Source organism: Rhodococcus oxybenzonivorans (assembly GCF_003130705.1).
GTDB classification, from domain to species: domain Bacteria; phylum Actinomycetota; class Actinomycetes; order Mycobacteriales; family Mycobacteriaceae; genus Rhodococcus_F; species Rhodococcus_F oxybenzonivorans.
Genome location: NZ_CP021354.1, coordinates 6023616 through 6081286, shown reverse-complemented (window position 1 = coordinate 6081286; position 57671 = coordinate 6023616). Strand labels below are relative to the sequence as shown.

The following is a 57671-nucleotide window of genomic DNA, read 5'->3' as shown; positions in this document are numbered from 1 at the left end:
ACCCCGCGAGACCGGTCCCGCAGTCCGTACCAGCCCCCGACGTCGGTGGTGGTTCCGTCCAGCGTGAGCGTGCCCTCGTAGCGACCGGGCTGGAACAGGTGATCGAAGGAGGTGACGTTCCCGTCGGTGTTCTCCACGTCCACCGACCCGAGCCAATACGGTGCGCGAGCCTGCCACAGCACATCGAGTTCAAGTCCGGTCTTGTTCTCGCCGAGTTGGATTCGCCAGGTGCGATTGTCGTCGACCGTGTCCCATCTCAGTGGTCCGACGGAGGCGCCGTCGGTCTCGGAGTGTTCGGTGGAGTAGCGGAGATTGCGCTGCTCGGTCCCGGTGGTGAGGACGACGAAACCGTCCACGACGTTGCGGGGTGGGTAGACCCCGGCGCCGAGGATCACGGACGGCGCGGTATCTCCGTCCGGGTGGAGGTTGAACATGAACCGGTCGAAGAATTTCTCCGGCATGTCCTCGGTGGCGCGAGTCACCAAGGCGTCGTGAAATCCGTCGGTCATACGTGCTCCTTTTCTTCGACGGTGACATTGTCGGCGCCGATCTCGCGATGGTCCAGGGTGAAGCGGTACGAACCCATCATCAGCAGGCAGGCGATGGCGATTCCGACCAGCACGATGATCGGCAGCGCGCCGGCACTGTAGGAACCGGTGGCGCTGTACACCTGTCCGAGCAGGAAGATGCCGACCGCCGAACCCTGCGCGTAGAGCAAGTAGATGAATCCCAGCACGCGGCCGTAGGAGTGCTTGGGGAAGTATCGGCTCACCATGTAGGCGGCGAGATCACCCTCGGAACCCAGGCCCAGGCCGATCAGAGCCGCGCCGACGAACAGCAGGCCGGTCTGCGACGACGTGATCATGAAGAAGACCCCGACCCCGCACAGCGCGAAGATGATCGAGCCGATGGCAGGGGCGTAGAACCGGTCGAGCAGGTAGCCCACCAACAGTCGTGCAGCGATCGACGCCAGGCTCAGAACGGACAGAATGGAGACCGCAGTCCCCTGGCTGATGCCCTTGTCGGTGGTCATGGGCACGATCTGGGACATCAGGCCGAATGTTGCGGAGGAGACGAGGAAGATCGCGACGGACAGCAGCCAGAATTGCCGGTACTTCCTCGCCACGGTGAGTAGCGATTCTCCGGCCATCCGCCCCTCTGAACGCGCCGCTTTACGCTCGGCTTCGTGTTCGGCTGGCATCCGGGTGACGAAAGCGTAGACCGAGGCCGGGATCACCGTGCAGAGGGCGCCGATGACCAGGAACGCCATACGCCAGCCGCCGAACCCGAGCACCCAGTTGGCCAGATACGGCATGAGCACCCCGCACGAGCCGAGGCCGGCCATGAGAATGCCCAGCGCCATACCGCGACGGTCCTGGAACCACGCGCTCACCACGGTCGAGTGTGCCACCGGATTCACGGCGCCAGCGCCGGCGCCGATCACCACGCAGAGCAGGTAGAACACGAGCTGGTTGTTCGGCAGGACGGACATCAGCATCAAACCGATTCCGAATGCCAGCGACATCGGAACCGACGGGATCTTGGGACCGTACCGGTCGACGAGGAAGCCCAAGATGACGATGCTGATACCCACGAACACCGTTTCGATGGACAGACCGTTGCTGATGACGCTTCGTTCCCAGCCGAATTCCTCGGTCATCGGCTTGCCGAGGATGTTGAACAAGACATTCACCGCGGTCGTGCCGAACAACAGAGTCAGAAAGCCCGTCACTACATACCACCAGCGGTTCAGATGCCGCGTGGGCGCCTGCAACCCAGTCGTGCCGACTGCGCTCATGGAAGCTCCTGTCTATTGATATCGGTAGTTGGGGGCGGCGATGCCGCGCAGGGGATCCACGGGGAGTGGTATCCGTCACAGATAACACCATATGGACAGTCCAAAGTAAAGGACAGTCCAAAAAGGGTTACGTACGTCGGTAGTGGGAGTCGGACACCGTGCTCGCGATATAGCGCAACTGAAGGTCAAGTCCATGAAGCGTCCTCCTAGTCGGGATCCGATGTGTCGGACGGTAGAGAGCGTCTGGACGCACGGCGAGGGGCACGGTGCACGGCACTGTTGATTTCTCCAGTGCGCTCGCTGGGACTGTCAGTGCTGCGCCACCGAGGAGGTAACCGTGCGGGTGTTGAGACCGTCACCTGCATCGACGGTGAGGAACTGGCCGGTGACGCTGCGGGCGGTGGGGGAGGCGAAAAACGCGACGGCGTCGGCGATGTCGGCTGGGTCGACGAATCCGTTGGGCATCGACGCGAGCCAGGCATCCTGGATGTCTTGCGGCATGGACAGGATCCCGGAACTGGCGGTCATTCCGGGCAGGACGGCGTTGGCGGTGATGCCCAGGGCGACGTTCTCGGCCGCAACCGTTTTGACCAGACCAAGCAACCCTGCCTTGGCGGTGCTGTACGACACCTGAGCCGGCATGCCCTGCGTGCCTGCGGTACTGGAGATGACGACGATGCGGCCGTACCGACGTTCACGCATTCCCGGTAGGCATTGCTGGAGCACTCGGAAGGTCCCCGTGAGGTTGACGTCGAGATCCTTCCGCCACTTGTCGATCGACATACTGTGTGCGGCCCCGAACATCGTCGTCAGACCCGCATTGGCCACGTAGATGTCGATGTCGTCGAGGGGCGGTAGTTCGTCGGTGGACATGTCGGCCTGGTACGTGCACCCGGGTGCACGGTCGAGCGTGACCACTTCCATCCCGTCGGCCTCGAGCCGGGCGACGATGGCTTTGCCGATTCCACCTTCACGTGCCGCACCGGTCACCAGTGCTTTGCGGCGTTTCGGGTCGGTCATGCGGATCTCCGTTCGACGGGAAGTGGCACCGCGTCTTCCTTCGTTTCGACGCGACGACTTTCCCTGTGTAGCGACGGATGATCGCGTAGTCGTAGGACGAGTAGTGCTGTGTAGATGCTCAATTGATGGGTCGCATCGCTGGTGACGTCGAGGCCGGTGAGGGCATGCACTCGCGACAACCGGAGGCGGACCGTGTTCTCGTGCACCTTCAAGCGGGTAGCCGTGCGGCGCACGCTGCGATTTTCCTCGAACCAGACGGCAAGTGTGCGAATCAATTCAGTTGAGGCCGCATCATCACCCAAGAGGGGACCGAGCATGTCGTCGATGAAATGCCGGATCGCCGACACTTCACCGTTCGCCAGGAAAAGTCGAGCGGGTCCCAGATCGTCGACGGCCAGTACCCGGTGGCCGGTTCCGTCGGTGAAACGGTCGATGCAGCGCACTACCTCGCGCGCCTCCCGGTATGCGCGGACCAACGCGTCGGGTTCGTATACGGACGACACCCCAGCGGTCAGCCCCCCTGCCGGGCTCAATTCGGTGGCCGCCCTCTCGCGGGTCGACGTGATGAGCCCGACGAGACTAGGGGACGCGACATATGGGGGCGCCCCGATAAGCAGGAGAATTCCTTCCGATCCGCGAGTCGAGAGCACCTCCAGGTCGAGTGCGCGCTCGGTGTACTCGGCGACGGACCGGTCGAAATCTGGCGGTGTTCGATCGGATTTGCGGATGTAGGCCAGGGAGCGGCGGGCGTGGACGTTGACGCCGAGGTATTCGGCGCCGGCCGCGAGATCTTTCCAGGCGCCGGAGCCCCGGACGAGTTGCCGGGCGAGGTTCGATTTTGCGTTCCAGGCGACTCGCGTAATGCGGCGCTGGGTCAGGAGCTGCGCTCCGATGCGGCGGGCGCAGCGCAGGGTGACGTAGTCGTCCGTGGCATGAAACGGCGTGGGCTGTTCGTCGACGACCAACCATCCGAGGTGTTCGGCACGTTCGACGATCGCGCTGAGGATCTTCCGCCGCGACAACCCGGTGCCGAGTTCCGCACGCAACAGCACGGGGTCGGCACTGGCCGGGGTGGCGGTGTGTTCCCGCAGGATGTCGCGTAGTGAGGGAAAGACGGTCTGCCCGCTGCCCTCCGGCCACGTGGACGCGACGATGTGCCCCTGCCGGTCGAAAAGGGTTACCGCTTTGCCAGTGGCGTCCGAACAGACTCGGACGATCGCCGAAAGGCAGTCGACCGCGACCGCGGCGTCGTCGAGAAGCTCATCGAAAACACTGAGCGGTAGATGTTTACGGCCGTTTCGCTCATCGGGGGTGGACATCGGCGTCCTCAATTCTGCCCGGTCAGCTGTGATGGCCGAGCAGTAGTGCACGGACCGCGGCCGTGTGCTCGATCGCCGCTTCCATCGAGGTGGCTGCCGGGACCAGGGTGATGTTGTCGGCACCGGCCTCGACGAACGAGTTCAGCCACTCGGCCACTTGCTCGGGTGTTCCGGAGGGTGCCAGGTGACGGAACTTGTCGCGCGGCAACTGATACAACGCCTGCATCTTCTCGCCCACCAGACGATCCGCAACATCGGCGTCGGTGTCGAGTCCACACCAGACGTTCACGCCGAACGAGTCGGGAGCGCGGTTCTCCCGCGCGGCGGCGTCGAGGATCGCGGTACGTGTCTCGGAGAACCGCCTCGGTGTGCAGAAGATTCCGAGCCAGCCGTCGCCGTAGCGGGCGGTGCGGCGAATGGCGGATTCACCTCGGCCGCCAATGAGGATCGGAACGGCGGGCCGCGGCGCCGGTAAGATTCGTGCCTGGTCGAGGGTAAAGAACTCACCGTGATGGGTGACCTCCTCACCGGTGAGGACAGCACGCAGAACCTCGAGGGTCTCGTCGAGCCGACGGCCGCGGGTGCTGGGGTCGACCCCGCTGTTCGAAATCTCGGATCGGTCCTCACCGCCGACGCCGGCACCGACGACCAACCGTCCGGGCGCGATCTGCGAGAGCGTCGCGATCTGGCGGGCGGCGAGCATCGGGTGCCGCAGGCCGAGCAGGTAGACACCGATGATCACCGAAAGAGTGTCGTGGCTGGACAGGACGGTCGTGGCCGACACCATGCCGTCGAACCCGGTACCGCCGTGGAAGCTGATGTGGTCACCGACGGTGATGTGGTCGAGCCCGGCTTCGGCCGCGGAGTCGAGAAGAAGCCTCCGATCTACGGGTTTCGGGACGAGAAGTGCATCAGTGACCGACAACCCCACTCTGATCGACACGCTGATCTCCTCTCATGCGAATGGACTGACCATAATCAAGTCGCGTCGCCTCTGGCAAGGGGGGTGGAGGACGGTCATCGTCCCTGAGCCGTCAAGTCGAGGGCGATGTCGGTGATCATGTCTTCCTGTCCGCCGACGAGTCCGCGTTTGCCGACTTCGAGGAGGATGGTGCGCACGTCGATGCCGTATTGCTTCGAGGCGGTTTCGGCGTGGCGGAGGAAGCTGGAGTAGACGCCGGCGTAGCCGAGGGTGAGGGTTTCTCGGTCCACGCGCACGGGCCGGTCTTGCAGGGGTCGGACGAGGTCGTCGGCGGCGTCTTGGAGGGCGAACAGGTCGCAGCCGTGCGTCCAGTTTTGGAGGTTGGCGACGGCGATGAATGGTTCGATCGGGCAGTTGCCGGCGCCGGCGCCGTGCCCGGCGAGGGACGCGTCGACGCGGGTGACGCCTTCTTCGACGGCGATCACGCTGTTGGCGACGGACAGTGAGAGGTTTTCGTGGGCGTGGATACCGATCTGGGTGCCGGGGTCGAGAATGTTCCGGTAGGCGCGGACCCTGTCGCGGACACCGTCCATGGTGAGTCGGCCTCCGGAGTCGGTGACGTACACGCAGTGCGCCCCATACGATTCCATCAACTTGGCCTGCTTGGCGAGGTCGTCGGCGGGGGCCATGTGACTCATCATCAAGAATCCGGAGACGTCCATGCCGAGCTCGCGGGCCTTGGCGATGTGCTGGGCGGACACATCTGCCTCGGTGCAGTGCGTGGCGATCCGGATGGAGCGCACCCCGAGTTGGTAGGCGTGTTCGAGTTCGGCGATGCTGCCGATGCCGGGTATCAGCAGCGTGGTCAGGGTGGCGTGGGTCAGATTGTCGGCGGCCGCCTCGATCCATTCCCAGTCGGTGTTCGAGCCGGGCCCGTAGTTGAGGGAGCCTCCGGCGAGACCGTCGCCGTGGGCGACCTCGATCGCGTCGACACCGGCGGCGTCGAGGGCGGCAACAATCGCTCCGACGTCGTCGGGGGTGATGCGGTGCCGGACCGCGTGCATGCCGTCGCGGAGCGTGACGTCCTGAATGTAGAGCTGGGGGGTGGTCACGAGTTTGCCTCCGCGGGAATGGTGTTCTGGATGCGTCGGGCGATGGACTCGGCGGTGCGCAGGGCCGCGGAGGTCATGATGTCGAGGTTGCCGGCGTAGGCGGGCAGGTAGTGGGCGGCGCCCTCGACCTCGAGGAAGATCGACACCTTCGTGGTGACCGGACCGCCGCCGTCGCGCAGCAGGGTATGCACGGGTTCGCCGTCGGGGATGGGGGTGAACTGGACGTCCTGCTTGAGCCGATAGCCGGGGACGTATTCGGCGACCCGGGCGGCCATCTCGGTGACGGACGCGCGGATCGCGTCGTGGTCGGCGTCGCCGATCAGGGCGAAGACGGTGTCGCGCATCAGCAGGGGCGGTTCGGCGGGGTTGAGGATGATCACGGCCTTGCCGCGGGCGGCGCCGCCGACCTGTTCGATGGCGTGGGAGGTGGTTTCGGTGAATTCGTCGATGTTCGCCCTTGTACCGGGGCCGGCGGATTTGGAGGCGATGGACGCGACGATCTCGGCGTAGGCGACGGGGGTGACCGCGGAGATGGCGGCGACCATGGGGATGGTGGCCTGGCCGCCGCAGGTGACCATGTTGACGTTGTCGACGCCGGAGTCGAGGTGCTGCTCGAGGTTGACCGGGGGAACGACGAACGGGCCGATCGCGGCGGGGGTGAGGTCGACGAGCTTCTTCCCGTAGGGGGCGAGGGCGGCGGCGTTGGCCTGGTGGGCTTTGGCGGAGGTGGCGTCGAAGATGATGGCGATGTCGGCGAAGTTGTCGAGGGCGATCAGGCCGTCGACGCCGTCGGCGGTGGTGGGCACGTTCAGTCGGGTGGCGCGGGCGAGTCCGTCGGAAGTCGGGTCGATGCCGACCATTGCGCCCATCTCGAGGGTGTCGGAGTTGCGGATGACCTTGATCATCAGGTCGGTGCCGATGTTGCCGGATCCGATGATCGCGACCTTGATCTTGGGGGTGTCGGTCATGAGTTGTCCTTAGGGAAGGGGATTGGCACGGTCGAGAAGGTGGCGGTCACGGTGCCGAGGCTGGTCAGATCGGCGCGGATGGTGGTACCCGGCGGGGTGGGGACCATGGGGCCGAGGGCCCCGGAGAGGATGACCTGTCCGGCGCGCAGGGGCTGACCGTAGTCGCGGGCGTTGCGGGCGAGCCAGGAGAGCGCTTCGAGGGGGTCACCGAGGCACGCGGCACCGGTGCCCTTGGAGGCAAGTTCACCATTCTTGTAGAGCCGCATCGCGACATCGCGGGGCTCGAATTCGTCCAGCGTGAGCCATTTCTCGCCGAGGACGTAGAGTCCGGAGGAGCCGTTGTCGGCGACGGTGTCGGTGATGGTGATGTCCCAGTCGGCGATGCGGGAGTCGACGATCTCCAACGCTGCAGCGGCGCGGGCGACGGCGGCCCGGACCTGTGTGATGTCGAGGTCGCCGTCGACGAGGTCGGCGCCGAGTTCGAAGGCGATCTCGGCCTCGGCCTTCGGCTGCAGCAACCGGCTACTCGGTACCTCGGGTAGGCCGGTGACGTCCATGTCTGCGAACAGCACACCGAAATCCGGTTGGTTCACCCCGAGTTGTTGTTGCACGGCGGGGGAGGTGAGGCCGATCTTCCGGCCGGTGATGGTGCCGCCGGCGGCTACCCGGTCATCGGCCAACCGCTGCTGGACCGCGTAGGCGGCGTCGATATCGGTGACTCCGAGTAGGTCCCGCACGGGTGCGCACGGTCGGGTGGTTGCGGCCGCAAGGCGGGCGGCTGCGGCCAGGATCGACGAACTTCGTTGAGTGGTGGGCGTGCTAGCTGACATCAATGTCCTCCGATTGCTTTTCGCTCGTGGGGGATGCGGACGGCGCGTGTGGCTTGTACTGTGCCGGGCCGGGTGGTGATACTCAACGAATGAGTCCCGTAGAACGGAACACTTCGCCGCCCGGTGGCGAGCCGACGTCGGTGGTCCGGCGGATGTCGGATCTGTTCGCCGCATTCGGGCCCACCGACACCGCGCTGGGTGTGAACGAACTGACCCGGCGGACCGGGATACCGAAGGCGACGGTGTCGCGGTTGGTGAAGGAGATGGAAGGCGTCGGGTTTCTCGAACGTCGGGGTGTCAAGGTGGTGCTCGGTCTGCGGCTGTTCGAACTCGGCGAACGGGCCTCACGGCGCCGGTCGGTACGCGAGGTGGCGCTGCCGTTCCTCGCCGATCTGCGGGAGGCGACGCGGCAGACCGTGCATCTGGCCATCCTCGACGGCACCGAGGTGGTCTACGTCGAGATCCTGCCGGGACGGGACGCACCGTGGCTGCCGTCCGGCGTGGGTAGCCGTTTACCCGCGCACGCCACGGGGGTGGGCAAAGCCCTGCTCGCCGGATCGCCGCCGCAGATGATCGCCGAGGTGCTCGCGGCCGGCCTGGTCCAGGTGGGTCCACGCACCATCACCACGCCCGGACCCCTGGTGCGGCAGCTGCGCCGCATAGCCTCGAGCGGCATCGCCTACGAGCACGAGGAATCCGCACCGGGCGTGGCCTGCGTGGCGAGCGTCATCCGCATTGACGACGGTCCACCGGTGGCCGCCGTCTCCGCGTCCGGATGGATCGGCAAGGTCGATATCCGGCGTGTAGGTCCCGCCGTCCATACCACCGCCCTGAGCATTACCCGTGCGCTCACCGACGCCAGGGATCGAGAATAGGGCGGCGACGCACTTACCTTGGCCCTCCCGGCTGCGGTTCGAGAGCACGTCCAAACTGCGTCACAGCATGGAACTGCCACCGTTCACGCTGATCACCTGACCCGTCACGTAGGACGCTTCTTCGGACGCGACGAAGGCGACTGTGGCCGCTACTTCTTCGACCGTTCCTGGACGATCCATCGGGATGAGGTTGCGCATCTGGGCACCGAATATCGCCATGTCGTCTTTCACCTCGGCCGGTGCGGAGGCCAACTTGGCGGCGGCCTCCGGCGTCTCGATCCACGCCGGAGCGACCGTGTTGACGGTGATTCCGTAATCCGCGAACTCACGCGCGAGTCCGGTTCCGAATGCATGAACTCCACCCTTCGCGGCGTTGTAAATTGCGTGCCGGTACAGACCGTTGCGTACGGATTCGGCTCCTATGTGCACGATTCGGCCGTAACCGGCGTCCACCATGTGGGGTAGTGCCTCGAGCGTGGTGTACAGGGTCGTCCAGAGGTTGCGGTCGATGGTGGCCCGTAAGGTTTCCTCGGTGTGGTCGAACGTGGGAAGGATGACGCCGCCGCCCGCGCAGTTCACCAGCACGTCTATCGCGCCACGTTCGGTGACTGTCCGCCGGATGAGGTCGGCGGCATCCTCTCGCTGGGAGAGGTCTCCGACCACGGTGGTCACCGACGCCGCGCCCGGCCGAAGGTGTTCGGCCACCGCCTCTATTGCGTCCGCACTGAGGTCTCCGAGGACGAGATCGGCACCCTCATCCGCCAATCGCACGGCGATGGCGCGACCGATGCCGCTGCCTGCACCGGTGACAACCGCGGTCCGGCTTTTGAACCTGTTCATGTGTGGTACTACCTTCCGCTGGAATACGCTGCGCGACGGTGTTCAGTCTTCGTTCGGCGCTATGTACACCCGGCCGTCGGTTACGACGGTTCGGTACTTCTTCAGTGCGAGAACCGCGGGAAAGCACAGGGGTGCTCCGGTGCGGACGTCGAACCGGGCCATGTGGAGTGTGCAGAGCACTTCGTGCCCCTCGAGTTCGCCCTCTTCGCCGAGCGACCACTTCTCGTGACTACAGGAGTCGGATGTGGCATAAAATTCGCCGTCGACGCGATACACGGCGATCCCACCGTCGGCGTCCAAGCGTAGAGTTTCACCGTCAGCCAGATCCTGCTCGTTGCACGCGAAGATCAGTGCTTCGGTTGACGTTTCTGGTGCCATGGTCGGCCCTCTCGTAAAGCGCGATGCGGAATCGCCTATTTGTCGGCGGTGCGAATCGTGGATCGTTCAGATGATGAAGCTGATTTTGCCCTGGGGGTCGAGCATGTCGTGAGCCAGGACGGCTCGTTTTCGACGGATCAGGAACGACGAGTTCCCGGGTATGAGTTCGTAGTCGTACCGGCCGACGTAGGTGTCGAACTTGCCCGATTTTGCGCGGTTGATGATGAAATTAGCAGTGACGGCGATCATTTCGTCCGTCTCTGCAAGGATCCGCACGTTGCCGACGATTCGACTGGTCTGCGAATGGGGAAACTCGGCGTGCGCCTCCGGCTTCTTGAGCCGAATCACCCTCTGCTCGAGCATGGTGCGACCATCGTGGATGAGCGACCACGTGAGACCGGGGTCCGCGTGCGGCCGGTCCGTGGCCGGAACCTCGTACGTGCAGTCGAGGGTGAACAGGTCGAGCCACTCCTCGAGTCGCCATTCGTCGATCAGGCCGGCTTCGTGGAACAGGAATTCCTCGACGGCGTTACGCGTCGTGATGGTTGGTGTCTCTGACACGGAAGTCATTAGGGTGTCCTTCTGGGGTGACTGGCGGATAGGCGCTTATCGAACGAGGTCAGGCATCGACGTCCTGCTTGTCGAAGGGAACGAACGACGTGCCCTCGGTGGGGAGTTGCTGTCCGGTGATTCGCCTGTTCCATTCTCGCCACCACGAACGCATCTGCAGCTCGTCGTTTGCCGCTGGGACGGGCTTGCCCATACCTTTCGACACGTCGGACCAGCCGACTTCGCCGCGTGCACCGAACCCCTTCTGGGCCTGTTCGAGAGCCTCGACATCGTCTGGGGTCGCGAGCCCCGCCGGTCCCCAGAAGGTGAGTGCATTGTTGATGCGGTATTTGACGAACTCCTCGTCGACACCCTTGGGGATGATCTGCCAGCCGGTCACAAGGGTTTCCGATGGGCTCACCGGGTAGAACGTGCGCAGCGTCAATCCGAAGCTGAGATCGATCAGGATGAGGCTGGGGAAGAACACCGAGTTTCGTGCCAGGCCGAACATCGCGGTGGCGTAGTTCTCACCGAAGGTCTGCTCGGCCTGTGCTCGAAGGTTGGCGAGGGTCTGCTTGACACTGTCGGTCGCCAGAGGGAGTCCGTTGGCCGGGTACATCAATGTGGCATGCCCGTTCGGGAATTCGGTGCCCATGCCGGCCGGCGCCACACCGTTGACGGTTTCCTTACCCAGCATCGGGGGTGTGGCACCCAGTTCCATCATCATTTCGAAGTAGGTGTGGTGGACGGATTTGGCGTGATATCCGTCGATGCTGTTCTCGACGAGGAGCTTCCAGTTGGCCTTCAGCGAGTACTTGTGGGTTCCCTCCAGGATTGCGACGCCTTCGGGGGACTGATCGGCTGCCAGATCGATGAAGTAGCGCGCTTCGCCGAGGAACGTCAGCAGATCAGGCGCGTCGGGATCGAAGTTCACGAAGTAGAGCCCGCGGTAGCTGTCCACCTGTGCCGGGGACTGTAGACCCTTGTACACCGCTGCCGGCTCGCTCTTGTAATCCTCGTTACCGGGCACGTTGACCAACTCGCCCGAGTTTCGGTACGCCCAGCCGTGGTAGAAGCAGGTGAAAATTTTGGCGTTACCCGAACTGTGCCGGCAGACGGACGATCCCCTGTGCAGGCAGGTGTTGAGCAGCACCCGAACATCACCATGGCGGTCGCGGTTGAAGATCACCGGCCGGCCGCCGACGTCCCGGGTCTGGAAGTCGTTCTTGCCGGGAATTTCGGACTCGTGTCCGACGTACAGCCACGTCTTGTCGAAGATCTCTTTTCGCTCGCGCTGCAGCACCTCCTCGGAAGTGAAGGCTTCACGGTTGACCCGGAAAAGGTTGTTCTCACGGTCGTCGATGATGAATTGCTCTGCGGTCATGGAGATGATCCGTTCTGATGAGTGCGGGCCGCGCCGGCGGCGTGTATTAGTGGTGGTGGTCGGCGACGCTGGGATCGGTCATTGCGAGGTCCCGGAAGAACCAACTGTCGGGATCGGAGCCGGTAGCCGGAACGACCAGCACAGCCGTGGGACCGATTGCCATCCAGTTCCGTCCGTCGTCGTCCGGTTCGGCGGGCAGAATCTCGACGGTCGTGAAGACCTCGTTGCTCAGGTCGTGGGTCCCGATGATCACGTTGACCTTGCAGCCCTCGGTCTCGATATGAAGGATCTTGTCCGGACCGTCCTTGAAATGCTGAATATGACGCATGAGTGCCTTCCTTTATCGGGCGGATGTCTGCTGGCCGACGAGGTCCGCGAGACTCCCGCCGCGACGATGGTTCTTGCGGAACGCGGCTACTGCTCTGGGGTCGTTGACGCTGACCTGGGCGATCGGGTTGTGGTCGGTGTCGGTGTAGACGGCGCGGAATCGGCCCTCCGCGATCGACCCCTCGCGATGGGCGAGTTCGCCGAGCGAGGGCATTCCAACCATCTGGATCCGGGCGCCGTACTGGTCCGACCACACGTACGGAAGTTGGGCCGCAAGGGGTTCCGCGCCGGTAACGAATGCGGCGACAGCATCGGCTTGTTCACCGGCGCTGGTCCAGTGCTCGATCCGCGCGCTGACCCCGAGCAGTGGGTGTCGGCGCAGGGCGAGGTCACCGATCGCGAAGATGGAGGGGAAGCCTTCGACCTCGAAGCGGTCGCTGCAGTGCACCCCGCCGTCGATGGGAAGCCCGCTGTCCGCGAGCCAGTGCGTGTTCGGTACCGCACCCACGCCGACGACGACGAGGTCGGCAGGTACCTCGGTTCCGCCGGCGAGGGCGACCCCCTCGACCTGCTCGCTGCCGAGGAACCGCTCGACGCGTGCTCCGGTGACGAGCCCGGCGCCGTGAAGTGTGTGGATCGAGGAGATCTCACGCCCGACCTCGTCGCCGAAAACGTGACTCATCGGGATCTCGAGTGCCTCGATCAGAGTGACGTCGAGGCCGCGCCCTCGTGCCGCGGAGGCGAATTCGGCGCCGATGAATCCGGCGCCCACCACGGCCACCCGCGGCCTGCCGGCGAGAGCTTCTCGCAGAGCCGTCGCGTCGTCGAGCGTTCGCAGCGTGTGAACCCCCGGTACGGCAGGTATGGGGAGGGACCGCGCATGAGCGCCGGTAGCGATCACCAACCGTTCGTACGAGAACTCGTCGCCGGTGTGGGTGAACACCACCCGCCGCGCCGGGTCCAGACCGGTCGCGCGCATACCCAACCGGACGTCGAGGGCGAACTCCGCTGCGAGCTCCGGTGTGAGAAGGCGCGGAACATCCGGGACGTGCCCCTCGGCCAGGAGGTCCTTGGACAGAGGGGGCTTGTCGTACGGCCAGTGCTCTTCGCTCTCGAGGAGCACTATGTGCCCGGAGAAACCGCGCTGCCGCAGGGCGATTGCTGTTCGAGTGCCTGCAACCGAGGCGCCGACGATCAGGAAGGACATAGTCGAAACGTAGCGACGTCGCACGGCCGGGTGGTGCGTAGTTCCGACCGCTGGAACTGCACACACCTCGCAAGTCGCTCAGTGTCCGGCCGGAGTTCCGTTCACTGGAACATCCCACCGGCAGTGACCTGTATCTCACCTAGGTTAAACGAGACCAAGACGCCGCTCGTCCAACTCCTCCATCACCAGAGCAAAGAAGTGCTGTTGGCATCCGGCGCGGTAGTCATGTGGCTGTCATTCTTCTACATCGGCGCGGTATACATCACCAACTACGGCACCACCGTTCTGAACTTCAGTCGCTCCGAGATGCTGACCGTGAACCTCATCGGCGTCGGGTTCAACGTCATCGGCTCCGTCGCGGGAGCCCTCCTGGCAGATCGACGAGGGCGCAAGATCACCATCGGAGGAGCCAACGCTCTGGCCGTCGGATGGGCGTTCGCACTGTTTCCCCTGGCGAACTCCGGCAATATCGCTCTGATGGCCGTTGCAGTGGCAGGCACGCTCCTGCTGGTAGGAGTCGCGAGCGGCACCACCACGGCGATCATTCCCGAGACCTTTCACACCCGCTACCGTTCCACCGGCGCCGGTGTGGCGTTCAACATGGGCAGTGTGGTGGGCGGGGCCATCCCCCCGATTGTCGCCGCGCCGTTGGTCGCCGCCTTCGGCAGTCTCGGACTTGCAGTCATGATGGCCGTCCTCGCTGGAGCCAGCGCGCTCTGCGTCGCCTTTCTGGCCGAGACCAAGGGAATTTCTCTGCAAGAGAGTGAAACTGAGCCCGTTACGGTGCGAGCACACGAGGATGTCGGCTAGGCACGATCCGTGATTTGGCGAGATGCCCTAACCCGCCTGCTCTTTTCGTGTGATGCCGAGAAGGACAGCACCTGCAATGTTGGTCGCGACGGCCGCACCGGCGACCCACAGCAATGATGTCGTCGTGCCGATCGCAAATGAACTGTGCAGCCATGCGATCGCGGTCGGTAGTCCGAACCCGAGATAGCCCAGACAGTAGACCCGGCCGGTCATCGTCCCGAGCCGGCCGGGCGGGGCTGATCGCTCGCAGTCACGCAAGCATCCGACCAACGTCAATCCGTATCCGATCCCCAGCACGGATGCCGCGACCACGACCAGCCACACCGACGCGGTTGCGGCAGCTACGGCGGCGGCGAGCGTGCCGACCACGAACAGCGTAAGTCCGATCGCCCGTGTCGGGCCCGATCGTTTCGGTGTGCGCCCGGCGAGACGTTGCGCGATGAAGCCTAGTCCTAAACTCAGCAGGCACAGCACTCCCGAGAATGCTGAATCGAAGCCGGCCAGCTCAGCCGCCACGATGGGCGGGAGGACCGCGTAAGCGATGCCCAGGGCACCGAAGATCCACGGTGCGGCGGGTATCACGAGGAGATGGAATGCTCTCGGAAGCGGTGTTCGGTTTCGCTCCGATTGGTCTGACCGTGTGCGCGCAGTAGCGGTCGTGGATCGCGCAATCAGTACGGCACCACCAGCGCAGAGCACTCCGTGAAGCACGAAAGGCGTGGTGGTCGGCGCAAGAGCCCACTGGGCGAGTGCGCCCGCAGCACCCGCGCCCACCGCGAATCCGCTGGTCAGGCTCATTGCCGATGCGCGTGGAGCGCGGCCAGATGTGGTCGAAAGCGAATCGAGCGCCAGCCCGCCGACCACCATCCCGATCCCCAGCGCCACACCGGTCGACATACGCCCCGCGAACATCAGCGCAGGGTTGTGTGACCCGGCCGCGACCAGGATAGAGCCCAGTGCACTGAGGGGTACGGCGAGAACGAGAGGATTCCGGGTGCCCCAGCGGGCCGCCAGCCGATGCGCGAGCAGGAGCGAGGGGATCAGGCCGACGACATACGCGAACAGCAGTGTGTTCACGGCGAGTTCGCTGAACCCGCGTTGCGTCCGGTACATGGTCAGCAGTGGAGTGAATTGATTGCCACCCCAGGCGACCACGAACATTGCCGCGCAGATCGAGAACCAGGTCCGGGCACGACGTCCGGTTCGCACCGACAGTGCCGGAACAGTGGGTGATGTTTCGGTCGGCGCAGTCTGCGGTCGAGCCATCGGACACTTCCTCGGTTCACGGACGAAACAACCATTGGCCGACGCCGGATCGTGGACCCCGGAGTCGGCCAACGGTTGTCGCCGGAGATTCAGGCAGAAACCAGGGAACGGTTGATCAGTGGGAGTTCGGGGCGGCGATCGGAGACACCAGCGGCGTCGGCGAGCTCACCGGAGACCGTACCGTCCCGGAAGAATTCCAGAAAGACCGGGTTGAACAGGTCGGGCCTGTCGGTCTGACCCTGGTGGCCACACTCGTCGGGGTAGAAGAACTGGACATTGGGCAAGTAGTCTTCCTGGACGTACCCCCACTCGACCGGTGTGAGGATGTCCTGACGACCGTAGAGGTAGAGCCCGGGCGTGCTCAACCGGTCGAGGCGCCCCTTGGTGACGAGGCGGGCGGCGCGATTCTCGTTCGTCCAGTCCGTGATTCGACGGTACTGCAGGAGCGTGGGCCAGAACTTCGCGTGCGCATCCATCCGGTCCCTCGCGGAGAGGTAACGCATGTCGATCAGGTCTTCACTGATGGCCTCGCCGCGGTGGATGATCGCTTCCATCATGGTGCGCATGCCCTCACGTGTGCCGTCGTACGCCGTGAGACGGAATTCGCCCGCTGGTGGTGTCAAGTGTTCCGGGACCACATCACCGATATCTCCCGCGATCAGAATGAAGCTCTTGACCTTGTCCGGGTGTGCAACCGTGTAGTTGACCGTGTTCATGCAGCCCATGGAGTTTCCTGCGAGGTGGAACTCGTCGAGGCACAGTGCGGTGGCGAACTGGTCGATGAAGTCGACGAACGACTCCATGCCGTCCGGCCAGTATTCTTCCCGGGTGTCGGACAGTCCGAAGCCGGGCATGTCGGGACAGTAGACGCGAAAACCGTTGTCGCCGAGATAGGGGGCCATGAAGCGCCACCCCGCGAGACCTGACGAGCCGGGTAAACCGCCGTGGAGCAGGATCACCGCGGGGCCGGAGGTGCCGGCAGTCATGTAATGCGCGCGGGCGCCGTTCGCCAGGCGTACCCATCGGCTGGCCATTCCGGGAACGTCGACGAGATTTTCATCAGTGAGTGCCATGGTGGTCTTCCTTTGTCGGTGAGAAGTGAGCGGTGACGAGCGCATCGGATGACAGTCCGAGGAATTCGAGTGCATTGTCACGGAGGATTCGCGGCACGGTACCGGGCGGTAAATATGCTGCCATAGAGGACAAGTCCGCAATTCCCTCTTCGGGTTGGTTCGGGATGAACGGGTGGTCGCTGCCGAGAAGGACCCTGTTCGGACCGAAGCGATGTACCAGAGTCGGCAGGTGCGCCGGATCGAACACGAGGGTGTCTGCGTAGAGGCGCGATACGGTCCGATTCAGATCATCCGGGTCGTGTGTGGCGGCAAGCTGGGCTCCGAGGCGAAGTCTTGGATACGCCCACGGGAAGGTTCCGCAGCCGTGAACCGTTGCCACCCGTAGTCCTGGATGGTTGTCCAGAACCCCGCCGAAGACGAGGGCAGTGGCCGCCAACGCAGTGTCGGAGGGCATTCCGAGCCCGAAGTCATAGGTGAACCCGGAGCGCCGCACGGCGCCGCCACCACCGTCGACCGGGTGCACAAGTACCGCGAGACCGAGGCTGTCGACGGCGTCGAAGAAATACCCCAGCGCCGGGTCGTCCAACTCCATTCCGTTGATCCGCGTGCCGATCTCGACGCCGCGAAGCCCCAGAACTTCGGACAGATGACGTAGTTCGGGCAGACAGTGACGGGGTGATGCAACGGGGGCGGTTCCGATACCGACGAGCCTGCCGTCAGCAGGGTCGACCGCACGGGCGATGGACTCGTTCATCCATCGGCAGTAGGCGGCAAACGGTGCTACCGGAGCACCGTATTCCAATGCGACCGGCACGGGAGAAATCGCCTGAACCCCGACGCCCGCGCGATCCATGTCCGCCAGGCGCGCCTCCACATCCCAGAGGGCGCGCCGGACGCTGCGGAAGTCTTCGGATCCGCGGACCAACCGTCCCTCCGTCGGAGAGTCGACCACTAATCGAGGTGCGCGCGGAAAACCTGCGATGACCTCGACGGGAGGGGCGTCACGGGGGAAGTAGTGCGCATGCACATCGACGGTGCCGGGTGGAACCACGAGGTTCTCCTTTCGCACGCATCCGTTTCAGTTCCGTCGGCACGCCCACGTCGTGGGTAAGCCGGTTCTGCGAAACGTTAGGGGCCCTCGCACGGTGGCCGCCGCGGCTGTTCCAGGGGCTGGAACCGGTAGGTGAAACCCGTACCCTGAATACATGCGCGTTGTGACCGCCGTTACAGTTGGTTTCCCGCTGGGTCGGCGGAGCGGAGAGTGCGGAGGCCCGGATGATGCACATGGCAGATGACAAAAACGAGGTCGGTGGCGCGCAGAGTGCGCCTCCCTCCATTCTGGCGAAGGCGTTCTTGGTCATCGGGGCGTTCAACGAGCGAGATCGGGTGCTGACCCTGACACAGATCAGCCGTAAGACCGGCTTACCCAAGTCGACGGTACACAGGTTGCTGCAGCGGTTGGGCGAGCTGGATGTGATCGAGGAACACGGTGCGGGTTACCGACTCGGTATCCGTCTGTTGCAGCTGGTTTCGTCCATGCCGGTGGACGGAATGCGCGAGGTCGCGTTGCCGCACCTGGCCCAGTTGCAGGCGTGGTCGAAGGAATCGGTGCACTTCGGCGTCCTCAGGGGCAACGAGGTCGTCGTGCTGCAGGCGCTCTTCGCCGTGGATCACGCCCGGCCAATAGGTGAGGTGGGTACGCGGATCCCCGCGCACCTGTCCGCGATGGGTCGGGCAATGATGGCCTATATCCCCGAGGACGAGCTCACCGAACTGCTTGCGGGCACTCTCGTCGGTCTGACGCCCAAGTCCGTGACGGATCCGATGCAGATTCAGGACGAATTGAAGCGCATACGGGTGGCGGGAGCAGCTGTCCAGAAGGATGGTGTGGTTCTCGGCCTGGGCAACATTGCGGCGCCCGTCCTGATCAAGGGCCGGCCGATGGGGGCGATCGCCGTTCAGTTCGACTCGTCGAAGCAGGTCTCCGAGTCGGTGATCAACGCGGTCAAACTGACCGCCCACCGCATCAGCCGCGACACCACCCAGATGCTCTCCCAGGGCCGAGCAGACCTCTTTCCGTTCGACGACTGACGCCGCGTTCCGGGCACTGGAACTTGCCGTGCGTGCGTCACCGGCACGTCACACGATGAGGGAGCGATCCGCCCGGCGCGTGTGACGGCGCCCGAGGCGCCACCCCAGAAAGGACGGCCAAATGGGAGACTTCCTCGCTCTCGGCATGACCCACTACCCGCTGCTGGCGGGAACCGACGAGCACATGGCAGGCCTGTTGCGATGGACCCTCACCGACCCGGACATCCCGGTCGAGGAGAAGGACCCGGCCCATTGGCCGGACCGGATGCGCTCCGAGTGGTCCGACGACGGTGGAACGGCAGCCGCGGCGGCACATCGTGCGGAGTTGGTGTCGAATCTGACTCGGGTGCGTGAAGCGGTCGACGAGTTCGCCCCCGATGTCGTCGTGGTGTGGGGCGACGACCAATACGAGAATTTCCGCGAGGAGGTAGTGCCACCCTTCTGTGTGCTCGCCTACGGTGACCTCGAGGTGCCCGCGTTCGAGGTCATGAACGAAAGAGGCAGCCCGAACTTCTGGGGCAAACCGGACGATTTCGAGATAGTCATGCGTGGTGACGCATCGGCAGCCCGCCAACTCACCGGCGGCCTGATCGAGCGCGGTTTCGACATGGCCTACTCGTACAAGAAGCGCGCCGGTGCACACTTTCCACACGCGATCCTCAACACGCAATTGTTCCTCGATTACGAGAACGCCGGCGCGGAGATGTCATACCCCTTCATTCCGATGACCGTCAATTGCTATGGCCAACACGCGATCGCGCGTAAGGGTGGATTGGCCAGATTCGCCGACATCGAGTCGGAGGAGCTTGATCCTTCGGGCCCCACACCTGCTCGTTGTTTCGAAGTGGGTCGAGCCGTCGCGCAGCATTTCCGCGACCGCGATCTCAAGGTGGCATTCGTCGCCTCCTCGAGCTGGTCCCACGCCTTCTTGGCGGACAAGTTGTGGCATATGCGTCCCGATACCGAAGCTGACATGCGCATTTACAAGGCGCTGCTCGACAACGATTACGCAATGATGCGCAGATACACCAGCGCAGAAGTCGTCGATGCCGGCCAGCACGAGATCCTCAACTGGTTCTGCATGCTCGGTGCGGTCGAGGAGCTCGGTTTGCGCCGGGAGTGGTCCGACCTCGTGGTGACCGATGTGTTCAACTCTAACAAGGCGTTTGCCGTGTACTCGTAACAGATCGGCATCCCGGCGCAGTCGGCGAGGAGGCGACGGAACCAACCGCGGAACGCGCGGGTGTTCTCTGCTCCAGAAGGAATAGGGCAGCTGATTGGTCATACCATTGGACGATAATAAAGCTTTCGGGTTACTCTAGGATAGTGATGCCAATCACAGGTGTGGTGTGCACAAACGGCCGGAGGTGTATCGGAAGGTGAGCTGGACGACGACGTCAATCGATCCCGATCAAGCGGATCTCGTGCAGCAAGCGGTCGACTGCATTGCTATTGTCGGCACGCTGCTGGTCGACCACGACGGCCACTCCGACTTCGGCACTCCCACACTCCCGGAGTCACTTGCAGCGGCGCGAGGTCGCCTTGCCGAAGCGCTCACCGAGGGGCAGCTCGCCGAGTCCGATATCGAAGACGCATGCCGGGTCCTCGTCGACATCGAACGTGTTCAGGAGCAGCTCGCCAGGACCACAGAGATTCGCCGGATCGCGGAGCTGAGTGAGGTGCACGACGCTGCAGTGACGCTTCGGGGACTCTCCCCGCAACAGGTCATCGAGGCGGCACCGGAAGTGGTGTGCACACAACTACCTTTCGCGCGCTCGTTGATTTCAGCGGTGTCCGGTTCTCTGTGGCAGCCCCGCCGTCTTTATCTGCAGCCCGACCTCGACGGATCACCTCTCGACTTCTCCGACTACGTCGACTCCTCAGTGTGGTCCCTGGCTGATGCGCCTCTGGAAACCGAGCTGGTCCGACGCCGAGTTCCCGCGCTGGTCGCCGCCCCGGCTGCCGACGACCGCACGCACAAAGAGATCATCAGCCGATCTCGGACGTCCGCGTACGTCGCGGCGCCCGTCATGTCCTCGGGGAAGGTCATCGGACTGCTCCATGCCGATCGGCCGGAATCGGAAGGTGGTCTCGATCCGGACGACCGAGATCGGTTGGACGCCTTCACAACCATTTTGGCCATCGTGTACGAGCAAGCGGTGCTGAAGCACCGAATCCAACTGCAGCGCGCCCGAGTGGAAGAGTCGTTCGACGCAACCCAGACGATGCTGGACCGGATCTCGAAGGCGGATGCAATTCTCTCGCACCAGGCCGCGGCAACCGCCGACAGTTCCACCGACGACCCGGGAGGGAACCGGATACTCGAAATCAACAGCGTGCTGACTGTCCGGGAGCGTGAGGTCCTGTCCCACCTCGCCACCGGGGCCACCAACAACCAGATCGCGCAGGCACTGGTCATTTCCGAGGGCACCGTGAAATCGCATGTGAAAACCGTGCTGAAGAAGCTGCACGCACCGACGCGCGCCGCGGCGACCGCCCTCTACTCGAGTCAAACCCGACGAGCGCGATGACAGGGAAGGCGCAGGAGCGAGCTGCCGTGCGTTCCACGACCGACCGTGAGTTGTCGCATGCAGTCATCATTCTCCTCGACCGGCTGCGCGACGACTACGGCGTTGGTCCCGGATCCCACGAAATTCGTGTTGTCTCGCTCGGCACCCAGATGGCGCTCCTCGACGAGGCCACAGAATCTGCACTTGCGAAGTTCCCCGAACTAGGCTCCCAGCAGCAACGAGCGCTCGGTCGCCTCATCGTCGACCTGCAGAAGACGCGTATGCGGATTCGCACGGTGCGCGGAGGTCCGGGGCACGTCGTGCAACCCGCCGAGTTTGCCAGCGCGATCCGGCGGTTACGGTGCTCGGAGTCCGTCGCCGGTCTTCGCAAGCGAATCTGCTCGGAGGCCGCGACTGCAGCGCAACTCGACCGAATACTCCTGTCCGAGGTACACAACGGTACGTGGACGGCCCTCGAGCTCAACAGCTCGATGAGGTCGGACGAGGTCCTGAGTTCCTCGGTGTTGCCCCTCGGCTTCGAATCGGCCGAGAGCAGGGCGTGCGAGACCCGATCAGCGGTACTCGCCGGGCCGAATGGCGATGTTCGGCCGAGTGGCGAGGTCGTACGGATGCTCGCTGCCGAGTCCTATGTGGTTGCCCCGATCACAGTGTCGACCGGGGTTATCGGGCTCGTGCACGGCAGTCGACCGTCCGGGGATCCGGTGAACGTTGTGGTCCGGGACATGCTGGGGGCATATGCCCGCGGTTTCGGAACGTTGTTCGAACGGGCGATGCTCGCCGACCGCCTCGGTGAACAGAAGAATGTGATTGTCCAACGCCTGCAACAGGAAGCCCGCGAAGCTGAGCTTCTCGAACACGCTGATGTCAGTTTCCTCGAGGAAACCTCGGCTGATCAGACTTCGACGTTGCCCGGTACGTCCCACAACGATCTGAATTCCGCTGCGCTGGAGTCGCTGACAACGCGTGAACGCGAGGTGTTCGCGTTTCTTGCCCGGGGCGCATCGAACGCCGAGATAGCGAACGAGCTGGTCATCAGCATCTTCACGGTGAAGACGCACGTCAAGAAGATACTTCGCAAGCTGGGTGCCATGAACCGGTCCGAGGCGATCTACCGCTATCTCGCGATAACGGGTCAACGGTAAACACACCGCCCCCTTTGCCTCGGCAAAGGGGGCGGTGCTGTTGCTTCGGCCGGACCTAGGCGTCGGCGACCTGTTCTGCCGCTTGCTTCCGAAGAATGAACTTCTGGATCTTCCCGGTCGCGGTGGTGGGGAGTTGATCGACGACCACCAGCTTCTCGGGAATCTTCTGCATCATGGCTTTACGCTCGATCCGTAGGAATTCAGCCAGTTCCTGCAGGGTCGGCGCGGGTCCGTTGACGACGATGAAGGCGCACACCTTCTCGCCGAGACGGGCGTCGGGCATCGACACAGCTGCTGCCGCGATGATCTGCGGATGCGCCAAGAGGTGTTCTTCCACCTCCCGTGCCGAAATGTTCATGCCCCCGCGGATGATCAAGTCCTTGATCCGTCCCGTGACCCGGAGATAGCCGGCTTCGTCGACGCGGCCGAGGTCACCCGATGCGAGGAACCCACGGTCGTCGACCGATGCGGCCGTGCGTTCGAGGTCACGCCAGTATCCGAGGAAGATGCCCGGTCCCCCGTAGAAGATCTGGCCTTCCTCGCCCGCGGGAACCACAGCACCCTCTTCGTCGCGGATTTCGAGAGCAACACCATCGAAGGCCCGACCGTCGGAGGAAAGCACCTTTTCGACGGGATCGTCGACACGGACAGCCGTCACCAGAAGGCCTTCGCTGCTGCCGTACACCGGGAGGAGCGTGCAGTCGGGCAGCGCCTTCTTCCATTCCTGCAGAAGCGTTTCCGGTATCGGTGCGCCGGCGCTGACCCAGAGTCGCATCGAGCTGACATCGTGGTCCGCACCGGCCTCGATGGCCCCGAGAGCCATTTGGAGGAACGGTGTCGCGGCCATGCTCACCGTCGTCTTGAATTTCGCGATACGCCGCAGGCCCTCACCCGGTTCCCACACGTCGAGAAGGTGGATCCCACTTCCGAGAATCAATGGTGTCGTCACGCCCACGGCGAGCCCGGTCGCATGTGTCACGGGGGAGGGCATGAACATCACGTCGTCGGGGTTGAGTCCCATGACCTGCCCACCCAACCCGTAGACGGTGAAGGAGAGCGTGTTGAAGGTGTGCTGGCAGCCCTTCGGCCGCGACTCGGTTCCTGAGGTGTAGATGATGGCGTGGGCCGCATCCGCAGACGGCGGCGGCCCGAGTTCGTCGTCACCGGGGACGTGGTCGCCGGCGGTCAAGGAATCGAACGCGATTTCGTCGGCCCCCGCAGTCCCCCGCACGACGACCACGTGCTCGAGTCCCGGCACGTCGGGACGGACCTCGGCCAGCATGTCGGTGTACCGGAAGTTCCGGAATTCCTCAGTGACGAAAGAGATTTTCGCACCGGAGTGTTCCAGTACATAGCGGACCTCGTCATGCCGGTAGACCGGCATCGTGGGTACGAGTACGGCGCCGATCCTGGCGAGTGCCACATAGATGACGACGAATTCGTTCCAGTTCGGCAGCTGGACTTGCACTCGGTCCCCGCGCGTGACGCCTAGCTTCTTCAGTGAGGACGCGAGGCGGTACGCATGGGCCCGCAACTCGCCCCGTGTGAGTGATCCGTAGCCGTCGGTGACAGCGACGAAGTCTGGGTCGATCGTTGCCCAGCGATCCACATGCTGGGCCAGGCTCTCGTCGCGCCAGTATCCGTTCGAACGGAAGGTCTCGAGGGTGCTCGCACTGTAGCGGTCCTCGGGGAGAACGGCTCCCGCGTCTTCCATGACATCCATGTGCGGATCCTTGCTTTCAGGTGCCTTTCCTCGACAGGAGGAGGACAGGGGGGTTTGGTCGAACCATATTACCGTCAGGGAAGCCCGTAAGGGGAGGAAATCGAAAGCCTTCTCATCCTTCCGAGTGAGGAAATTGCCCCCGGAGGATGATCGATGGTCGGAGGCGTGGTGGCGGGCAACTGTGACCCCGTGGTCGCATGAACGGCACCCATGCGTCACCCAGACGAGGAGTTTCGCCCCCGATTCGGAGGCAGATCTCAGGCTGCGGAGATACCCCCGTTGACGCTGATCGCCTGGCCGGTCAGCCGGCGTGCGGCGGGGGAAGCAAGGAAGACAGCCAGCGCAGCCAGATCTTCGGATTCGGGGACGCCCAGATGCGCCTGCTGTGCTGCCTTGGCGAACAGGCTGGCGCTGAATCCGTCGGAGGTGATGCGTTCGGTCGACCCGGTGCCCGCGACCAGCGACGGCGTCAGGGCGTTCACCCGGATCCCGCTGCGCTTCGCCTCGATGGCGAGGGTGCGAGTGAACATGACGATCGCCGCCTTCGCCGCTCCGATGACGGACTCGCCCGGTGTCGCGGTCTTGGCTGCGTCCGATGCGACGTTTATGATGACGCCACCCTTCCGCACCGTCATGTGCGGAACGATTTCACTCGCGAGATACATGCACGGCAACGCGAGTTGATTGAAGATACGCGCGATGTCGGCGGTAGGAATGTTCGCACACAGTTCCGGCCGGGTGTCGGCGGCCGACGTGGACACGAGAATATCGACGCCGTCGAGAATCCGCTCGGCTTCGGAGGCGATGTGCGCGGCACCGTCGACGGTGGTTGCGTCGGCTGACAGGAAGGTGACTTCACACGACGAGTTGGCGGACGAAATTCGTTCGGCGGCGATCTGTCCGCGTTCCGGATTGCGTCCGACGATCATGATGCGGGGTGCGCCGGCCTGGGCGAGGCCCACGGCGGTTGCGAGCCCGATCCCGGCGGTGCCGCCCACGATGAGACCACTACTGTCTTTCAGTTCTTTCGGTGGCGCGATTTCATGCGTACCCATTCGTGTACTCCGTTCAGGGGATGTCAGAGGGACACTGTGCCGCGGGCGAAGATGTCCTTCGCGATGATGCGCTTCTGGATCTCGGCCGTGCCGTCCGCCACGAGGTATGCGGTGACATCCCGGTACCGCTGCTGCAGAGGCGATTCTGTGGAGTACCCGAGGTTTCCGTGTACGCGCATGGCGAACTCGATTGCGTTCTTTGCTACGACGGGCGGCCACCACTTACTCATCGACGCCAGCGCCGTGTGCGGTTGAGCGGTCTCGCGGAGCCACAGTGCCCGGTAGCAGATCCATCGTGCACCTTCGAGGTACGTTGCGTGTTCGGCGAATTGAAACGCAAGTCCTTGGTGTTCGGAGAGTGGTTGCCCGAACGTCTCCCGCTGCTGTGCGTATGCGGCGGCTTCCTCCAGGCTCTGTTTCGCTGCGCCGAGGCACATCAGTCCGAGGGCGGCTCGACTGAAGTCGAAGTGATCCATGACCGAGTGAAAGCCCTTGCCGAGCTCGCCGACGAGGTGGGACTCCGGAATGAACACGTCCGACAGATGAATGCTTCCCCACCCCAGGGGAAGGCATCCCATGCCGGGCATGTGGCTGACGCTGACGCCGTCCGCATCGAGCGGTACGACGAAGCAACTGACGCCCCTTGCACGACTGGACCCCGGCTCGCGTGCATAGACAAGCGCGGCAGTGGCGTTCATCGCCCAGGAGATGGCCGTCTTCTCGCCGTTCAGGCGCCATCCGCCCTCGACTGCCGTCGCGGTGGTGGTCAGCGCACTTGCATCGGAGCCAGACCCGGGTTCGGTCAAGGCGATGGCAATGGTCTGTTCACCGTTGATGAGGGGAGGGAGGTATCGCTCCTGGATTTCGTCCCGGCACAGCGCCAGTTGAGAGGCCACCAAACCGATCTGGACGGGTGCAGACGCCATGTTCACGTCACCGTAGGCGAGGGTCTCGGTGGCGATCCCGAGAAGTACAGGGTCTTCGGTTCCTGTGCCGCCGTACTCTTCGGGCAGGCCAATGCCCAGCAAGCCGAGGTCGCCGAGTCTCTTCAGAATGTCGAAGGGGAAGTTCGTCGACGCGGCGCGGTCGCGATAGCCGGGAAGTAGGACTCGGTCGCTGAACGAGGTCAACGTCTTTCGGAACTCTTCGTGTTCGTCGGTGAATGCAAATGAAACCATCGGAGTGTGCTCCTGTGCGTGGCTCGGATTGATGATCACGGCGAGGGAGCGCTGTCGTGCAGCAGGCCGCACGGCTGCTCTTCGCCCCGGGAAACTATTCTAGGTTTGAATAGTAGGGCGTCAAAGCTCGCCGTGCAAGGGGTGTTCCGGGCAGATGATGCTAGGGGTGTGCCGGGTAGATGTACTGCGCGAGAGCGTGTCCGGTAGCTCAGAGCCCGGTCTCGACGTCGCCGACGGCGCGACGTACCTCTTGCAATTGTTCGATCAAGGCTTCCAGTGTCTCGGTGTCGACCGACGCAAGACCGAAGTGCACCGCGGCAAGGCGATCATTCGCGTCCTCGACCACCTCGAGGCCGGCGGGTGTGAGGGTTGCGAGAACGGTGCGGCGGTCCGTCGCGTGGGCCTGACGTTCGACGAAGCCCGCTTTCACGAGCTGGTCGACCGCCATCGACACGGTGGTGGGGTGGACCATGAGGTACTTGCTCAACTTGCCGAGCGTACGGGTCCGCTGCTCTGACAGCTGCAACGACATCAGAATGAGATAGGCGTTGCGGGACAAGCGAAGTGATCGCAGTTCCTGGTCCATGGCACGCACGACCCACTGATGGGCACGGAGCAGCGCCATCGTGGTTCCGAACTCCAGGTCGGCCGAATCCCGCCGCTCGGACCATTCGGCTCGCATCCAGTCGACCACGTCGTGTCGATGATCGTCGGCCGACATCGGGAGTTCACTCGCCACTGGGCGTCCTCTCGTCGTCAGCGAACCGCGTCGAGGTAGATAGTAAACGGCGGTCAGCAGTGCGTGAGGACGACCTTTCCGAACCCGCCTCCCTGTTCGAGATACTTGTGTGCCGCGGCCGCTTCGGCGAGCGGAAACGCCGCGCTGATAGGTACGGGCGGAACGGTTTCGGTGTCCAGCAGGGTCAACAGCCCCGTGAAGTCCCGGGGGCTGCCCATCGTGGTTCCGATCAGTTCGTACTGGCCGAAGTAAAAGGGACGGACGTCGAGGGTGGCGTGCTCGCTCCGCGACGCGCCCAGCACGACCAACCGGCCACCTGGTCGCAGTGCTGCGATGGACGGTTCCCAAGTCCCCACCGAGTCCAGGACGAGGTCGAAACCCTGCCCGTCCGGAGTGAGCGTGCGAGCCGCCGCCGGCCATTCCGAGTCGGTGTACAGCACACCGTTGGCCGCACCGAGTTCCTGCGCCTGCGCGATCTTGTCGGCTGACGACGATGTGACGGTCACGTTCGCGCCGACGGCCGACGCCAGCATGACGGCCATGGTCGCGACGCCGCCGCCGGCACCCAGAACCAGGAGGTTCTCACCGGCCCGCAGACGCCCGCGCGTGAACAGGGCGCGATAGGTGGTGAGTCCGACCAGAGGTAGCGCAGCGGCCTGTTCCCAGCTGAGGCCACGTGGTTTGGGGGCGACGCAATTTTCGGGAACTCGTACCGACTCGGCGTACGTGCCTCGCTGGTGATCGCCGAGTATCTCCCACTGTGCGCTCGGTGCGGCCTCGCGATCGCCCCACCACAGCGACGGGAGGACGAGAACCTCTTCGCCCGTGTCGGTGCGCACGCCTGCGCCGTCGGCGCCGAGTACGTGCGGCAGGGGTGACGAATACTTGCCCTGGCGGACGAGCACGTCGTGCCAGTTGAGTGCCGCCGCCTTCAGGCGGACGGTGACCCAGCCCGGGCCCGGGGCCGGATCTGGGACCGACTCCAGCCGCAGGACGTCGGGCTCCCCGAATTCGCGTAGTACCACGGCATCCACTGAAAGTCCTTTCGGTCGTACCATTCGCACGGTAGCATGTTTTCCATGCGCATAGCGGGGTGGCTCGTCTGTCTTGCCGTGGTTGATCACCGGTGCCCAAGGCGCGATCGACTTCCTCGCAGCACGTTTCGCCGGGGTGGCCGCCGTCGATGACTGCGGTTGATGCATCCGGCAGGTCCTCCCGCTCGTAGCACTTTCAGAGCCTCCGTGGCACTTCCAGAGCTCAGAGCGGATAGTGCGCGAGCACTCCACGCGCGTCGTGGGTTTGTCGTAACGACCGGAGCCGCCGGAGGTTTCCTCCGTAGGCCGCGCTGATCTCGACGCCGGTCTCGGGGAACCCCGGCCGCACTTCCACGCTGTAGACGCCGATCGTGTGCGGAGCGAGGGCGTCGAGCGCACCGCCCGCCCACGCCAGGCAGGCGGCGCCGTCGTAGGGGTCGAACCAAATCGCGTTGAGGGGAACGTTCCATTCGCCGGTGCGGCCCCAGAACGCGGTGTCGGTGTCGTCCACGTCGGCGAGGGCACCGCCGCTGTGTTGGAAGTCGATACGGCACTGACGGGTCGGAGCACCGTGGATCTGAGCGGCCAGCGCCTCGGCGATGTCGGAATCGAGGGTCGGACCGGTGAAAACCGCTTTACCGAAGAAGGATCCGCGCGGCTCGCCCGGTACCGGCAGACGGATCGGTTCGGGTTCTTGCCCGCCGCGGCCGGGCGGGGTGAACTCGGGTAAACCGTCGAGGTATCGACCGGACATCTCGGAGCGGTAGAGCACGTTCTTCGACGCCGCGGCCACGCCGGACGCCGAGGTGCGGGCGCGGGCGATGGCGGCCTCGTCCCGGCTCGCGCAGGCGGTGTAGACGAACAAGACCGGCTCATCGGGTGAGTCGTCGCTGTAGCCGAGGACGGCGCCCATGGTCGTGTCGCGCGGAAGCTCCGGTGCTACACGGAAATAGGTGGCGAGGGCGTCGAGTCCGAGCATCATCCGGTCGACCCATACCGGGCCGGCCCGGTGGGTGCGCAACACCGCTGAGGTGACGACGCCGAAGCAGGGCGCACATCCTTGCACCGCCCACCACAGATCGGCCTCGTCGCCGGTACTGGCCTCGGACAGCTGAAGAATCTCACCGGAGGGGAGAACGAGTTCGACCTGGACGAGATGATCGAGCGTCAGGCCCAGGCTGCGGGTGAGGTAGACGAAGCCACCGCGAGTGGCGAGCCCGAAGCCGGCGTGCTGGACGATGCCGACCGGCACCACACGGTGGGCGGGCGCGAGGGCGTCCAGCATCGTTCCCATGGTGGCGCCGCCCTCGACCACGACGCGATCACCCTCGAGGCGGGCGGTATGAAGGTGTGCGGAGAGGTCGAGCATGACGGCACTGTCGGCCACGCAGTTGGAACTGAGGCCGCCGCCCCGCACGGTGATCGCACCACCCGTTCGGTGCGCGATGGCCATGACCGTCGCGACCTCCGCAGCGGAAACCGGCTGCACCACACAGGCTGGACGCCGTCTCGCCGCGTCGGGAAAGAAGACTCTCCCGAGCGCATTTCGGTAGGAGGGCGAATCCGGGAGATGCACCCGATCGGGCACAGTCGCCTTCAGCTGCTGGACACATTCCGCGGACGGTGACCTCACGAGCGCCTCCAAGTCGGTTGCGTGGCCCGCCTGTCGCTGCGTCCGCGGGACCCTCATTCGTCCTCAGTCTCGCAGATGCGGGGCGGTCAGGTAGTGCTCGAGGACTGGCCCGACCCACCGCACCAACTGCTCATGTGTCATCTCCGCCAGCGGTGGAACGCGAAGAATGTAGCGCGCGAACGCAAGCCCGAGGATCTGCGATCCCACCAGGGCCGCGCGCTCCGCCGCCCGATCCACCGCGACCGCCGCGAGTGCCGGTGCCACCTGCCGGGCGAACACTTGGAGCATCGTCTCGGCGGCCCGAGCGCTGGTCGACGCCGCCCGTAGCAGCGGGAGAAACGCGCCGTCGTTCTCCCACACGGCGAAGAATCGCGGCATCAGCACGGTGGCGAGCGAGTCGGCCCGAACGTCGTGGAGGTCGGGAAGGTGGAGTTCGAACTCGGCCGCCTCCGCGAACAGCGATTCCTTGTTGGTGAAATAGCGAATCACCAGGGCGGGATCGACGCCGACATCCGATGCGACAGCCCGCATCGTCGTGCGGTCGTAGCCTTCGGCACCGAACCGGGCGCGGGCGGCATCGAGGATCGCGGCGCGGGTGGCGACAGCGGAGCGGGTACGTCTTTCGGGCATTCCCCGAGTGTAGTCAACAGTTGTTGACTTGGCGATCGAAGGCGCCTACCGTGGAAGTCAACAGGCGTTGACTCGGAGCTCGATCGGAGGACCGTCATGAAGAACACCGACGTCGTGGTGATCGGCGCAGGGCCCACCGGCTGCATGCTTGCCGGGGAGTTGGCAGCCGCAGGCAGATCGGTCACCGTTCTGGACAAGCGGGACGCACCATCACCGCTCAGTCGGGCATTCGGTGTTCATGCCCGCACCCTCGAGTTGCTCGACGCCCGTGGACTCGCTGATGAGCTGGTCGCCTCGGGCGCGCCGTCTCCGGGGTTGAAGCTGTGGCGAGGTGCGGAATTGAATCTCGCCGGCCTTCCGTCACGATTCCCGTTCGTACTCATCACCCCGCAGCGAAATGTCGATTCCCTCCTCGAGCGGCACGCCCGTGAACAGGGCGCCGAGATCATCCGCGGCATCACCGTGACCGGGGTGCAGCAGGACGGCGACGCTGTCACAGTGCGCGGGCGGGACACGTCGGGAGAGGAACACGCGTTCCGCGCGGCGTACGCGGTGGGCGCAGACGGCGCACACAGTGCGGTGCGGCAGATGATCGGTCAGCCGTTTCCCGGAAAGGCAGTGCTCCGTTCGATCATGCTCGCCGACGTCGAACTCCGGAATCCGCCCGACAGCATCGTGACCGTCAACGCGGTGCGCGACGGATTCGCCTTCCTCGCCCCATACGGCGACAACCTGTTTCGCGTGATCGCCTGGAACCGGCGGCATCAGGTGGACGACAGCGCTCCGGTGGATCGGGCCGAATTGCGCGACGTCATCGAAAGCGCCATGGGTACGGACTACGGCCTCGGTGCGGTGCGATGGCAGTCACGGTTCCACAGCGACGAACGGCAGGTCCCGCAGTACCGGACGGGACGGGTGTTTCTTGCCGGCGACGCCGCGCACGTGCACTCGCCTGCCGGTGGGCAGGGGATGAACACCGGCATACAGGACGCCGCCAACCTCGGATGGAAGCTCGCGGCGGTGCTCGGCGGGGCGGACGACTCCGTGCTCGACACCTACCACGCCGAACGGCATCCGGTAGGAAGGATGGTTCTCCGGACCAGCGGCACCACGATGCGAATGATGACGCTACGGCCGTGGGTGCTGCGGAAGCTCCGGAACGTGGTGGTCGCGACTCTTCTGCGGTTTCCGCCGACGGGTGGTGCTGTCGCTAAGACGTTTTCGGGTATCGGGATCCGGTACGGGCACCGAACCGGCGACAGCGTACTGGTGGGCAGGCGGGCCGAGGACATTCCGACTGCCGCCGGCAGGTTGTACGAGGTACTGCGCTCCGGCGGTTTCGTTCTGATAGCCGAGCGGGACGTGCCTGTGCCTTCCGGGGTTCACTCCGTGACCCGGCTCGGCGACGGACCCGCGTTGCTCATGCGGCCCGACGGGTACATCGCGTGGGCGGGCGACAGTGCGTCCGATGGGTGGCGAGTGGCCTTGAAGCGGTGGACCGGGCGCACGCCGGTCTCAGCCTGAATTATCCAGGTTTGCTGTCCAACTGTCCCATATTACTTCGATGTATCGAGACAAAACTCACCTGGCCGGAAGTTCATTAGACAGCTAGACTGGCTAACGACACTGAAGCAGGGAGGCCGCAATGGACGAGCGAGTAGATCAGCTCCGCGAAGACATAGTGCTGTTCACAAGGCGCATCCGCACCAAAAGGGCAGGCCACCTGCTTACGCCCACGCAACTCCAGGCACTCGCCCACCTCGATCGAGAAGGACCGATGAGCGCCAAGACGCTCGCCGACCTCGAGCAGGTGACTCCCCAGTCCATCGCCCGCACGGTCACCATGCTCGAAGATTCGGGCATGGTTTCGCGGACAGTGGACCCACAGGACGCGCGCGCCAGTCTCATCGCCATCACCGAGTCCGGGCATCGGATGCTGGCCGCCGACCGGGCCCAACGCAGTGAATGGTTGTCGGCGGCGTTGGCTGACACCTGCACGGACGCCGAGCGTGACTTACTCTTCATCGCCGGCAGGTTGCTGAGGCGGCTCGCCGACGTTCCGGATCGGGGGCGGCTCGCCGACTCTGCCGGGTCGGGTTCGCGTAAGGAGTCACTGATGACTCCGTGACGGTCACCGACACCACTCCGACACAGGACGCCCGCCGGGTACCGTTTCGGGTCAGCGGCTCGGTCGCAACCGGCAGTATTCTCCAGCCGCTGAACTCGTCGATGATCGCCATCGCGATCGTCGGTATCGCCGCACAGTTCGGCCCCTCATCCGGAATTGCCTGGGTGATCTCTGCCCTGTACATCGCGACCGCCGTGACCGCCCCGATGGCGGGCAAGCTCGGTTCGCTGCTCGGCGCTCGACGGGTGTATCTCGGTGGTCTCGCGCTGGTGGCGTTGGGGTCGATCGCGGGGTTGCTGGCGCCGTCGGTCGGCTGGCTGATCTTCTCACGAATACTGGTCGGAATTGGAACTGCCACACAGTATCCCAATGCCATGACGATGATCCGGGGTTACGCGGAGAAGTACGACGCGCAGCCGCGTACCGCGATCACGACACTCGCCATCTGTAGTCAGGCGGTCGTCGCCCTGGGGCCCACGCTGGGTGGTCTGCTCGTCGGCGCCTTCGGGTGGCAGTCGATCATGTGGATCAATCTGCCGATCATCGCCTTCAGCGCCCTGGCCGTTGTGCGGTTCGCCGACGTCGGCTTCGTCGGCGGTTCGTCGGTCGGTCACCGGCAGTTGCTGCACTCACTCGACCTCGCCGGGGTGCTGTTGTTCCTGGTACTGGTGTCCTCGACGATGCTGTTCCTGCTGTCGTCGACGTCGGAACCGCTCTGGTGGCTGCTGCCGGTGTGGGCGCTCGCTCTCGCCGCATTCGTCCAGTGGGAAGGGCGGGCGCCGGAACCGTTCATCGACGTCCGGGCGCTCACCCGCAACCGCGCACTCGGCGCGACCCTTGCGCGCACTCTGCTGACCTATACGGCGTTCTACTGTGTTTTCTTCGGAGTGCCGCAGTGGCTGCAATATTCACGCGGCATGAGTGCCACCGAGGCGGGCCTGACAATGCTGCCCGTCGCAGTGGTCGGCATCGGCTCGACGATGCTCGCGTCGAGAATCTACCGGCGGCACGGCGCCCGGCGGACGCTCGCCGTCGGTACCTGTGCGCTGCTAGTGGGTGGCCTGCTCCTCGCCTCGGTCGAGAGAAGTACCGCACCGATCGTGGTGCTGCTGCTCGTCGCCGCCGTACTCGGAATACCGAATGGCTTCAACAACATCGGCAACCAGAATCTGATCAGCTCGGTGACGTCGGTCGAGGAGGTGGGCACGGCAATCGGGATGTACCGCACCGTCCAATACATCGGTGCGAATCTGTCGGCGGTGGTGCTCCAGGCCACCGCCGGACACATCATCGGTGACGACGGACTGCACCGCACCGGCTGGTTCATCGCGGCTGCGGGAGTCGTGCTGCTCGTCGGCGTCCTCACGTCCCGAAACATGCGCGACAGCCGGTCTTCGCAAGTGTCCGCGGTGTAGCTGCGGGAAATAGTTGGGTCGGAGCGACGGTTGCGTCGAGGGTGAAGCTGTCGATCCTGGACCGATCCCGCACGCGTGCCGGCGTGCCCGACGCCGCCGCGCTGACGGGGACGATCGACAGGGCGGTGCACGCCGAGCAGCTCGGGTTCCACCGGTTCTGGGTGGCGGAGCATCACGGGGTCCCGGGGATCGCGAGTGGCTCCCCGCCGGTACTCCTCGCCGCGATCGGAGCCCGCACCGACCGCATTCGGCTGGGATCGGGTGGCGTGATGCTGCCCAATCATCAGCCGATCGTGGTGGCGGAACAATTCCTGATGCTCGAAGCCCTGTACCCGCGGCGGATCGATCTGGGAGTGGGGCGGTCTCTGGGATTCACCAGACCGGTCCGTGACGCTCTGCGCCGCGACCGCACTGCACCCGATACGTTCGCGGACGACCTCGACGAGCTGCGGCGGTATCTGGAGGGGGCGGCGCCGGTCACCGCACGACCTCGGGTGGAGGCGGCACCCCCGATGTTCGTGCTCGCCACCCGGCGGGGGCTCGACTTCGCCGCGCGCGCCGGACTGCCCGTAGTGGTAGGCGGACCGATACTGGGCAGCACCGCGGGCAGGATCCCAGAGCTCGATCGCTACCGCGACGAATTCGTACCCTCACCGGGGAACCGAAAGCCCTACGTGGTGATCTCGCTCGAGGTGATGATCGCGGACAGCACCGACGCGGCGCGCGATCTCCTGCTGTCGGAGGCGTGGGCGCTGGCGTCGTCGAGCCGGACAGGCGAGTTTCCGGCCCTCGAACCGGTCTCGGTCCTGCGCGATCGGCCGTGGACACAGCGGATGCGTGAGCAGATCGACGCGTCGATCGAGTCGTCGATCCACGGAACGGCGGACGAGGTGCGGGAGCGGCTCGACTCCCTGTTCGCCCGCACCGGCGCGGATGAGCTTCTCGCGTCCACATCGACGTTCGACCGCGAGGCGCTGTTCAACGCCGACCGATCGCTGTCGCTTCTGTACCGTGAGTGAACCGTCACCATTCTCGAGGTCAGGAGATCAACTGATGAAGGACTTCACCGCCTGGATCGCTCGCGAGAACGAGGGCAGGATCGAACTCGCCCCCGACACGGTCGACGAGTCGTTTCTCCCGCCGGGTGAGGTCACCATTCAGGTCGAGTACTCCAGCGTGAACTTCAAGGATGCACTTGCGCTCACCCCGAAAGGCGGAGTGGTACGCGCATACCCGATCGTGCCCGGCATCGACCTCGCCGGCACCGTCGTCGAGTCGGAGTCGTCGGAGTTCGCGGTCGGCGACAAGGTAGTCGCGCACGGGTACGACATCGGTACCGCCCGCCACGGTGGGTACGCGCAGTTCGCCCGGGTCCCGGCCGACTGGGTGGTGCGTCTGGACGGCATGTCGACCCGGACCGCGGCAGCTATCGGGACAGCCGGTTTCACGGCCGCGATGAGCGTCGAGGCGTTGCTGTCCCGCGGACTCGAACCGGGCGACGGTCCGGTGCTGGTCACCGGCGCGAGCGGCGGTGTGGGCACGGTTGCCGTCGACCTTCTGGCCGCTGCCGGCTTCGAGGTTGTGGCATCGAGCGGGAAACCCGAGAAGGCCGAGCTACTGACCGGCCTCGGTGCGAGCAAGGTGATCGGACGGCTACCCGAACCCGACACCAAGCCTCGTCCGCTCGGCAAGGCGCAGTGGGCGGCCGCGGTCGATTGCGTCGGCGGTGCCACCCTCGCACACGTGCTCAGCACCATCGAGTACGGCGGCTCGGTGGCGGCCAGCGGACTCACCGGTGGGTCCGGGCTCGACACCACGGTGCTGCCGTTCATCCTCCGCGGGGTCAGCCTGCTCGGTATCGATTCGGTGCAGTACCCGATCGCGCAGCGCCGTCGCCTGTGGAAACGCCTCGCCACCGATCTGGCGCCGACGCACCTCGACGCAATCACCCACGACGTTCCGATCGCCGAGGTGGTGTCGGTGATCGACCAGGTGCGGGCCGGGTCCTACTCGGGCCGTGCCGTCGTGGGCTTCGCCCCCGTGAGTGCTTATTAACATTGGGCGGTTAACAAGTACTCACGGGCGGCGGAGGCGCACGATCCAGGCCCGGGACTGGGCGGGGTCGATCACGTCGTCGAGTTCGAAGATCGTGGCCGCGTTCAGTGCCTTGCCCTGCTGGTACGCCGCATCGACCAGCTGGGTGAACGCCGCGTCGCGCTGGGCCGGATCGTCGATCGCGTCGAGTTCCTTCCGGAATCCGAGTCGGACGGCACCTTCCAAGCCCATGGCCCCGATTTCGCCGGTCGGCCAGGCGACCGTGAACTGTGAGGCGTGGAACGATCCGCCCGCCATGGCCATCGCTCCGAGGCCGTAGCCCTTGCGCAGGATGATCGTGCCGTAAGGCACGGTCATCCGCGCGCCCGCGATGAACAGCGCGCCGAACCGGCGTACGGTTGCCTCCTTCTCCGAATCCGGTCCCACCATGAAGCCCGGTGTGTCGCAGAGAGAAACCACCGGAAGACCGAACGACTCGCACAGTCGCAGGAAGTCAGCCATCTTGTCTGCCGCGACGGCGTCGATGGCGCCGCCCAGGTGATGACTGCTGTTGGCGACCACTCCGTAGGGGTGCCCTTCGACCCGCATCAGTGCCGTCACGATGCCGACCCCGTAGTCGGGTCGCAGTTCGAGTACCGAGTCGACGTCCGCGATCGCGTCGACGGCAGTGCGAACGTCATACGCGCGTAACCGGTTCTCAGGAACGACGTGCCGGGCAATCCGTTCGTCCGGGGAAGACCACTGTGCAAGGGGGCCCTGGAAGTACGACAGATACCGTTTGGCCAGCTCCACCGCGTGAGCCTCGTCCCGGGCAAGGAGATCGATCACCCCATTGCGTCGTTGCACCTCGACGGGTCCGATGTCCTCCGGCCGGTACACACCCAGCCCGCCGCCCTCCACCATGGCCGGTCCACCCATGCCGATATTTGCGTCGGGTGTGGCGATGAGGACGTCGCAGACCCCGGCCAGCGCGGCATTACCCGCGAAGCACCGGCCCGACACTATCGAGATCAACGGCACCTTCCCGTTCAGCGCCGCGAGCGACCGGAACGTGTCGAGGTCGAGTCCGGCCGCGGTACCGGCGTCGGTATCGCCTGGCCGGCCGCCGCCGCCCTCGGCGAACAGAACCAACGGAATCTGTTTGCGGGCAGCCAATCCGATCACCCGGTCGGTCTTCGCATGGTTGCGCATCCCCTGCGTACCCGCGAGGACGGTGTAGTCATACGACAGCACCACAGCCTCCGACGCAGCCGCGCTGAACACGTCACCGTTGATGGTCGCGAGTCCCGCGACCAGGCCGTCGGCCGGAGTGTTGTCGATCAGGTCCTGTTCGGAGCGACGGCTGCGCTGCGCCGCGAGGACGAGGGGACCGTATTCGACGAAACTGCCGGGGTCGACGAGGTTCTCGATGTTCGCCCGGGCGCTGCGGCGACCGAGCTTCGCCCGCTTGGCCATGGCGGCGGGACGGGCGGCGTCGAGGGTTACCTCGTGCCGGTGCCGGACCTCGGCCAGATCCTCGCGTGCACGGTCCAGGTCGACGGCAATGTCTGCCATCTCGGCTGAATCGGCACCGGTGCGGCGGATGACGACGAGTGGATCCCCGGTAGCCACCGTTTGTCCCGGAGCGACCAGCAGTCGTTCCACCACCGCGGCCGCGGGGCTGGCGATCGCGTGTTGCATCTTCATCGCTTCGAGTACCACCAACGCGGCGCCCGAGTCGACGTTACGACCTTCGTCGACCACTTCGACGATGGTTCCGGCCAACTCCGCCCGCAACACTTCCTGGCCGGCGCGCAACTCGACGGCGGTGGACGGAACGTGCGGCCCCTGCTGGGCCTGCGCGTCCTCGACCAGTCTGCTCATTCGCTCGCCGAGATAATCGGTGCCTACGACCCCGCTGCCGAAATCCGGATCGGTGAGGATGGCACGCAGGAACGCGATGTTGGTGGGGACGCCTTCGATCTCGAACTCGGCGAGCGCCGCCTCCGCTTTCCGAACGGCAGCAGAAAATGCGGGTCCGCGCGAGAGGACGATCACCTTGGCGAGGAGGGAGTCGTAACGCGGGCTCGGGGAGAGTCCCGGCCGCCCATAGGTATCGACCCGAACACCGGGTCCGGTCGGCGGGGAGAACACGGTGAGAGTGCCGGCCGCGGGAACGGCTTGCCCGTCGGAACGCATCGTCTCCATGTTGACCCTCGCCTGCACCGCGATACCCCGGGACGCGGCAGGCTCACCGGAAGTGTCGAGCCCTGTGGCGGTGATCCCGTGGGGGAGGAGCAACGACTCGAAGTCGGTGCCGGCGGCGATCGCTAGCTGTGTCGCCACCAGGTCGACACCGGTCACTTCTTCGGTCACGGTGTGTTCCACCTGGATTCGCGGGTTCACTTCCAGGAAGTAGAACCCGTCGGCAGAGACGAGGAATTCGACGGTGGCAAGTCCTCGGTACCCCACACTGGCGCACAAGCGGGCGGCCGCCTCGTGTAGCTCGGTGCGCAACGTCGGGTCGAGGCCCTGTGCCGGTGCGATCTCTATCAACTTCTGATGTCGACGCTGGACGCTGCAGTCACGATCGCCGAGTGCCAGCGCGCGCACGCCCTCGGACGACGGCGCCGCCACCACCTGAACCTCGATGTGCCGCGCGCCCGTCAGCAGAGCTTCCGCGAATACGGCGGGGTTGCCGAAGCCGAGCTGGGCTTCGGACGCACAGAGCCGGTAGGCGTCGTCGACGTGGTCGGCGCTGTGCACGGCGCGTATTCCGCGGCCACCGCCACCGGCAAGTGCCTTGATCATGATGCCCTGTGGCCGGCTCGCGAAGAAGGCGTGGACGCCGTCGAGATCGGTGGCGCCGTTGGTTGCCGGCAACACCGGCACCTTCGCTGCGACGGCTGCATCCCGGGCCGCCGACTTGTTCCCGAAGACGTCGAGCAGGTCTGGGCTCGGTCCCACGAAGTTCACGCCGACCTGTGCGCACTTGCGGGCGAATTCTGCGTTCTCGCTGAGAAACCCGTACCCCGGATGAATCACGGTGGCACCAAATTTCTCCGCAACTGCGAGAAGTGCCGCGTGGTCGAGGTAGGCGGCCGGGCCCGAACCGCTCAGCGCCGCCGCCTCGGTCGCGGCCCGCACGTGAGGGCAGTCCGCATCGTCCTCTGCGTAGACGGCCACCGTCTCCATCGACATCTCGGCGGCGGAGCGGATGATGCGCAGCGCGATCTCGCCACGGTTGGCGACCAGCAGTGTCACTTGTACTCCTCGGCAAGGGTGAACAGGTCGGCCTTACGGACCTTCCCTGTCGCAGTCATGGGCAGAGTGTCGAGGACTTCGACGGTGGGTACCTTGTAGCCGGCCATGTTCTGGGCTGCCCACTCTCGCAGTTCGTCACTCGACACGTTGTGATCAGGCAGTAGTTGGACGAAAGCAAAAGGAACCTGACCTCTCGCCGAGTCGGGTTTGGGCACCACGGCAGCGCACTGAATGGCGGGGTGCAGCAGGAGCAGTGCCTCTACCTCCGAGGGAAACACGCTCATACCGTTGGTCTTGATCATTTCCTTGTTGCGTGCCAGATAGTGCAGAGCACCTCTGTCGTCGAGTTTGCCGATGTCACCGGTCCACAGCCATCCGCCGCGCAGTGCCTCAGCCGTGGCCTCGGGTTTTCTGTAGTAGCCGGTGAGCAGGGATGGGCTGCGCACGATGATCTCACCAGATTCGCCCATCGGAACCGGTACGCCTGCCTCATCGACGACGAGTATGTCCGTGCCGGGTACGGGGAGCCCGCAGAACACCGGTTCACTGAGAAGGTCGAAGTCGCCGGTGTGGAAGCCGAGGGTAATGGTGTCGGCGGTGTGGGTTTCGGTCATCCCGTAACTGGCTTCTCGCAACACGTGTCCGGTGGCGTCGCGCCACCGGGCACGAATCGCCGGATCGAGTTTCAACACGAACGACACTGCCATGGCGTTGTCGAGTGTCGACAGATCGCGGTCGGCGAATCCGGGAAGACCCATCAGTTCCACATAATTGTCGACCGTCCCGACCATCGAGGTCACTCGGCATCGTTCGATCAGCGTCACCGCGGCCTCGGGATCCCAACGGGTGAGGAGGACGACGGTGCCGCCGTTGAGCAGCGGGTACAGAATTCCGAAATCCTCTCCCGCAATCCAGAAGATGGGAAGGAAACCTAGAACGACCGGTGGTGTCTCACCGACTCGTCGTCCGCCTGCCACGGTCGCGGTAGCCGCGGTGTAGACCATGTGCCACTGAGTGTGCTCACAGCCCTTGGGCATTCCGGTGGTGCCCCCGGTGTAGTTCAACACCGCGAGGGCGTCGGGGTCGGTGGCAACCGGTTCCGCGCGGGGCGACTCCATGATCTCGGCCCAGTCCGTGGTCGCGGGGTCGGCGACAGGGAAGGGGGGAGGGACGCTGGGGACGGGCGGCAGCAGGTCGGACAGCGATGTCACCGCAACGTGGCGCAAGGGAGTGTCGCGCCGGACCGACTCGACCATGGGCGCGAAAGCGTCTTGGGTCAGCAGGATCTCGACCCCGGCGTCGTTGAGTTCGTAGATCAGTTCGTGTTCGCGGAATAGTGGGTTGATCGGCACATGAACTCCACCGATTTTGAGTATGCCGAGCATTGCGATGTGAAACTGCGGGCAGTTCGCGAGATGCACGCCGACGCGGTCACCGGCCGTGGCACCTTGTTCGAGCAGCCATCCAGCGAACCGATCGGACAGGTCGTCGAACTCCGCGTACGTGATTCGGCGTCCGTAGAAATCGATTGCCACGGTGTCCGGACGCCGTGTCGCCCAGTGGCGTAGGTAGCCGACGACCGTGCGATCCTCGATCGGATATTCGACGGTTTTCGGTACCTGCGGTGGCCAGGCGGCATCCTGGATTGCGCGAAGGTCGGCGACGGCGGCTTCCAGCACCGCATGGTCACTCGAAGGTGGAGATGGCATACCGAACTCCCGATTCTGTGCGGATGTTTCCGGCTCAGATGAAGCCGATGAGTCTTTCGGAGATGGCAGTCACGTCGGAGGTGTAGCGACGCCGCTCCCGGGGCGTGGCGTCGACGAGCCGGGCGGCACCGGCAAGCTGGGCGTCGGCCAGTGTCTGCGCGATCCGTGCCGGTGACGCGCACGGGACCACGTCGCAACTCTCGTTGATCCGCTCGATGAAGCGGGTGTACCGACGAATCAGCCGCGTCTGCACGGCAGACCATGTTCGGCCGACCTCCGGATCGAGACGCGCGCGGTGCTCGATCAGCTCGAGGACACGTCCGTTGGCGTACACCGCCTCGACGAAGGCCTTGGTCGTGGTGCGCAGGACTTCACGCAAATCCTCGCTGGCGGGGCCTTTCACGTGCTGCGACTCGAGGAACTCCTCACACACCTCGTCCGCCACCGCATGGAACATTTCGTCCCTCGACGAGAAGTACGCGTAGAACGTCGCCCGGGAGACATCGGCGCGACTGGTGATCACCTCGACGGTGGTGCGGTCGTAGCCGAGTTCAGCGAAGCACACGCCCGCCGCGCGGATGAGCTCCCGCCTCCGCGGTCCGTCGTTGTTCTTCCGCGCAGTGCGAGCCCGCTCCTGCGCTTGGCTTGTGGTCACGATCACAGTATCGATTGATGTTGACGTCAATGTCAATATCGCACGCCGCGATCAGCGAAACTGCCGGGAGGGTTTGGGTCAGAGTGGTTGGAGGAGGAAAATTCTGAACTCGCGTCCGCCCGACCGCGCGTGTTCCATGAGGTAACCCGGCCAGTACTCGGTGACGAACGTCCACAGCTGCTCGCGTTCCTCGCCCGTCACCATCCGGACGCTCATCCGGCGCTCGTGCGACCCCGACCTTACGCGGGCTTCCTGGGCGTCCCGTAGATTCGCCGACCACATCGGATGCTCGGGCCGTCCCCAGTTCGAACCGGTGACGATGTACCCGTCGCCCTGCGGGATGCACAGAAGCGCGGTGGTCCGAGGGGTGCCGCTCTTGCGTCCCGGAACCGTGACCTGCACCGACTGCAATCCGGCGATGCCAATGAGGCTCACCCGGTTACCCGTCCACGAGCGCAGATGCGATTCGAGCCAGATGATGACCGGCGCCAGCCGCATGACCCACTCCTGTGTCCCGAGCCAACGGGCGAGCGCGACCAGAGGATTGCGGCGCCGACGGGGCTGCGCGGAGGACGAGGAACCGGCATTCATGTCCGCCATCATCCCCCAGCGGCAAGGTGTGCGCGCCGCCGCCGATGAGTTTTCTGCTGCGCTCGGGTCTACCTTTCAGATTCGACGGAAGAACCATGGCGCCCACGCCTTGACCTCGACAAAGGTTGAGGTTGCAAGATCATGTCAGCAAGGTCAGTCAGCATCTCACCGAAGGAGTACGAACATGTCGAGCACCGAAACCACGGCCACCGCAACGAGCGCCGCCACGAAGTTCAATCCGCTTACCCTCGAACTGAGCCGTCCCGCCGCCGTGCTCTGGACCGCCGTGATCGCACTCGTCCCCAACCTGGTGCTGTGGTTGCTCGCACTTCCCGCAGGTGCGTCGTTCGAGATGACGGATGCGGGGAAGACCACCAGTGCAGCACCCGGCGGCGTCGTCGTCATGACGGTCGTTCCCCTTCTCATCGGAATGACACTCGCCGCGCTCATCTCCGTGAAATTGCCGGCTATCATCCGTCCCGCAGAGGTGATCGGGGTCGTTCTCGCGCTCGCGACGATCATCCTGACCATCCAGGCCGATTTCGACGCCGCCAGCACCATCTCACTCTCACTGATGCACGTCGTGGTCGCGGCCGCGATCGTCGTGGGGTTGGAAGCGATGCGTCGGCGGATCGTGCGCACCGCCAACGTCTAGGCCGGTAACACTCGGCCCGACCTCGGTCGATCAGGCGCCGCCGGGTTTCGGCGGCGCCTAGTCGAAGAGGGTCGGTGCGTCTCCCGCCGATTCGCCGTCGCCGACCGTCCCGGTCCGTTCACCGTCACCGGCCTTCACCTCGCCGGCCGGGCTGGTTGCCTTGTGCACCACCGACAGCGTCGTCGTCCTGACCGACAGTCGGTGTCCGTCGGGATGCTGCAGTGACGCGAGACCCTTGTTGATTTCCACCACCAGCCACGGTCCTGCGTGACCGGATGCCTGCACCAGATCACCCACCTGTATCTGTACGGCTACCACCGCTTCCTCCCAAGGTCTACTGCACCGACCGTGTCAGCGTAGCGATATCGGCGGGCGCAGGTCGGATGACGGATCGGGGGCCCGACTGCGCCCCCCGGATATACCGTGGTGTATGCGCCTCTCCCGTCGGCAGTTGCTGAGAGTAGGTATGGCCGGCTCGGCTGCGGTGCTGGTGGGCACGTCAGCGGTGAGCAGCGAGCGGTTGCCTGCGCCGCGGTGGCGAGGCGATGACCCCTTCGGACTCGGCGTGGCCTCGGGAGATCCGACAGAGGACGGTGTCGTCTTGTGGACACGCTTGGCACCGGATCCCCTTGCCCCTGGGGGTCGCGGCGGCATGGGTTGGGATCCGGTGACCGTCGAATACGAGGTCGCGCACGACGAGAACTTTCGGTACCCGGTGACGCGCGGGACGGCTGTTGCGACGCGTGAACTCGCCCATAGCGTGCATCCGGAGATCCACGGCTTGGAGCCCTCCCGCTGGTACTTCTACCGATTCCGTGCCGGCACGGCGATCTCCCCGGTGGGCCGGACCCGCACGGCCCCGGCCTCGGGACAACCCACCGCGCGGATGCGGTTCGCGTACGCCTCCTGTCAGTCGTGGAGTTCCGGCTTCTACACCGCATACGAGCACATGAGCGACGAAGACCTCGATGTGGTGGTCCACCTGGGCGACTACATCTACGAACGCGGGTGGAGGCGCGGCCGCGAGGGCATGTCGATGGGAGTCGACCGCGATGAAGCCGTCGATCTGCCCGGCTACCGGCTGCGCTACGCACAGTACAAAGCCGAGCAGCCACTGCGCGACGCACATGCTGCGTTCCCCTGGATCGTGACCATGGACGATCACGAGGTCGACAACAACTGGGCCGCGGAGTCGCCGGGACTGGGCATCGACATCTATCGAATCTCCGCACTGTTCCGTCGGCGCCGGGCCGCCGCCTTCCAGGCGTTCTACGAGCACCAGCCGCTGCGGCTCGCTCAGCGCCCCTCCGGGCCGGGAATGCGCCTACACCGCCGCTACCGCTTCGGCGATCTCGCGCAGATCACCATGCTCGATACCCGGCAATACCGGGACCGGCAGGCGTGCGGGGGTAACGTGACCGCGAATTGCACCGACCGGCTCGACACCGATCGCACAATACTGGGTGCGCAGCAACGGGACTGGCTGCTCGACGGATTCACCGGGTCACCGGCGCGTTGGCAGATCATCGGCAATCAGGTGGCGATGGGTGAGACCGACAACGACCCCGGCTCGGACGCGGTGCTCTCCTCCGACTCGTGGGACGGCTACGTCGCCGATCGCAACGCCGTTCTCGGCGGCGCAGCGGATCGCGGCGTACGCAATCTCGTAGTGATCACCGGCGATCGTCACCAGAACATCGTCGCGGACCTGCGCCGGGACTATGCCGACCCGGAATCACCTGTCGTCGCGTCAGAATTCTCGGGCACGTCGATCACCACGGGTGGCGACGGCGCCGACATGAATGACACGGGGCGCCGCCTGCTGGCGGCCAATCCCGACATGAAATTCTTCAACGCTCAGCGGGGATATGTGCGCGTCGAGCTGGACCATCAGTTGTGGCGCAACGACTTCCGCGTCGTTCCCTACATCCGTCGTCCGGGCGCGCCTGTCCATACCCGCGCGAGCTTCGTGGTCCAGGACCAGATACCCAATGTCGCCGAGGCGTGACGCCGTATCTCGGCGCTCAACTGGTGCGCAGGCTCGTGGGGTTCACCGCGCCGACATCCGCGCGGTCAGGTCACCGCAGGGTTGAAGGAGCCGAACGCCAGGTCGGCCGACGGCCATTGACCGGTTGCTTTCACCTCGGCGAAGGCCAGGTCGAAGGCGTCCACGAGCCAACTGGACTCGGCGGTGACGATGAGTTGGTCGGGGGCCTCGGCCGAGTCGCTCTCCTTGAAGAGAGCAACCCGCCAGAGGGCGGCCGCATCTGGTTGATCAGCGAGGATGCCCTCGGCGTTGACGGCGAGGAGATAATGCTGGTACTCGAAATCGATGCGAATGGCGTAGCCGCAACCGATATTGACGATGCTAGCGGGACGATGGGTGGCCGCAGCAAGCATCATGAGCTCATCTGCGTAGCGATTGGTGAAAGCATGGGCGAGGGGCACGGGCGTCTCGTCTCTGTGAAAGGTCGTGAAGCGACTGCCCCACGACCGGCCACACAAGTCTGCGCTCTGCTACACAGCTGGTGTCTCGGCTTGAAGTTCCTAACAATACGGTATCGATGCGGCCGGCGTGCACCCGTCGGGCTTGCTTTTGCGGTGATATCCGCGTTCCCGGAAGCAAGTGTCGCCTCGGTCGAGGTATGTGACCTGCAGTTCGTTCGACCGTGTGCCGTTTCCCGAACTGATCCAGTTTCTTTTGCTTCTCGATGCGTCGAATGACGGCCCTCACTCGGAGCGGCTGGTCGAGGGTAGGTATGGGTTGGGTCCCAGTTTGATGGTCGTGGTGGTGGGCGGAAGGCCGATCTCTTCCCACCCGGCGGTCAGGGTGAGTGCACCCGAATCCTGGCAGGTCCCCACCCAGTAGTGCGGCAGCGTCCGATATTCGGTCGGAGGACGCCCGCGGGTCGATCTGGTCACCGGGTGATAGGGATCTGCTTCCCCTTCGATGTCGCCGACAGTGACGAACACGGACAGATAGGACCAGTGTCCGGAGTAGTCCTCGGGGTCGGTCAGCGTGCGCGTCTCGTGGTGGGCGAGTTCGGCGCATCTCCCCGTGGCCGTCAGGACGAGGCGCAATTGCATCCCACTCGGATAGGCGGTGATGTCGTTCAATTGCAGCGTCAGGCCTTGATGGGCGGCGAGGACTGTGGGGCCGTGCACCTGGGTCCCGCCGGTGGCGGGTGGTGGCTGCGCCGGCCACCGGTGTCTGCGCATAGAACCGATAGTGCCATCGCCGTCGCACCCAGGCCACTGTCTCTTTTCGACCTGAGTGAAGCGCCTCGAAACGTGAGAAGCCGCCGGCACCTGTCGGGGGTCAGCGGCTTCGCATTCGCGTCGGGCACGCTACGTACTGTAGGTCTGACCCGGCGAAGGTGACGGTGCCCGCCAGTGCGCCTCTCGGCAAGTGGTCGCTCGCAGCGACATATTTAATGTGGTACCCGGGGCATTGGGTCGGACACCGTCGACAGTCTCAACGAGGGCGGTAGCCCGGATATTCCCGGGGGGAGTGCCCTATTTTCCGCGTTCGACGATTTGCTCCGCGACGGCGTGGAGGCGGGTGTTCGTCTCCTGTGAGAGGTGCGTGAGCATCTCGAAGGCGCGGATGGCGTCGACATTGAACCGTTCCATGATCATGCCCTTGGCCTGGCCGATGACGTCCCGGGAGACCAGCGCCGACTGCAGCTGTTCCTTGGTGCGCGCAGCCATCAGGGCCAACGCGGCGTGGGCAGCGAGAACCTCGGCCATTGACTCTTCCTGGAGGCCGAAGGCGTGGGGTTCGAAGGCGAAGAGATTGAGTGCGCCCATCTTGCCCTCGGAGGTATACAGCTGGAAGGAGATGGAACTGTAGATGCCCACGTCGACGGCTGCGGCGGCGAATCTCGGCCACCGATCGTCGGAGCGGAAGTCGTCACAGCGGACCACCAGGTTCGCCACAGCCGCCGCGACGCAGGGGCCCTCGCCGAGTTCCTCTTGTACGTGGTCCAGCTTGGGCAGGAGGTCCGAGGTCGCGGCAACCGAATCGAACTTCTTCCCACCCCCGGAGACCATCAAGATGCCCGCACACGCTTCCGTCGGCATCAAGTCGACAGCAGCGGCAGTCACGGTGGACAGACTGTCTTCGACCGAGCGCGGGGCGGAGAAACTGCGTGCGAGGTCAGCCATGGTGCGGACGATGCCGCCGCTCCCCGAACCGTTCATCACAGCCTCCTCTGCCCGTCGACGCCGTCACGAGACGGCCGTGCGACCGTCTCCCTTCGTCCACCCTAGGCGGCTGTGCGCTCCGACGTCAGGGCACCGGGGATTGCTGCCGGTGTCTGTGGTCAGTTCGGGCCCAGCGGTCGTGCGAACAGCACCCGCACCGCGGTGCGTCCGACGGTGAGCAACCCGTGAAGTGGGGACAACGCAGAGGACGCGATCGACCACACGGTTGTGGTCCCGGACGGTGGGAGCGGCGTGCCGGCGAATCGGTCCGTCAGCCACTCGAGCATGGCGGGCGCGGAGATCACCATCAGTGACAGGTGCTCACTCAATCGGTCCCGCACGTAGGTGACGTGGGCGCCGCCCTCGACGTACCGCTCGACCTGCCCGTCGACGTCCTCGATGTGGATGATCTGGTCGTGGACCGGGTGCACCACCAGTAGAGGGCACTCGGGAATGCGTCCGCCGAGCCGGATGTCGTCGAACACCTCCAGTACCTCGGGTGTGGCCAGGATGTCGGCGAGGGGGATGTCGGTGTAGTCGTCGAAGTCGTCACGGGCGAAACGTGCAACAGCTTCCACCGTCGACATCGTTTCGATCTTGTCGAGTCGCCGGATTCCTTCGTCGTCGGCATGGTCGCGGATCACTCGTCCGAGGCCGGGATAGAGGTGGCGCAGTCCGGCGACGACGAGCGCGGGGAGGCCGGCGTGGAGGGTGCCGTTGAGCCGGATGTAGGTTTCACCCGGGTCACCGACCGGGGCGCCGAGCGCTGCGCCGACGATGTCGATTTCGGGTGCGTATTCGGGGGCCATTTCGGCTACCCAGGACGAGGCCATGCCGCCACCGGAATATCCCCACACGCCGACTCGGGTCGCGGCGTCGAGTCCGAGGGGCGGAAAACTGAGCGCCGCACGGATCCCGTCGAGGACCCGGTAGCCGGGTTCGCGGGGTGCGCCGAAGTAGCCACCCATGCCCTCGTGGTCGGCCAACGTCACGGCCCAGCCCCGCTCGAGCGCATTGGCGATGATCAGCATCTCGAGGGGCGGGAGGCTGCCGGGCGAGTACGCACCCCGCTGCAGTGCGTACGACGGAAAGCACTTGTCGGCGATGGCGTCGATCGCACACTGATACGCCAGTAGCGGCCGCTCCTCGTCCGGGTCGGCGCCGAACGGCAGCAGCACGGTGGTGACCGCCACCTCGGGAGCCTGGTGCAGGTCACAGCTGCGGTACAGCAGCTGCCAGGCCGACACTTTCTGTGGGATGACGCCGAGGAGGGCCAGCTCGACTTCGCGGCTGCGGAGCACGGCACCCGGCGCCGCGGCGGCGAAACCGGCGGGTGGGACGTAGAAGGGGTCGTCCCCCGGCAAGATCGGCCGACTTTGCCCGACCGGTTCCGGAAGAACACCTCCCGACAGCGGCCCCTCGGTAATTTCGGCGTTCACACTCATTGTGCGACCTTTCCAGGACAGAACCCCGCGGAGACGGAAGCTCGGTCGATTATCCGGTACGACGAGTGACAGACTCTCACAGCGCCGACGGGCGCCTGCACGCGGTGACACCGGTCACTGGGTGCGGGAGTGCTGTACGTCCTGGGTCACACCTTCCTCGAACCGACTTCTCATCCCGAATCGGCGACGCTGTCCGTCTCCGGGGCCGGAGTCAGCTGTCCTTGGGAGCGAGCCGGGCAGCGAGGAGTCCTTTGCCGAGTTCGCCACCTTTGAGGCTTACGGCCTTCGCTCGCTGGAAGAAGTCGATGAGCTCGGTATCTCCGGCGCGTTCGGCGTCCCGGATGTAGCCGTCCAGGCGCAGAGCGTTACTCAGCGACGCTTCGACGAACCAGATCAAGTTGTAGTCCTTGTCTTTCGTTCCCGTCACCGCACCGGTTTCCTGATCGCTCATCTGTAACTCCTCCTCGATCGCCAGGCCCCTGTCCTCCCAATACGTACCCCACCCCGGCTGCCGGCTACGGCGGAACGGGAGAAGAAGCTCGTGGGTGTGGCCGAACATTCGCAGCGCCGTCACACGTCCGTGACATGCTGGTGTGGTGGCGAAGCAGAGTGCGGGGGTGCTTCCGTACCGCATCCGGGACGGTGTGCTCGAGGTGTTGATCTGCCATCCGGGTGGTCCGTTGTGGGCGCGTCGGGACGCAGGAGCGTGGTCGATCGTGAAGGGGGAGTACGCGGTCGACGAAGACCCGTGGGCAGCGGCGCAGCGGGAATTTCGGGAGGAAGTCGGTCTCGATCCGCCGCAGGGTGCGGTAGTTCCTCTTGCTCCGATCCGGCAACGGGCGGGAAAGGTGGTCAGCGCGTTCGCTGTGCGAGGCGACCTCGACGTCACCGACGCCGTGAGCAACGAATTCGAGATGGAGTGGCCACCTCGATCGGGCCGGCTGACGTCGTTCCCCGAGATCGACCGGGTCGAGTGGTGTTCCGTCGCAGTGGCGCGGACCCGACTGATCGCCGCACAGGTGGCATTCCTGGACGAGCTGGAAAGCGCTGTGGAAGGCGCTGGACCGTAACAGACTGCACCCCGTTGCGGAATAGATGCGGACGGCCGGTGTTGTGGAGGGGGAGAAACGACACGGGGTGTACTCGCGCCCCGATGAAGGGAACGGACAATGTCGAACGTCACCGAGACCGCCGTCCTGGCCGGAGGCTGCTTCTGGGGTGTGCAGGAACTCGTGCGTAAGCAGCCGGGCGTGATCTCCACACGGGTGGGATACACCGGTGGGGACGTGCCGAACGCGACGTACCGAAACCACGGCTCGCACGCGGAAGCGATCGAGATCGTGTTCGATCCGGCGAAGACGTCGTACCGCGACCTTCTCGAGTTCTTCTTCCAGATCCACGACCCGTCGACGAAGAACCGGCAGGGTAACGACATCGGAGCCAGCTACCGCTCGGCCATCTTCTATACGAGCGACGAGCAGCGACGCGTCGCCGAGGACACGATCGCCGACGTGGATGCCTCCGGACTCTGGCCCGGCAAGGTTGTCACCGAGGTGACCACGGCAGGCGACTTCTGGGAGGCGGAGCCCGAACACCAGGACTACCTGCAGCGGTTGCCGGACGGATACACCTGCCACTTCGTGCGGCCGGGGTGGAAGCTTCCGCGTCGCGACGCCGAGGTCGGCTGAGCGCGGGCACACTACAAGGTGTGACCACAGGTACGCAGGAATCTGTCAGGACTCGTCTGTGGCGGCAGGGCCGGCTCGCCGCCACGGACTTTCCTTTCGCCGAGGTCTCCGATTACCTCGAGGAGGACGGTGCCCTCGTCTGGTTGGACCTCTGCGACCCCGACCACGCGCAACTGTGCGAGCTCGCCGAGGAGCTCACACTCGACCAGCACGCGGTCGAAGATGTTCTCGCGCATGCCGAGCGTACGAAGGCGACACGGTACGCGCACCACACCTTCCTCACTGTGTATGCCACCCGGCTGACGGTGGACGCGCCGCCGGACAGTCTGGGGTCGCGTCTGCGTACGAGCAGGGTGTCGGTGTTCGTCCTTCCCCGCGGGATCGTCACGGTGCGGCGTGCGGACGCCGGCTCGGCGGGATTCGACATGGAGGAGGTGCTGCGGCGCTGGGACGACAACTCCGACCTGCTGCAGCACGGAACGGCCGCCCTGCTCCACGGTCTACTCGACGTCATCGTCGACGGACAGTTCGACGCCATCCAGTCGCTCGACGACACCATCGAGGACCTCGAAGAGGGACTGTTCGACGACCGCGCACAGACCCGCGTCATCCAGCGGCACACGTACCGGGCGAGGAAGGAGCTCGTGGAACTACGGCGCGTGGTGCTGCCGATGCGCGAGGTCGTCACCGCGGTAATGCGGCACCGTGAGGAGAACGGCAACAGCGTTGCCTTGGACGGCTGGTATGCCGACCTCTACGACCACGTCATCCGTGCCACCGAATGGACGGAATCGTTGCGGGACATGGTGACTACCGTGTTCGAAACCAATCTGTCCCTACAGGACGCTCGGCTGAACACGGTGATGAAGAAGCTCACCGGGTGGGCGGCGATCATCGCCGTACCGACTGCGGTCACCGGCTGGTACGGGCAGAACGTTCCCTACCCTGGGTTCGGTCACAACGGCGGAGTCGTGTCGAGCGCGGTCGTGATCGTGGGTGCTGCCGCCCTGCTCTATGTGGTGTTCAAACGCCGCGGCTGGTTGTGACGGCGTCGCACATGGTGCTCCCGAGCTGGTCAACGGCGATCGAGTGATTGACATCACAGCAGGTCGGCACCACACTGGGTTTCGACTTGAATCCGAAGTCAAGATCATAATGTAGTCGTCCGTGAAAGGAATCCGCGTGACCAAAATCGGTGGTGTGTGCGACAGCCGCTTCTCGGCGTTGCAGGAAGCGTTGAAAGACAACCTCGCTTCCGGTGAGGATCTCGGCGCATCCATCGTCGTCACCCTCGACGGTGCCCCGGTGGTCGACATCTGGGGCGGATGGTCCGACGCCACGCACACCACGGAGTGGGGTCGGGACACGATCACCAACGTGTGGTCGTGCACCAAGACCGTGACCGCGCTGGCCGCGCTCGTGCTCGTCGACCGAGGGTTGCTCGACGTGTACGCGCCTGTCGCCCGGTACTGGCCGGAATTTGCTGCGAACGGCAAGGGCGACGTCGAGGTCCGGCACCTGCTCTCGCACACCTCCGGCGTCTCCGGCTGGGACAAGCCGTTCACGGTCGAGGATATGTTCGATCTCGCGGAGTCGACCAAACAGCTTGCAGCCCAGGCTCCGTGGTGGAAGCCGGGCACCATGTCCGGGTATCACGCACTCAACTACGGTCATCTGATCGGTGAGGTGATCCGCCGGATCGACGGACGCACCCTCGGGCGGTTCGTCGCCGAGGAGATCGCCGGACCGCTCGGTGCCGACTTCCACATCGGGTTGAAACCTCCGGAGTTCGGACGCGTGTCCAATGTCGTTCCACCGCCGCCGCTGCCGATTGATTTAGCTTCACTCGACCCCGAGAGTGTCATCGTCAAGACGTTCACCGGGCCGGGCCCCGACGCCTCTGCGGCATGGACCCCGGAGTGGCGACAGGCCGAGAACGGTGCGGCGGGCGGGCACGGTAACGCGCGATCCCTTGCCCGCATCCAATCTGTGGTGGCGTGCGGTGGCGAGATCGACGGTGTCCGTCTGCTCTCGCCCGACACCATCGCGCTTATCTTCGAAGAGCAGTCGAACGGCGTGGATCTTGCTCTCGGACAGCCAATCCGGTTCGGAATCGGCTACGGCCTGCCGACGCCGGTGTCAGTTCCCTTCGTGCCCGAGGGGCGCATCTGCTTCTGGGGTGGCTGGGGTGGATCCCAGGTCGTCATCGACACCGAGCGGCGAATGACGGTGACCTACGTGATGAACAGGATGGGTCCAGGGCTTCTCGGCTCCGACCGGAGTGCCCAATACGTGTCTGCCGCTTTCGCGGCGGTGGGCTGAGCGCGGGTACCAACACGAGCGGCCGACGAGCTGTGACCTGTCCGGCTGGCAATCCGACCAGGTCGGCCTGTCCCTTTGATCAGTCCCCCCTCGGTGCTGCGGTCCGTAGTGTTCCGGGAAGAGGTGCATATATAGCGATGCATCGATCCGCCACACTGATCGACCGAAGGAACGAGTCCCATGCCGCAGCAGGTACGAGGTGTTATCGCCCGCTCGAAGGGTGCCCCCGTTGAGATCGCGACCATCACCATTCCCGACCCCGGACCCGGAGAAGTGGTCGTCGACATCGCGGCGTGCGGGGTCTGCCACACCGACCTCACCTACCGTGAGGGTGGGATCAACGACGAGTTCCCGTTCCTGTTGGGTCACGAGGCCGCAGGCATCGTGGAAAGCGTCGGCGAGGGTGTCGATTCGGTCGAGGTCGGCGACTTCGTGGTCCTGAACTGGCGTGCCGTGTGCGGTCAGTGTCGCGCGTGTAAGCGTGGCCGTCCGCAGTACTGCTTCGACACGTTCAACGCGACGCAGAAGATGACTCTCGAGGACGGCACCGAACTCACGCCCGCGCTGGGTATCGGTGCGTTCGCCGACAAGACTCTGGTGCACGCCGGTCAGTGCACCAAGGTGGACCCCTCGGCTGACCCTGCTGTCGTCGGACTGCTCGGCTGCGGTGTGATGGCCGGTCTGGGTGCCGCGGTGAACACCGGCAACGTCAGCCGCGGCGATTCGGTCGCCGTCATCGGCTGCGGCGGCGTCGGTGATGCGGCGATCATGGGGGCCCGGCTTGCCGGTGCGTCGAAGATCATCGCGATCGATCGGGACGACAAGAAACTCGAGTGGGCGAAGGATCTCGGTGCCACCCACACGATCAACGGCTCGAACGTGGATGCGGTGGAGGCCGTGCAGGAGCTCACCGGCGGTTTCGGTGCCGACGTGGTGATCGACGCGGTCGGCCGACCCGAGACCTGGAAGCAGGCCTTCTACGCCCGCGACCTCGCAGGCACCGTCGTTCTGGTCGGTGTGCCGACCCCGGATATGAAGCTCGAGATGCCGCTGATCGACTTCTTCTCCCGCGGTGGTTCGTTGAAGTCGTCGTGGTACGGCGACTGCCTGCCTGAGCGTGACTTCCCGGTGCTCGTCGATCTGTACCAGCAGGGCCGGCTTCCCCTCGAGAAGTTCGTCAGCGAGCGCATCAAGATCGACGAGGTCGAACAGGCCTTCCACACCATGCATGCCGGTGAGGTGCTCCGTTCGGTGGTGGTCCTGTGAGTGGGAAGCTGCGGATCGAGCGGGTCGTCACCGAGGGCACTTTCGCTCTCGACGGCGGAGAGTGGAACGTCGACAACAACATCTGGCTGATCGGTGACGACACCGACGTGGTGATCGTCGACGCCGCCCATCAGGCGCAGCCCATCATCGACGCGGTCGGTGGTCGGCACGTCAACGCCGTGATCTGCACGCACGGTCACAACGACCACGTCACCGTCGCACCGGAGCTCGCGGAGCGCTTGCACGCTCCGGTGCTGTTGCACCCGGGTGACGACATCCTCTGGAAGATGACGCACCCCGACGCGAAGTACTGGCGGCTCGAGGACGAACAGCGTATCGCTATCGCGGGCACCGACATTCAGGTGATCCATACGCCGGGCCACTCGCCGGGTTCATCGTGCCTGTACCTGCCCGAGGTGGGTGCTCTGTTCTCCGGCGACACCCTGTTCTCCGGTGGCCCCGGGGCGACGGGACGGTCGTACTCCGATTTCCCGACGATCATCGGATCGATCCGCGATCGGCTGTTCGCCCTCCCCGAGGAGACGACTGTGCACACCGGGCACGGAGACGGAACGACGATCGGCACCGAGGCCCCGCACCTCGCCGAGTGGATTGCACGAGGAAACTGAGTTCATGACCGACACCACCGACAGGTACACCTTCGACGAGGATGATGTCGTCGTCACGCACGAAAAGTCCTATGCGGCGGGTGTTCCTGCGGTGTTGGTGTCGTTGCGGCGCGGGTTGGAGCAGATGGGTCCGGTGCGCACGGCCCGCACGTTGTTCAAGTTGAATCAGCGGGACGGGTTCGATTGCCCGGGGTGTGCGTGGCCGGAAACTCCGGGGCACCGCAAGCACGCGGAGTTCTGTGAGAACGGGGCGAAGGCGGTCGCGGAGGAGGCCACCACCCGCACCGTGACACCGCCCTTCTTCGCCGAGCATTCGGTGGCGGAGTTGCTCGGCAAGACCGAGTTCTGGTTGGGGCAGCAGGGCCGGTTGACGCATCCGATGGTGCTGCTGCCCGGGGCAACGCATTACGAGCCGATCGGCTGGGACGCCGCGTTCGCGATGATCGCCGGGGAACTACGCGCGCTGGGATCGCCGGACGAGGCGGTGTTCTACACGTCCGGGCGCACCAGTAATGAGGCGGCGTTCGTGTACCAGTTGATGATTCGGGCATTCGGCACGAACAACCTGCCGGACTGCTCGAACATGTGCCACGAATCGTCCGGGTCGGCTCTGGTGGAGACGATCGGGATCGGGAAGGGCTCGGTGACCGTCCCGGATATCGAGAACGCCGACCTGATCCTGATCGCAGGCCAGAACCCGGGCACCAACCACCCCCGCATGCTCTCCACCCTGGAAAAAGCCAAGGGTAACGGGGCGAAAGTGATCGCGATCAACCCGCTCCCGGAGGCGGGGCTGCTGCGGTTCAAGGACCCCCAGAAGGTGCACGGGGTGGTCGGGAACGGGGTGCAGATCGCCGACGAGTTCCTGCAGATCCGGATCGGCGGCGACCAGGCCCTGTTCCAAGGGTTGGGCCGGCTCCTGCTCGAGGAAGAGGACCGCAACCCGGGCACGGTGATCGACCGCGACTTCATCGACCGGCACACCGCAGGATTCGACGACTACGCCGCCGCCATCCGGCAGGTCGACCTGGACACCGTGGTCCAAGCCACCGGACTGACCCTCGCGCAGATCCAGCAGACGGCGCAGGCGCTGATCGCCTCGAAGAAGACGATCATCTGCTGGGCGATGGGGTTGACCCAGCAGACGCACGGGGTCGCGACCATTCAGGATGCGGTGAACCTGCTGCTGTTGCAGGGGATGATCGGCAAACCCGGGGCCGGGGTGTGCCCGGTCCGAGGGCACTCCAACGTCCAGGGGGACCGGACGATGGGGATCTGGGAGAAGATGCCCGAACCCTTCCTGACCGCGTTGGACACCGAGTTCGGGATCCGGTCCCCCCGCCGACATGGGTGGGATGCGGTCGACTCGATTCGGGCGATGCGGGACGGGAAGGCGTCGGTGTTCGTCGGGATGGGCGGCAACTTCGTCTCCGCCACCCCGGACACCGACACCACCGAGGCCGCCCTGCGGAACTGTGCGTTGACGGTGCAGGTGTCGACGAAACTGAACCGCTCCCACCTGGTGACCGGGCGAACCGGACTGATCCTGCCCTCGTTGGGCCGCACCGACAAGGATGTGCAGTCCGGGCGCAAGCAGCAGGTGTCGGTGGAGGACTCGATGTCGGTGGTGCATCTGTCCCGCGGCAGCCTCCCCCCGGCCAGTGACCAGTTGCGCAGTGAGGTCGCGATCGTGTGCGGGATCGCCCAGGCCTTGTTCGGGCCCGATCACCCGGTGCCCTGGCAGGAGTTCGCCGCCGACTACGACCGGATCCGCGATTCGATTGCCCGGGTGATTCCCGGGTTCGAGGACTTCAACCGGAAGGTGCGTGCGCCAGACGGGTTCGCCCTGCCGCATCCACCCCGGGATGAGCGCCGGTTCGACACCAGCACGGGGAAGGCGAACTTCACCGTCAACGCACTGTCCTGGCTGCCGGTGCCGGCGGGGAAGCTGATCCTGCAGACGATGCGCTCGCACGATCAGTACAACACCACCATCTACGGGCTCGACGACCGTTACCGCGGCGTCAAGGGCGGCCGGCGGGTGCTGTTCATCAACACCGACGACCTTGCCGCACTGGGCTTCACCGACGGGGATCGGGTGGATCTGGTGTCGGAGTGGACCACCCCTGACGGGACCGTGCAGGAACGGCGGGCCGGCGATTTCCGGCTGGTGCCGTATCCGACGCCGGTGGGGAATGTGGCCGCCTATTATCCGGAGACGAATCCGCTGATTCCGCTCGATCACGTGGCGGCGGTGTCGAATACCCCGGTGTCGAAGGCCGTGCTGATCCGGCTCGAGAGGCGGTCCTGATGGGGCGGGTGACGCTCCGGACCCCGGTCACCCGGATCACCGACACCCGGCAGTCGACCCGCCCGGACACGGTGGTGGTCGAGGAGCCGCTCGAGATCCGGGTGAACGGGACCCCGCTGGCGGTGACGATGCGGACCCCGGGTTCGGATGTGGAACTGGCGCAGGGGTTCCTGCTGACCGAGGGGATCATCGCCGACCGGGCGGATATTGCGTCGATCCGGTACTGCAACAGTGTCGACGAGCACGGGGTGAATACCTACAACGTTCTCGACGTCGACCTCGCCCCCGGGATCTTCCTGCCCGACACCGGCATCGAACGGAACTTCTACACCACCTCCTCCTGTGGGGTGTGTGGAAAGGCGTCCCTCGACGCGATCCGGCAACGCACGGAGCATTCCCCGGCCACCGACCCGGTGCGGGTGCCGTCCGCGACGATCGCGGAGCTGCCGGACCGGCTGCGGGCGGCGCAGAAGGTGTTCGACAGCACCGGCGGCCTGCACGCGGCCGGGTTGTTCACCGCTACCGGGGACCTGCTGACGGTCAAGGAGGACGTCGGCCGGCACAACGCGGTCGACAAGCTGATCGGCTGGGCCACCGAACAGGGCCGCATCCCGCTGCGGGGGAGCATCCTGCTGGTGTCGGGTCGGGCGTCGTTCGAACTCGCCCAGAAAGCGGTGATGGCCGGGATCCCCGTCCTTGCCGCCGTGTCCGCCCCCTCCTCGTTGGCGATCGACCTCGCCCACGACACCGGACTGACCCTCATCGGATTTCTCCGCGGCACCACGATGAACATCTACACCCACCCCGACCGCATCACCTGAGGCTGTCGGCGCGGATCCCTGCCTCGAGCGCAATAGCCCCTGCTTCTCCGCGCGACCCCACCCCGAGCTTCTTCAACACCCCGGCAACATGGAACTTG

56 protein-coding genes (2 of these 56 cut by a window edge) are annotated in these 57671 nt (G+C 65.0%); 21 read left to right on the top strand and 35 right to left on the bottom strand.

Annotated features, from left to right (window positions below):
• The 8 genes from CBI38_RS28130 to CBI38_RS28095 all read right to left on the bottom strand — a co-directional run.
• Positions 1-509: the 5' portion of an Rv3169 family protein gene (locus tag CBI38_RS28130; RefSeq protein ID WP_109334121.1), read on the bottom strand. 508 nt of this gene lie to the left of the window's left edge; only the first 509 of its 1017 coding nucleotides appear in the window; its start codon is at positions 507-509; its stop codon lies off the left edge, out of view.
• The gene (locus tag CBI38_RS28125; protein WP_109334119.1) at positions 506-1798 is read right to left on the bottom strand and encodes an MFS transporter; all 1293 of its coding nucleotides are present in this window, start codon (positions 1796-1798) and stop codon (positions 506-508) included. The genes CBI38_RS28130 and CBI38_RS28125 overlap by 4 nt, the downstream gene beginning before the upstream one ends.
• 309 nt (positions 1799-2107) lie before the next feature.
• Entirely contained in the window at positions 2108-2818 is a 711-nt protein-coding gene (locus tag CBI38_RS28120) for an SDR family oxidoreductase (RefSeq protein WP_109334117.1), read from the bottom strand.
• Complete coding sequence (locus tag CBI38_RS28115) at positions 2815-4137, bottom strand: PucR family transcriptional regulator (RefSeq protein ID WP_109334116.1); 1323 nt, start codon at positions 4135-4137, stop codon at positions 2815-2817. The genes CBI38_RS28120 and CBI38_RS28115 overlap by 4 nt, the downstream gene beginning before the upstream one ends.
• A 22-nt stretch (positions 4138-4159) precedes the next feature.
• Positions 4160-5080 carry an LLM class flavin-dependent oxidoreductase gene (locus CBI38_RS28110; RefSeq protein ID WP_109334114.1) on the bottom strand — a complete coding sequence of 307 codons (921 nt, stop codon included), beginning with the start codon at positions 5078-5080 and terminating at the stop codon, positions 4160-4162.
• Between the two features lie 74 nt (positions 5081-5154).
• The gene (gene dmpG / locus CBI38_RS28105) at positions 5155-6171 is read right to left on the bottom strand and encodes a 4-hydroxy-2-oxovalerate aldolase (RefSeq protein ID WP_109334112.1); all 1017 of its coding nucleotides are present in this window, start codon (positions 6169-6171) and stop codon (positions 5155-5157) included.
• Positions 6168-7139: an acetaldehyde dehydrogenase (acetylating) gene (locus tag CBI38_RS28100; RefSeq protein ID WP_109334110.1), complete on the bottom strand. Its 972-nt coding sequence runs from the start codon at positions 7137-7139 to the stop codon at positions 6168-6170. Before CBI38_RS28100 ends, dmpG begins: the two co-directional genes overlap by 4 nt.
• Complete coding sequence (locus CBI38_RS28095) at positions 7136-7969, bottom strand: 2-keto-4-pentenoate hydratase (protein ID WP_109334109.1); 834 nt, start codon at positions 7967-7969, stop codon at positions 7136-7138. Before CBI38_RS28095 ends, CBI38_RS28100 begins: the two co-directional genes overlap by 4 nt.
• Positions 7970-8058: 89 nt before the next feature.
• Here CBI38_RS28095 and CBI38_RS28090 point away from each other — a divergent pair, with 89 nt between their 5' ends.
• On the top strand, positions 8059-8844 hold the full coding sequence (locus CBI38_RS28090) for an IclR family transcriptional regulator (RefSeq protein WP_109334107.1): 786 nt from the start codon (positions 8059-8061) through the stop codon (positions 8842-8844).
• A gap of 60 nt (positions 8845-8904) precedes the next feature.
• On the opposite strand, the gene CBI38_RS28085 is transcribed toward CBI38_RS28090, so the two are convergent.
• The 6 genes from CBI38_RS28085 to CBI38_RS28060 form a co-directional block, all read right to left on the bottom strand.
• A complete protein-coding gene (locus CBI38_RS28085; protein ID WP_109334105.1) occupies positions 8905-9684 on the bottom strand; it encodes an SDR family NAD(P)-dependent oxidoreductase in 780 nt (259 codons plus the stop codon).
• Positions 9685-9726: 42 nt separating this feature from the next.
• Positions 9727-10062, bottom strand: a complete 336-nt coding sequence (locus tag CBI38_RS28080) for a non-heme iron oxygenase ferredoxin subunit (RefSeq protein WP_109334103.1) — start codon at positions 10060-10062, stop codon at positions 9727-9729.
• 66 nt (positions 10063-10128) lie between these two features.
• Positions 10129-10632, bottom strand: coding sequence for an aromatic-ring-hydroxylating dioxygenase subunit beta (locus CBI38_RS28075; protein ID WP_109334101.1), 504 nt, complete (start codon positions 10630-10632; stop codon positions 10129-10131).
• 49 nt (positions 10633-10681) lie between these two features.
• Positions 10682-11995: an aromatic ring-hydroxylating oxygenase subunit alpha gene (locus CBI38_RS28070; RefSeq protein ID WP_109334099.1), complete on the bottom strand. Its 1314-nt coding sequence runs from the start codon at positions 11993-11995 to the stop codon at positions 10682-10684.
• A 46-nt stretch (positions 11996-12041) separates the two neighbouring features.
• On the bottom strand, positions 12042-12323 hold the full coding sequence (locus CBI38_RS28065; RefSeq protein ID WP_109334097.1) for a hypothetical protein: 282 nt from the start codon (positions 12321-12323) through the stop codon (positions 12042-12044).
• Between the two features lie 12 nt (positions 12324-12335).
• On the bottom strand, positions 12336-13529 hold the full coding sequence (locus CBI38_RS28060; protein ID WP_109335422.1) for an NAD(P)/FAD-dependent oxidoreductase: 1194 nt from the start codon (positions 13527-13529) through the stop codon (positions 12336-12338).
• Here CBI38_RS28060 and CBI38_RS28055 point away from each other — a divergent pair.
• A complete protein-coding gene (locus CBI38_RS28055) occupies positions 13422-14339 on the top strand; it encodes an MFS transporter (protein WP_109334095.1) in 918 nt (305 codons plus the stop codon). The two genes, CBI38_RS28060 and CBI38_RS28055, sit on opposite strands and share 108 nt — an antisense overlap.
• Positions 14340-14366: 27 nt before the next feature.
• On the opposite strand, the gene CBI38_RS28050 is transcribed toward CBI38_RS28055, so the two are convergent.
• The 3 genes from CBI38_RS28050 to CBI38_RS28040 form a co-directional block, all read right to left on the bottom strand.
• Positions 14367-15605, bottom strand: a complete 1239-nt coding sequence (locus CBI38_RS28050; protein ID WP_109334093.1) for an MFS transporter — start codon at positions 15603-15605, stop codon at positions 14367-14369.
• Between the two features lie 89 nt (positions 15606-15694).
• Positions 15695-16678, bottom strand: coding sequence for an alpha/beta fold hydrolase (locus CBI38_RS28045; protein WP_109334091.1), 984 nt, complete (start codon positions 16676-16678; stop codon positions 15695-15697).
• Positions 16665-17729: an amidohydrolase family protein gene (locus tag CBI38_RS28040; protein ID WP_109335421.1), complete on the bottom strand. Its 1065-nt coding sequence runs from the start codon at positions 17727-17729 to the stop codon at positions 16665-16667. Before CBI38_RS28040 ends, CBI38_RS28045 begins: the two co-directional genes overlap by 14 nt.
• A gap of 233 nt (positions 17730-17962) precedes the next feature.
• Between CBI38_RS28040 and CBI38_RS28035 the strand changes: the two genes are divergently transcribed.
• From CBI38_RS28035 to CBI38_RS28020, 4 genes are all read left to right on the top strand, one after another.
• Entirely contained in the window at positions 17963-18769 is an 807-nt protein-coding gene (locus CBI38_RS28035) for an IclR family transcriptional regulator (protein ID WP_230989988.1), read from the top strand.
• Positions 18770-18890: 121 nt separating this feature from the next.
• Positions 18891-19952, top strand: coding sequence for a DODA-type extradiol aromatic ring-opening family dioxygenase (locus CBI38_RS28030; RefSeq protein WP_109334087.1), 1062 nt, complete (start codon positions 18891-18893; stop codon positions 19950-19952).
• A 196-nt stretch (positions 19953-20148) separates the two neighbouring features.
• Entirely contained in the window at positions 20149-21300 is a 1152-nt protein-coding gene (locus tag CBI38_RS28025) for a helix-turn-helix transcriptional regulator (protein ID WP_230989987.1), read from the top strand.
• Between the two features lie 26 nt (positions 21301-21326).
• Positions 21327-22442 (top strand): LuxR family transcriptional regulator, encoded by a 1116-nt coding sequence (locus CBI38_RS28020; protein ID WP_230989986.1) that lies wholly within the window; start codon positions 21327-21329, stop codon positions 22440-22442.
• Positions 22443-22497: 55 nt separating this feature from the next.
• Here the strand turns inward: CBI38_RS28020 and CBI38_RS28015 are convergent, their stop codons facing one another.
• The 7 genes from CBI38_RS28015 to CBI38_RS27985 form a co-directional block, all read right to left on the bottom strand.
• Positions 22498-24165: an AMP-binding protein gene (locus tag CBI38_RS28015; RefSeq protein WP_109334083.1), complete on the bottom strand. Its 1668-nt coding sequence runs from the start codon at positions 24163-24165 to the stop codon at positions 22498-22500.
• Positions 24166-24422: 257 nt separating this feature from the next.
• Positions 24423-25220, bottom strand: a complete 798-nt coding sequence (locus CBI38_RS28010) for an SDR family NAD(P)-dependent oxidoreductase (protein ID WP_109334081.1) — start codon at positions 25218-25220, stop codon at positions 24423-24425.
• 23 nt (positions 25221-25243) lie between these two features.
• On the bottom strand, positions 25244-26398 hold the full coding sequence (locus tag CBI38_RS28005) for an acyl-CoA dehydrogenase family protein (protein WP_109335419.1): 1155 nt from the start codon (positions 26396-26398) through the stop codon (positions 25244-25246).
• Between the two features lie 208 nt (positions 26399-26606).
• Positions 26607-27137: a MarR family winged helix-turn-helix transcriptional regulator gene (locus CBI38_RS28000; protein ID WP_109334079.1), complete on the bottom strand. Its 531-nt coding sequence runs from the start codon at positions 27135-27137 to the stop codon at positions 26607-26609.
• A 53-nt stretch (positions 27138-27190) separates the two neighbouring features.
• Positions 27191-28171 (bottom strand): quinone oxidoreductase family protein, encoded by a 981-nt coding sequence (locus CBI38_RS27995; RefSeq protein ID WP_109334077.1) that lies wholly within the window; start codon positions 28169-28171, stop codon positions 27191-27193.
• Positions 28172-28394: 223 nt separating this feature from the next.
• Positions 28395-29804, bottom strand: coding sequence for an FAD-binding oxidoreductase (locus CBI38_RS27990; RefSeq protein ID WP_109335418.1), 1410 nt, complete (start codon positions 29802-29804; stop codon positions 28395-28397).
• 63 nt (positions 29805-29867) lie between these two features.
• Positions 29868-30434, bottom strand: coding sequence for a TetR/AcrR family transcriptional regulator (locus tag CBI38_RS27985; RefSeq protein ID WP_109334075.1), 567 nt, complete (start codon positions 30432-30434; stop codon positions 29868-29870).
• A 96-nt stretch (positions 30435-30530) separates the two neighbouring features.
• On the opposite strand from CBI38_RS27985, the gene CBI38_RS27980 reads away from it, so the two are divergent.
• The 5 genes from CBI38_RS27980 to CBI38_RS27960 all read left to right on the top strand — a co-directional run bounded on the left by CBI38_RS27980 (position 30531) and on the right by CBI38_RS27960 (position 36032).
• Positions 30531-31958: an FAD-dependent oxidoreductase gene (locus CBI38_RS27980; RefSeq protein ID WP_109334073.1), complete on the top strand. Its 1428-nt coding sequence runs from the start codon at positions 30531-30533 to the stop codon at positions 31956-31958.
• Between the two features lie 121 nt (positions 31959-32079).
• A complete protein-coding gene (locus CBI38_RS27975) occupies positions 32080-32562 on the top strand; it encodes a MarR family winged helix-turn-helix transcriptional regulator (protein WP_109334071.1) in 483 nt (160 codons plus the stop codon).
• Positions 32559-33977, top strand: coding sequence for an MFS transporter (locus CBI38_RS27970; protein ID WP_109334069.1), 1419 nt, complete (start codon positions 32559-32561; stop codon positions 33975-33977). The genes CBI38_RS27975 and CBI38_RS27970 overlap by 4 nt, the downstream gene beginning before the upstream one ends.
• Before the next feature lie 41 nt (positions 33978-34018).
• Entirely contained in the window at positions 34019-34996 is a 978-nt protein-coding gene (locus tag CBI38_RS27965) for an LLM class flavin-dependent oxidoreductase (protein WP_109334067.1), read from the top strand.
• Between the two features lie 34 nt (positions 34997-35030).
• A complete protein-coding gene (locus tag CBI38_RS27960; protein WP_109334065.1) occupies positions 35031-36032 on the top strand; it encodes an MDR family oxidoreductase in 1002 nt (333 codons plus the stop codon).
• A 21-nt stretch (positions 36033-36053) separates the two neighbouring features.
• Here the strand turns inward: CBI38_RS27960 and CBI38_RS27955 are convergent, their stop codons facing one another.
• The 4 genes from CBI38_RS27955 to CBI38_RS27940 form a co-directional block, all read right to left on the bottom strand.
• Entirely contained in the window at positions 36054-39275 is a 3222-nt protein-coding gene (locus CBI38_RS27955) for an acetyl-CoA carboxylase family protein (protein ID WP_109334063.1), read from the bottom strand.
• Positions 39272-40984: an AMP-binding protein gene (locus tag CBI38_RS27950; protein WP_109334061.1), complete on the bottom strand. Its 1713-nt coding sequence runs from the start codon at positions 40982-40984 to the stop codon at positions 39272-39274. Before CBI38_RS27950 ends, CBI38_RS27955 begins: the two co-directional genes overlap by 4 nt.
• A 34-nt stretch (positions 40985-41018) precedes the next feature.
• A complete protein-coding gene (locus CBI38_RS27945; RefSeq protein WP_109334059.1) occupies positions 41019-41645 on the bottom strand; it encodes a TetR/AcrR family transcriptional regulator in 627 nt (208 codons plus the stop codon).
• A gap of 72 nt (positions 41646-41717) precedes the next feature.
• Positions 41718-42239 (bottom strand): nitroreductase family deazaflavin-dependent oxidoreductase, encoded by a 522-nt coding sequence (locus tag CBI38_RS27940; protein WP_418328353.1) that lies wholly within the window; start codon positions 42237-42239, stop codon positions 41718-41720.
• A 175-nt stretch (positions 42240-42414) separates the two neighbouring features.
• Here CBI38_RS27940 and CBI38_RS27935 point away from each other — a divergent pair, with 175 nt between their 5' ends.
• Complete coding sequence (locus CBI38_RS27935; RefSeq protein ID WP_109334055.1) at positions 42415-42885, top strand: DUF6069 family protein; 471 nt, start codon at positions 42415-42417, stop codon at positions 42883-42885.
• A gap of 57 nt (positions 42886-42942) precedes the next feature.
• Here the strand turns inward: CBI38_RS27935 and CBI38_RS27930 are convergent, their stop codons facing one another.
• A complete protein-coding gene (locus CBI38_RS27930; protein ID WP_109334053.1) occupies positions 42943-43203 on the bottom strand; it encodes a hypothetical protein in 261 nt (86 codons plus the stop codon).
• A gap of 112 nt (positions 43204-43315) precedes the next feature.
• Here CBI38_RS27930 and CBI38_RS27925 point away from each other — a divergent pair, with 112 nt between their 5' ends.
• Positions 43316-44893 carry an alkaline phosphatase D family protein gene (locus CBI38_RS27925; protein WP_109334051.1) on the top strand — a complete coding sequence of 526 codons (1578 nt, stop codon included), beginning with the start codon at positions 43316-43318 and terminating at the stop codon, positions 44891-44893.
• Positions 44894-44958: 65 nt separating this feature from the next.
• Here CBI38_RS27925 and CBI38_RS27920 read toward each other — a convergent pair whose 3' ends face one another.
• The 5 genes from CBI38_RS27920 to CBI38_RS27900 all read right to left on the bottom strand — a co-directional run bounded on the left by CBI38_RS27920 (position 44959) and on the right by CBI38_RS27900 (position 48987).
• Positions 44959-45333, bottom strand: coding sequence for a hypothetical protein (locus CBI38_RS27920; protein WP_230989984.1), 375 nt, complete (start codon positions 45331-45333; stop codon positions 44959-44961).
• A 282-nt stretch (positions 45334-45615) separates the two neighbouring features.
• Positions 45616-46104 (bottom strand): hypothetical protein, encoded by a 489-nt coding sequence (locus tag CBI38_RS27915; protein ID WP_109334049.1) that lies wholly within the window; start codon positions 46102-46104, stop codon positions 45616-45618.
• 297 nt (positions 46105-46401) lie between these two features.
• Complete coding sequence (locus CBI38_RS27910) at positions 46402-47088, bottom strand: GAF and ANTAR domain-containing protein (protein ID WP_109334047.1); 687 nt, start codon at positions 47086-47088, stop codon at positions 46402-46404.
• A gap of 122 nt (positions 47089-47210) precedes the next feature.
• Complete coding sequence (locus CBI38_RS27905; RefSeq protein WP_109334045.1) at positions 47211-48536, bottom strand: lipase family protein; 1326 nt, start codon at positions 48534-48536, stop codon at positions 47211-47213.
• 211 nt (positions 48537-48747) lie between these two features.
• On the bottom strand, positions 48748-48987 hold the full coding sequence (locus CBI38_RS27900) for a hypothetical protein (RefSeq protein WP_109335416.1): 240 nt from the start codon (positions 48985-48987) through the stop codon (positions 48748-48750).
• 145 nt (positions 48988-49132) lie between these two features.
• On the opposite strand from CBI38_RS27900, the gene CBI38_RS27895 reads away from it, so the two are divergent.
• The 8 genes from CBI38_RS27895 (at position 49133) to fdhD (ending at position 57573) form a co-directional block, all read left to right on the top strand.
• Positions 49133-49606 carry an NUDIX hydrolase gene (locus CBI38_RS27895; protein WP_109335415.1) on the top strand — a complete coding sequence of 158 codons (474 nt, stop codon included), beginning with the start codon at positions 49133-49135 and terminating at the stop codon, positions 49604-49606.
• A 99-nt stretch (positions 49607-49705) separates the two neighbouring features.
• Positions 49706-50224: a peptide-methionine (S)-S-oxide reductase MsrA gene (gene msrA / locus CBI38_RS27890; RefSeq protein ID WP_109334043.1), complete on the top strand. Its 519-nt coding sequence runs from the start codon at positions 49706-49708 to the stop codon at positions 50222-50224.
• Between the two features lie 20 nt (positions 50225-50244).
• A complete protein-coding gene (locus CBI38_RS27885; protein WP_109334041.1) occupies positions 50245-51270 on the top strand; it encodes a magnesium transporter CorA family protein in 1026 nt (341 codons plus the stop codon).
• Positions 51271-51406: 136 nt separating this feature from the next.
• Entirely contained in the window at positions 51407-52546 is a 1140-nt protein-coding gene (locus CBI38_RS27880) for a serine hydrolase domain-containing protein (protein WP_109334039.1), read from the top strand.
• Between the two features lie 180 nt (positions 52547-52726).
• A complete protein-coding gene (locus CBI38_RS27875; protein WP_109334037.1) occupies positions 52727-53812 on the top strand; it encodes an S-(hydroxymethyl)mycothiol dehydrogenase in 1086 nt (361 codons plus the stop codon).
• The gene (locus CBI38_RS27870) at positions 53809-54441 is read left to right on the top strand and encodes an MBL fold metallo-hydrolase (protein ID WP_109334035.1); all 633 of its coding nucleotides are present in this window, start codon (positions 53809-53811) and stop codon (positions 54439-54441) included. Before CBI38_RS27875 ends, CBI38_RS27870 begins: the two co-directional genes overlap by 4 nt.
• Before the next feature lie 4 nt (positions 54442-54445).
• Positions 54446-56752: an FdhF/YdeP family oxidoreductase gene (locus CBI38_RS27865; RefSeq protein ID WP_109334033.1), complete on the top strand. Its 2307-nt coding sequence runs from the start codon at positions 54446-54448 to the stop codon at positions 56750-56752.
• A complete protein-coding gene (gene fdhD, locus CBI38_RS27860; RefSeq protein ID WP_109334031.1) occupies positions 56752-57573 on the top strand; it encodes a formate dehydrogenase accessory sulfurtransferase FdhD in 822 nt (273 codons plus the stop codon). The genes CBI38_RS27865 and fdhD overlap by 1 nt, the downstream gene beginning before the upstream one ends.
• On the opposite strand, the gene CBI38_RS27855 is transcribed toward fdhD, so the two are convergent.
• Positions 57566-57671, bottom strand: partial view of a helix-turn-helix transcriptional regulator gene (locus CBI38_RS27855; protein ID WP_109335414.1) — the 3' portion only. It continues 1124 nt past the right edge of the window; the window shows 106 of its 1230 coding nt (coding positions 1125-1230); its start codon lies beyond the right edge, outside the window — the gene reads right to left on this strand; its stop codon occupies positions 57566-57568. The two genes, fdhD and CBI38_RS27855, sit on opposite strands and share 8 nt — an antisense overlap.

Bases quoted from the DNA above. Each gene is read 5' to 3' on its own strand.
- CBI38_RS28125 (WP_109334119.1), bottom strand. From the start codon at position 1,798: ATGAGCGCAGTCGGCACGACTGGGTTGCAGGCGCCCACGCGGCATCTG.
- CBI38_RS28120 (WP_109334117.1), bottom strand. From the start codon at position 2,818: ATGACCGACCCGAAACGCCGCAAAGCACTGGTGACCGGTGCGGCACGT.
- CBI38_RS28115 (WP_109334116.1), bottom strand. From the start codon at position 4,137: ATGTCCACCCCCGATGAGCGAAACGGCCGTAAACATCTACCGCTCAGT.
- CBI38_RS28100 (WP_109334110.1), bottom strand. From the start codon at position 7,139: ATGACCGACACCCCCAAGATCAAGGTCGCGATCATCGGATCCGGCAAC.
- CBI38_RS28095 (WP_109334109.1), bottom strand. From the start codon at position 7,969: ATGTCAGCTAGCACGCCCACCACTCAACGAAGTTCGTCGATCCTGGCC.
- CBI38_RS28090 (WP_109334107.1), top strand. From the start codon at position 8,059: ATGAGTCCCGTAGAACGGAACACTTCGCCGCCCGGTGGCGAGCCGACG.
- CBI38_RS28085 (WP_109334105.1), bottom strand. From the start codon at position 9,684: ATGAACAGGTTCAAAAGCCGGACCGCGGTTGTCACCGGTGCAGGCAGC.
- CBI38_RS28080 (WP_109334103.1), bottom strand. From the start codon at position 10,062: ATGGCACCAGAAACGTCAACCGAAGCACTGATCTTCGCGTGCAACGAG.
- CBI38_RS28075 (WP_109334101.1), bottom strand. From the start codon at position 10,632: ATGACTTCCGTGTCAGAGACACCAACCATCACGACGCGTAACGCCGTC.
- CBI38_RS28070 (WP_109334099.1), bottom strand. From the start codon at position 11,995: ATGACCGCAGAGCAATTCATCATCGACGACCGTGAGAACAACCTTTTC.
- CBI38_RS28065 (WP_109334097.1), bottom strand. From the start codon at position 12,323: ATGCGTCATATTCAGCATTTCAAGGACGGTCCGGACAAGATCCTTCAT.
- CBI38_RS28060 (WP_109335422.1), bottom strand. From the start codon at position 13,529: ATGTCCTTCCTGATCGTCGGCGCCTCGGTTGCAGGCACTCGAACAGCA.
- CBI38_RS28050 (WP_109334093.1), bottom strand. From the start codon at position 15,605: ATGGCTCGACCGCAGACTGCGCCGACCGAAACATCACCCACTGTTCCG.
- CBI38_RS28045 (WP_109334091.1), bottom strand. From the start codon at position 16,678: ATGGCACTCACTGATGAAAATCTCGTCGACGTTCCCGGAATGGCCAGC.
- CBI38_RS28035 (WP_230989988.1), top strand. From the start codon at position 17,963: ATGGCAGATGACAAAAACGAGGTCGGTGGCGCGCAGAGTGCGCCTCCC.
- CBI38_RS28030 (WP_109334087.1), top strand. From the start codon at position 18,891: ATGGGAGACTTCCTCGCTCTCGGCATGACCCACTACCCGCTGCTGGCG.
- CBI38_RS28015 (WP_109334083.1), bottom strand. From the start codon at position 24,165: ATGGATGTCATGGAAGACGCGGGAGCCGTTCTCCCCGAGGACCGCTAC.
- CBI38_RS28010 (WP_109334081.1), bottom strand. From the start codon at position 25,220: ATGGGTACGCATGAAATCGCGCCACCGAAAGAACTGAAAGACAGTAGT.
- CBI38_RS28005 (WP_109335419.1), bottom strand. From the start codon at position 26,398: ATGGTTTCATTTGCATTCACCGACGAACACGAAGAGTTCCGAAAGACG.
- CBI38_RS27985 (WP_109334075.1), bottom strand. From the start codon at position 30,434: ATGCCCGAAAGACGTACCCGCTCCGCTGTCGCCACCCGCGCCGCGATC.
- CBI38_RS27980 (WP_109334073.1), top strand. From the start codon at position 30,531: ATGAAGAACACCGACGTCGTGGTGATCGGCGCAGGGCCCACCGGCTGC.
- CBI38_RS27975 (WP_109334071.1), top strand. From the start codon at position 32,080: ATGGACGAGCGAGTAGATCAGCTCCGCGAAGACATAGTGCTGTTCACA.
- CBI38_RS27960 (WP_109334065.1), top strand. From the start codon at position 35,031: ATGAAGGACTTCACCGCCTGGATCGCTCGCGAGAACGAGGGCAGGATC.
- CBI38_RS27950 (WP_109334061.1), bottom strand. From the start codon at position 40,984: ATGCCATCTCCACCTTCGAGTGACCATGCGGTGCTGGAAGCCGCCGTC.
- CBI38_RS27940 (WP_418328353.1), bottom strand. From the start codon at position 42,239: ATGGCGGACATGAATGCCGGTTCCTCGTCCTCCGCGCAGCCCCGTCGG.
- CBI38_RS27935 (WP_109334055.1), top strand. From the start codon at position 42,415: ATGTCGAGCACCGAAACCACGGCCACCGCAACGAGCGCCGCCACGAAG.
- CBI38_RS27925 (WP_109334051.1), top strand. From the start codon at position 43,316: ATGCGCCTCTCCCGTCGGCAGTTGCTGAGAGTAGGTATGGCCGGCTCG.
- CBI38_RS27915 (WP_109334049.1), bottom strand. From the start codon at position 46,104: ATGCGCAGACACCGGTGGCCGGCGCAGCCACCACCCGCCACCGGCGGG.
- CBI38_RS27910 (WP_109334047.1), bottom strand. From the start codon at position 47,088: ATGAACGGTTCGGGGAGCGGCGGCATCGTCCGCACCATGGCTGACCTC.
- CBI38_RS27905 (WP_109334045.1), bottom strand. From the start codon at position 48,536: ATGAGTGTGAACGCCGAAATTACCGAGGGGCCGCTGTCGGGAGGTGTT.
- CBI38_RS27900 (WP_109335416.1), bottom strand. From the start codon at position 48,987: ATGAGCGATCAGGAAACCGGTGCGGTGACGGGAACGAAAGACAAGGAC.
- msrA (WP_109334043.1), top strand. From the start codon at position 49,706: ATGTCGAACGTCACCGAGACCGCCGTCCTGGCCGGAGGCTGCTTCTGG.
- CBI38_RS27875 (WP_109334037.1), top strand. From the start codon at position 52,727: ATGCCGCAGCAGGTACGAGGTGTTATCGCCCGCTCGAAGGGTGCCCCC.
- CBI38_RS27865 (WP_109334033.1), top strand. From the start codon at position 54,446: ATGACCGACACCACCGACAGGTACACCTTCGACGAGGATGATGTCGTC.
- fdhD (WP_109334031.1), top strand. From the start codon at position 56,752: ATGGGGCGGGTGACGCTCCGGACCCCGGTCACCCGGATCACCGACACC.